The organism is Pontibacterium granulatum, assembly GCF_029961155.1.
Classification (GTDB): domain Bacteria; phylum Pseudomonadota; class Gammaproteobacteria; order Pseudomonadales; family Balneatricaceae; genus Pontibacterium; species Pontibacterium granulatum.
This window is the reverse complement of record NZ_JASBRH010000023.1, coordinates 1-57,671: the sequence shown is the minus strand read 5'-3', so window position 1 is coordinate 57,671 and position 57,671 is coordinate 1. Positions and strand designations below refer to the sequence as shown.

Genomic DNA, 57,671 nt, shown 5'->3' with positions numbered 1-57,671 from the left:
TGCCGGATTTGTGAAAGCGCAGCTGATAGCGCGATAACGTGGCGTTCGCCAACACTTCTGCACTCGGCACCCGTGCCTGTATACGCTTAAGCGACATGTTTGATCCGTACGCGAAGTAGTACATCCAATCCCCCTGCCTGTGGTTGAACAACAGATTAACGGATATCCACAACCCGACTGGCCTTTTTATAGCGGATCTTCCAGCCTTTCCAGACGGGCAATTCCCAGCGTTTGGGGTCATCCTTGCGTGTACCCGCGAGCCTCTCGATCACCACCTGCTTCTTCTTTACATCGTAGTGCACTTTCAGACGCAGATCTCCCAGACTCAGCAGCATCGGGTATTTCTCATCAAAGGCGTTACGCTGCCAATCCGGTATGCCCTCAAACTGCAGATCGGTAGCGTCAATCAACGCCATATCATCCGCCTGCTCAACCCCCAACAACTCCAGTTGGTTGCGCAACCAGGTTTCAGCTTCAGGCACGTCGCCCTCAGCCTCGCCTAATGCGACAAACAGCGACCAGGCGTCAAGATCCCGTCTCAGCTGATCAGCCACCCCCGGCATGAGGCTCCCACGCAGAATGAGCTCGGCAATAGCGCGGCGCGCAACCTCACCTTCTGGAATAACCGTTTCAGAGTGGATCACACGTTCAACATAGGTCCGCTGCTGTTCGACGCTCAGCTGGCCACTTTCCCAGATCACCCGCCCCTGCTTAAGCTCACCCAGACCTGCCTGTACCAACAGACCCAGTTTAACCGGCGCCAGGCATGTGCCAATGGTCAGCGTCTGGCGTGTACCCCGCCCCGGCATACTGTAGTCATCGAGCAGTACAGCAGCCTCAAACTCTTCACTCATCCGGCACTGTTCACCAACCATAATCTCTGCATATCCATTGCCCATCGCGCCACGCCGTTTGGCGCGACGAATATATACGGTCGCCGGTTGAGCCTGCATCACCGCGAGCAGCCACTGGTCCCGGTCAAAGTCGATCCCGGCGGGAATCTCTCCCAGCCCCAGTGCGGAACGGATCTGGGTTGCCAGACGACGCGCCTCTTTCCACCCGGCACGGTCAATCCCGATCTCTTCCGGTACGCTTTCCTTAGCCTGCCCTCTCAGGGCAGCTATCAGTGTTAACGCATCACAGGGCACCGACAGCCAGGCCTGAACGGCCTGTAATCCTTGCTCGCTTTTTGGCAGTTTAAGCCAACGGCCACCCGCACTCAGCGATGCGGCCAGGTCCACCATTGCACCCTGCAACGACGGGTTAGGCATCGCGGTGATCAGGTGAGCAAACTGGGTGTCGAGCGGTAACGGGAACAGCTTGATGCCGAGTTCGGTTACCTGCCCTGCCTCGTCTATTGCCCGCATCTCCAACAGCTTGTCCCGCGCCAGCCGCAGCGACTTTTCAGGTAACGTATCCGCAAAACTCAAGGCATCCAGCGAATACCCCGAACAGGCTGCTGCCAGCATCATGTCGGCCAGCTCTTCACGCTGTACTTCCGGGGGTGTCACTAGCTCAAGCGGTGCATGCTCCCCCCAAAGCCTTACGCACAGGCCCGCTTCCACACGACCGGCACGCCCTTTACGCTGCTCGGCACTGGCCTTGGAAATGGTATGCAGCCCCAGCACCGTGCGTCCATTACGCTGATGAGTGCGGCGCTCCAATCCCGAATCAACCACCAGCGTCACACCCGGAATCGTCAGAGAAGTTTCGGCCACGTTGGTCGCCAGAATTACTCGACGTCGTGATCCCACGCTCAATGCGCGCTTCTGATCTTCAGCGCTGACACTGGCGTGCAGTGGAATTACATCAGCGTCAATCACCTTGAGCGCAGCCATCGTTTGCTGGATCTCTTTTCGCCCCGGCAGGAAAACCAGCGTATCGCCGCGATGCCGATCGAAGTAGTCACTGACTGCGGCCCTTATCTGTTGCTCAAGTTCTCTGGCGTCGGGCATCTGGCGAGGATCTTTCGCGCGATGAAACAGCTCAACATCAAAGTTACGCCCATCAGCCTGTAACACATCTGCAGTCAGGTAATCCGCCAGACGCTGTGCATTCAATGTCGCCGACGTCAGCACCAACCGGTGCTGCACCTGCTGCTTAAGTTGTGCCAGCAGAAGGTCGGTATCCCAGCGCCGTTCATGAAACTCATCCAGAATGACAGTATCGAAACCGCTCAGCCGGTCCTCAGCAAACCAGCGCAGTGCAACACCGGGGGTTACAAAGATAATGCGTGTTGTCGACTGATAACGATTATCGAAGCGGATCGCATACCCCACATCCTCGCCTAAGCGGGTCTCTGTTTGCTCTGCCACAAATCCGGCAAGCGCGGTACACGCTACCCGCCGAGGTTCGATCACCAGCACTCGCCCTTGCCCCGCTGCCCAGATTGGCAATCGGGTCGACTTACCCGAGCCTGTCGCCGCAGCAACCACCAGATGGGTATCTTTCAGTTTTGCTATAAAGGTGGATTCGATTGAGTCGATGGGCAGTACAGTAGACATAAAAGCCAGAACGTTCAGCAACAACAGAGGAAAACGCCATCTTATCACTGTTACCCGCGGTTTCAGTGATTCCTATTTCGGCTTTCGCCAAGTTCACCGTAGAATAGAGCGTTCGATTTGGCTGCTGTGGAATGCCTGCGACATGGACCTGAAGCCCCCCGCTACCCGTTTTATCCCCTTCCGAAAGAGCGATATCGTGCAGATGTGCCTGGATGACGGTCGACTCAATCCCCAAGAGCAGAATGAATTCAAAAACTGCAGTTCACTGATCCAGGCTCTCTTTCACTTCGAGTTTCACCAGCGGGCGGAACGACTGAAGGACAGCTTCAGCACACTGAACCCTGACCGGGACACCCGCGCCGTCAAAGCCGAAACCTCCCAGTGTGATCGGTTTGTAAAAGAACTTGAGCAGCTGTTGGATAAAGCCAACTTTGAACAGGTCTCTGAAGCGGACTTAGCCCTGGCCCTGTCCGAAGACTCACTGTTTAAGATCAAACTGCACGTGGACTTTGACGAGTTTGCCGAAGTGCTGTTCTACTGCCGCGGTGAATCGGTTCGTACAGAATCACTGCCAACCCTGTTTGGCCTGAAGCCACGTGATGTGCAGTTTGTGAACTATGACCGGGTGGTGATCTACATTCGCTTTCGTGACGATCTTGATCCCAAACTGGCAGCCGCCAGAGAGATCAAACCCGGCAGCGTCATCCTCAAGCTTTTCAAGAACGTACCCAAAGCGGACCTGGAGATGTTGTTCCCCAATACTGCGGTACGGATGCGCCTCATAGACAAGCTGATGATCGGTGTGCCCGCGGTGGTGAGCGGCGGCATTGTGATCAGCACCAAGCTGGGTGCCACCCTGGTGTTACTGGGGTCACTGCTTGGATTCTGGCTAGGACTGCACTCAAACCCGGTCGAGCTGGATAAGGCGGCGCTGATTGCAATTTTTGCAAGCTTTGGCGCAGTAGGCAGCTATCTGTGGAAGCAGCTTAATAACTTCAAAAACCGCAAGCTTCGCTTTATACAATCACTCACCCAAAACCTCTACTTCAAGAATCTCGACAACAACGCCGGTGTGTTCCATCGCCTGATCGACGATGCTGAGGAGGAAGAGTGCAAGGAGGCGATACTGGCCTATTACTTCCTGCTGACCCACGATGCACCATTGAACGCGCCTGAGCTGGACCGGGCAATCGAGCGCTGGTTTGCCGAGCAGTACAACTGTGTGCTGGACTTTGAAATCAACGACGCGATTGGCAAACTCAAACGCCTGCAACTGGTATCGGAAACGCCAGATGGCCGCGTGGTTGCCGCCCCACTATCCGATGCGCTTGTCAGCCTGGATCAACACTGGGACCAACTGTTCAGGTTTGCATAATCCCATTGCAGGTTGGTCTTCACGGAGCGATGCCCAACAACGGACTCAACATTGCTCTGTACCTGTTGGGCTTCGCGTTGCGAAGGCCAACCTACACGGGAGTTGATGCTTCTGTTCCACACTGCTTGACGATGAACCACAAAAAAGCCACCTCGATAGGTGGCTTTTTCATGCGGTAAAGCGCGGCAATCTTACAGACTCAGATCACGAACACTCGCTTTCAGGAATTCCTGCTTCAGGTCTTCGTAGCTGTGTACTGCCGGGAACTGTGGGAACTCAGCGATCACATTGTCCGGTGCATGGAACAGGATACCGGACTCCGCCTGCGTCAGCATGGTGGTGTCATTGTAGGAGTCACCTGCTGCAATCACGCGGTAGTTCAGCAACTGGAACGCACGCACAGACTGACGCTTAGGATCTCGCTGGCGCAGGGTGTAGTCGGTGATACGACCGCTGCCGTCGACTTCCAGCTTGTGACACAACAGAGTTGGGTGGCCCAACTGTGCCATCAGTGGTGCTGCAAATTCGTAGAAGGTGTCAGAGAGAATCACCACCTGAAAGCGCTCACGCAGCCAGTTAACAAAGTCTGCCGCGCCTTCCAACGGGGACAGGCGGCTGATGGTGTCCTGAATCTGAGGCAACGTAAGGCCATGCTCATCCAGAATGCGCAGGCGCTGCTTCATCAATACATCGTAGTCAGGGATATCGCGGGTGGTAGCTTTCAGCTCTTCGATACCGGTTTCTTCGGCGAATGCGATCCAGATTTCTGGAATCAGTACACCTTCCAGGTCAAGACATGCGAGTTCCACGGAAACTCCTCCTAAGTGGTTTTATAGTTATACGGGAACTTGCAAATGAGTCCGAAACGCCTCTGAATGCCCCGGAGGGCGATCGCTAAAACAGCTTTCTGTTTTGTCAGGCAGCTTGGAAAGGGCTCGTCATTCCACTGCGCTGCCTTTCGCACATCAGCGTGCCCTTTGGGTAAAAGCTGTTTTATCGCTCGCAGAGAAAGTCTCGGACTCGTTCGCAAGTTCCTTAACCCACAATCAGACTTAATCGGCCGCCTGTTTAATTTGCAGGTTGGTTGCGCGCCAATGTACCCCCTCCCGAAAACGCTTGCAATGACATAGGGGAAACCACGGGGTAGAGAGTGACCGTTAGTTGTTTAGGGTCAGGCGGTACCGCTCAACCTTCTCCATAATGAACTCAACAAACAAGCGCACCTTGTTTGGCAGGTATTTGCGATGCGGGTACAGCATCTGCACCTCGCGCCCGGCGGGTTCCCATGCCGGCAACAAGCGCACCAACTGTCCACTTCTCAACAGATCATCCACCACGTAGTTGGGTAGATTACCCACCCCCAAGCCATTAACAACCGCTTTAGCCGCCGTGCTCAACTCATCCACCCGCACCCGGGACTCACCGCCAATGGAAATCTGCTCGCCGCCGGTATGATGGAAATGCCAGATCGGCGAGCGGCGTGGAATGACCAGTGGCAACCCTGCCAATTCAGAGGGGTGCTCAAGCTCACCGTTTTTTTCAATAAACGCCGGACTGGCACACAGAGTAAACCGCGAATGGAACAGCGAGCGACTGATCCAGTCCTTGAGCTTGATCTCACCGATACGGAAAGCGATATCCACACCTTCATCCATGAGATCGATATTGCGATTCACCAGCATCAGCTCAAGGCGGATCTTGGGATACCTCTCCATAAACTCAAAGAACCAGGGATCAAGCAGCTCGTTGGAGAGCGATACCGGTGCGGTAATACGCAGCTCGCCGGACGGCGACGTTAGCTCACCATCCAGCGATTTGGTTGCATGTTCCAACTCCGCAAACAGCGGCTGACAACGTCGATAGAATAACTCCCCCGCTTCCGTTAACGCCAACTTGCGCGCACTGCGGTGCAACAGGCGATAGCCCAGACTCTCCTCCAGACTCTGCACCCGACGGCTCACCGTCGAGGTAGGCATACCTAGCGAGCGGGACGCCCCCAGAAAACTGCCTTTCTCCATCACTTTTATAAATATGAAGAGGTTGTGATAGTCCATCGCCCTAATCCCGATTACGGGATTTAGAATCCCGAGATTCGCCATAATGTTGAAAAACGAAATTTAATAGAATCATATCCATACAATAATTAAAACAGTGGAGCGCGCATGGAAACCGCCGTTATCCGTGACACCCCGAACCTCAGCCGCCAGATCCGCTTCCACGACAGCGATGGCAAAATCTGGTTTGAAGAGCAGCGCGTACTGCTCCTGCAACTGGGCGCCCTGGCCGATTTCCGCAAAGAACAGATCGAGACGCTTGGGCTGGAACGCGCCAAAGGCTTCTTTATGCGCTTGGGTTACAGCCTGGGTAAAAAGGATGCCCAACTGGCACTGAAGCTGGCCGAATCAGATGACGCCACCACCCTATTACGGACCGGCTTTAACCTGCACGCCCTTAAAGGGATGGTGCGCATCGAAGAGTGCACATTGCAGCTGGGTGAAGGTCACTTCTATGCCGAATACCGGTTACACGATTCTTACGAAGCCGAGATGTTTCGCGGCGAACTGGGTATGCTCGACGAGCCGGTCTGCTGGAGCCTGATGGGGCATGCCAGCGCTTATACCTCTGCATTGCTGGGTCGTGAGATTCTGTTTAAAGAAGTGACCTGCCGCGGCTGTGGCGACGACCAATGTCTATTTGTCGGACGCCCTGCCGAAGAGTGGGACGATGCGGATGTCTACCGTGGTTACTTCTCCAGCGATCGCATCATAGAAGAACTGTACGAGCTGCAATCCCAAATTTCGGTACTGCGCCATAAGATCGACTCAGAATCGACGCTGGGCAACTTCCGCGGTCAGTCCCCCGCCTACCAACAGGTCTGCAAGTTGGCACATAAAGCCGCCCCCGGCAAAGTGACGGTGTTATTGCTGGGCGAAACCGGTGTCGGTAAGGAACTGGTCGCCCGCGGCATCCATCAGGCCAGTGAACGGGCAGATGAGCCGTTTATTGCCGTGAACTGCGCCGCAATTCCACCGGACCTGATCGAATCGGAACTGTTTGGTGTAGAGCGCGGCGCTTATACCGGCGCCACCCAGTCCCGCGCCGGAAAATTTGAACGCGCCAACGGCGGTACGATCTTCCTCGACGAAGTGATCGAACTGACCCCGCGTGCCCAGGCTACTCTGCTGCGCGTGTTGCAGGAATCGGAACTGGAACGCGTGGGTGATACGGCAACGCGCAAGATTGATATCCGCGTTGTCGCCGCCACCAACGAAAGCCTCGAGCAAGCCGTGGAAGAGGGACGCTTTCGTGCAGATCTCTTCTACCGATTGAATGTATATCCGATCAATATTCCTCCGTTGCGCGAAAGGCGTGAAGACATTTCCCTGCTTGTCGAACACTTCATGGAGAAATACCAGGCGTTCTACAACAAACGCGTAGCTGGCCTGTCCGATATGGCGATACGCGCCATGAGTAATTACGAATGGCCGGGCAACGTGCGCGAACTGGAGAACGTAATCGAACGCGGCCTGATCCTCACTGAACAGAACGAACCCATCAGCGCCCACGCCCTGTTTCCAACCCTTGAGCTGGATTCCAGCCAAACGGTGTCCTCTCAGGGGCATCTGGTTGATAACCGCACACCGGAAGCCGAAACCGACAACACCTCTGACTGGATCAGCGAAGCATTGGCGGAATGCGGCTCCATGGAGGCGATCGAAAACAAGGTCATTGAACACGCCCTGGATCAGGCTAACGGTAACGTATCCGAAGCAGCGCGCGCACTTGGAATCTCTCGACCAACCCTTGCATACAGAATCAAGAAGCTGGATCAGTCCCTATGAATACCCTTAGCTCCCAAACCGCGCGCCAGCTGATCGAAGCGGCCGAACACAAAGCCCAACAGATGGGCATCAACGTATCCATCGCTGTTGTCGATAGTGGCGCACACTTGCTGGAGTTCCGCCGCATGGACGGTGCGATTTTGGGTTCGGCTGACGTCGCTCAGCGAAAAGCCCGCACCTGCGCCCTGTTTCCCATGCCCACCGGCGACTTCGGACAGCTTATTCGGGACGCACAACTCACCGGGATAGAGCTGAGCAATGGATTACTCACGGGTTTCCCGGGCGGGGTCCCACTGAAAGCGGCGAATGGCGTGATTGGCGGCTTCGGCATCTCCGGCGGCAGCGCCGAGCAGGACCTTGAGATCGCCACCTATGCTCTGGATAAGGCGGGCGTGCGATGACCGATAAATTGAAACTCAGCGTCGTTGATCAATCCCCTGCCCACGAGAACAACTCCCAGACCCAGGGCTTGCAGCGCACGCTGGAGCTGGCAAAAACCTGCGATGAGCTGGGCTACCACCGTTACTGGGTCGCCGAGCATCATGCCACCCCAAGCTACTCCAGCCCCTGCCCAGAGATTGTGATCGGCCAGATCGCCGCCCACACTCAACAGATCAAGGTGGGCAGTGGCGGCATTATGCTCTCCCACTACAGCCCTTATAAAGTGGCGGAAGTATTTCGTACGCTGGAAGCCTTTTTCCCCGGACGCATCGACCTGGGTTTCGGTCGTGCCCCAGGCGGCGCGGAGCTACCCAGTCGCGCGCTCGCTTATCCAAATACCCCAGCGGAACGAGACATCTATCCTGAACTGGTGGAAGCACTGGTAGGCTTTGCCGACAACCGGATCCCTAAAGAACATCCGTTTGGTGGGCTTCACGTCACCCCCACCGACAGCAGCGCACCGGACCTGTGGACACTCGGCTCAGCTGCCGGCAGTGTCGACCTGGCGGCGCACTTCGGCGTGGGATTTGTACTCGCACTGTTTATTGGTACTCACGAGCGCCCTGCTGAAATCATTCAGCAATACAAAGCATCATTCCGGGCTCGTCCGGGTAGCCGCATGCAAACCCCTGAAGCGATGATCTCCAGCGCGGTCATCTGCGCTGACACCGCCGAAGAAGCAAAGTTACTCGCTGCATCCCACGCGTTCTGGAAGATCCAGGCTGCGAACGGGATTCGGGAAGGAATTCGTTCACCGGAAGAGTGTATGGACCTCTACAAGAAACTCTCACCTTCGGATCAACACGCCTTTGATATCACCCGTGATTCAATGGTGACCGGTACCCCGGAGCGCTGCCGCGAGATACTCGAGGCTCAGGCTTCGTTTTATGATGTGGATGAGGTGATTGTTGTGGCCGTAACACACAACTTTGAAAAACGGCAGGAGAGTTACCGAAAATTGGCTCAGGTATTTGAACGCTAAGCCACCCGGCGAGGCAGCCGTTTAACAGGCACAAAAAAGGAGGCATTATGCCTCCCTTTAATTAGTCATCGATCAACCATAACCAGATTACAGATCTGGCAGCTCCTGATTCACAAAGATCTCGTCAATCTCAGCGCGGTTGCTGGCAGCCTGAACCTGGCGCACTACGTCCGGCGTCAAATGTGGCGCGAAGCGCTCGATAAAGTCGTACATGTAACCACGCAGGAAGGTCCCCTTACGGAAACCAATCTTGGTGGTGCTGGATTCGAACAGATGACTCGCATCCAGGCATACCAGGTCATCATCAAAATTTTCTTCGTATGCCATGGTCGCGATGATACCCACCCCCAAACCCAGACGAACGTAAGTTTTGATGACATCGGAATCTACCGCAGTAAACACCACCTTAGGATCGAGCCCCTCGCGCTGGAATGCATCGTCCAGCTTGGAACGGCCGGTGAAACCAAACACGTAGGTAACGATTGGGTATTGAGCCAGCTCTTTAAGTGTCAGCTTGGACACCTGAGCCAGAGGATGATCCTTAGGCACAACCACGGAGCGATTCCAGCGGTAACACGGCATCATGATCAGATCACTGAAGTGTTGCAGTGCTTCGGTAGCAATCGCAAAGTCCACGGTGCCGTCTGCGGCCATCTCGGAGATCTGCATCGGCGTACCCTGCTGCATGTGCAGAGACACATCCGGATACTGCTGGATAAACCCATTGATCGTGGCCGGCAGGGCGTAACGTGCCTGCGTGTGCGTGGTTGCTACCGCCAGACTTCCCTTCTTCTCGTCGCTAAACTCCTGTGCGACCTGTTTGATACTCTCGACCTTCTGCAGAATATCACCTGCAACGTCCAGAATCGCCTGACCGGCGGGGGTCACACGGGTCAGATGCTTACCACTGCGGGCAAAGACCTCAACACCCAGCTCGTCTTCCAACAAACGGATCTGCTTACTGATGCCTGGCTGCGATGTATACAAGCTTTGAGCTGTCGCCGACACATTCAGATCATGCCGGGCAACCTCCCAAATGTAACGAAGCTGCTGCAGTTTCATACGTTACTCCCAAAGGAAAACAAAGCTTTTGGTAATTAACAGTGCGTTTATTATAACAGTCTAGAATAAATTAAACAGATTCGCGCTCCTGCGCACTCAGTGTGCCGCAGCCTTCAAGCGACGAATCTCTTCATCCAGACCGATCATTCGTTTCTCAAGCGTCGCATTGCGACCACGCAGGCGCACCAGCTCATCTTCGCGTTCATTCAGTTGGTTGCGAATCGTATTTTCTCGACGTGATGCCTCATTACCAGCAACCACTTTTTTCTGCTGAGCAATACGCAACTCTTCCTGCAGCTCCGTTATCTTCTCTTCCAGTCGCTTATTCTTATTGGTTTCCGCCAATAACTGACTATTTAGTTTAGACAGATCTCGGTTTGTGCTGCCTTGATTTTGCTTAACTCCCTTCAACTCCGATTCCAGGCTCTTGATCTGGGTAAAGTGGCTGTCGATCTTTACATCGCGCTTGGCCAGCTCCGCTTTCAGATCATGAATCGACTTGGTCAGCGCAGATTCCTTCTTACCCGCCTCTTCCCGTACTTTCTCCAGTGAGCTGCGGTAGTAACGAACGTCTGCCTCTGATTTGCTCACCGTCTCCAACGCGTTACGCTGCTCATCTTTCAGGCGCTGCTCGAAGGTGCGACGTGCTTCATCGATGGTTCGGCGCAACTGCCCGATCTCATGCTCCAACTCAGACGCACGATGTTCCTGATCCTTGCGCTGCCCGGTTTCGGATTCCAGGCTCGCCTTAAGCACTTTTACTTCCGCTTCCAGTGCTTTGATCTGGATATCTGCTCCCTGGTTACGTTCGATCTGAAGACGCAACTTGTCTTCAACCTCATCCAGATTGTTGCGGGAACGGATCAGCTCCTCTTCGTGATGACGACTCTGTTCCTCCACACCCGCGCTTGCGCTACGGCGTTCCAGACTAAATCGGTTGTACGCCTCGTTAAGCGCTTCATTCCAGATACGACTGAATGCGGAGTTGATAGCGTCAGGAACATCCTGAATACTCACGTCAACGGCACGACTGCCATCGCGTATGCGGCTGGCAATCAGGGCCCACCACGCCTCGTACGGTTCTTTCAGCTCATCAACGTCACATGACAACGCTTCAGCCATTACATCCAGGGTTGGAATACCACCTTCACCCATGATGCGCTCTGCAGCACTAAAAAAAGTCTCGTTGCTGATCATCTCAGACATCAAACTCAGCCTATCGTTTTCAGTTTTTCATCAAGTGCATCCATCGCACCGAGAAGTTGTTTATCCAAAGGAGCCTTGATCACCATCCGACCGCCGGATGGCAACGGGATACGCAGTTCCGCCGCATGCAAAAACAGGCGTTTGATTCCCACTTCCTTCATGTGGCGGTTGGTCTCGTCCAGCCCATATTTGTCATCGCCAATAATTGCATGACCGGCAAACTGGCAGTGCACACGAATCTGATGGGTACGACCGGTAATTGGTCGCGCCTCCACCAGCGTTGCTACCCGACCTATACGACGCAGCACCTTGTACTCAGTCAGCGACGCCTTACCGTCTGCCTGAACCCGCACCACGCGTTCGCCCGATTTAAGCTCGTTTTTACGCAACGGCGCATCGATGCGTTTTTTACGCTCAGACCAAGAACCATCGACCAGTGCGTTGTAAATTTTAGTGATACGACTCTTTTGCAGCGCTTCGTGCATGAATTTCAGGGCGCTACGCTTTTTTGCAATCATGATACAACCGGAGGTATCACGATCAAGACGATGCACCAACTCCAGAAAGCGACATTCAGGTCGAATCTGACGGAACGCCTCAATTAACCCCAGACTGACGCCACTACCGCCGTGCACAGCCAGTCCCGAAGGCTTATTCACAACAATCAGATCCTTATCTTCATACAGTACGGAGTCTTCCAGTATCCGCTGAAGATTGTCTGAAGGTTTTGGCGCCTCGTCGCGCTCGGCGACACGAATTGGTGGAATACGCACCAGATCACCACCCTGCAGACGGTACTCCGGTTTCACGCGTTTTTTATTAACGCGCAACTCGCCTTTGCGCAGGATGCGGTAGATGAGACTTTTAGGAACACCTTTTAGTTCGGTGCGAAGGAAATTATCGATCCGTTGTCCGTCAAAATCTTCCTCGATTTCAACAAACCTTACTGACGTATTTGTACTGCTGTTTTTTTCTGACATATGAATAGGATAGAGTCCACCGCGTCGAATTGATGCCTAGGGTTATAGCTGCTATATTCTAGCGCTGCTGTGGACAATTGGCTTTATCTTTATGCAATCACTCGCCAATTCGCGAAAATTAATACAGCGGGCGTGTCTCACGTCGCTCCACAACAGCCGAAGAATTGCGATAACTGTCGCACGTAAAAAGATTTTTTAATTCGGAACGTATTTCACCCACTGGCCTTGTGACAAGGTCCGGTCGGAGGTGGAGACGCACTTCAGCCAGGAACCTGCCCTTAATAAACGGCAGACACAACAAACCAGAAGAATAACAGAGGCTGAAGTTTCCTCCACCGATAGGCATAACCGCCGGTCGCCGCTTGCGACCGTGTGGTCACACAATAATAAGACCCGCAGCGCAGCGCTTTGACAGAGCCTGCGCTGCGCGGGCCGTTGTGCGCGCGAGATATAGATCGTAACCAGCCCCATCCGGCTGCCGCGCTGATATGACCATGCCTTACAGGACAGGATTGCGCCCCTAAAGCGCCACGAAGATCGCACGAATAGTGGGGTTTGAGATACGTTCCTAAAGAGAACGTTCATACCAATGAAAAGAATGCTGATTAACGCAACTCAGCCTGAAGAGTTGCGCGTAGCGCTGGTTGATGGCCAGCGCCTGTATGACCTGGATATAGAATCCGGCTCCCGCGAGCAGAAAAAAGCCAACATCTACAAAGGCCGTATCACCCGCGTAGAGCCAAGCCTGGAAGCGGCATTTGTTGACTATGGTGCCGAGCGCCACGGTTTCCTGCCCCTGAAAGAGATCTCCCGCGAATACTTCTCCAAGCAACCAGAGCGCGGTTCGCGCCCGAACATCAAAGAAGTGGTACGCGAGGGCACAGAGGTTATCGTTCAGGTGGACAAGGAGGAGCGCGGCAACAAAGGCGCTGCACTGACCACCTTTATCAGCCTGGCTGGCCGCTACTTGGTCCTGATGCCAAACAATCCACGTGCCGGCGGCATCTCCCGCCGCATAGAAGGTAGCGACCGCACCCAACTGAAAGAAGCTCTAGACGGCGTAAACATCCCTGACAAAATGGGGATCATCGTCCGTACCGCCGGCATTGGCCGCTCAACCGAAGAGCTACAGTGGGACCTGGACTACCTGGCCACCCTGTGGAGCGCAATCAAGGAAGTGGAATCCCGCAAAGCACCTTTCCTGATCTATCAGGAAAGCAACGTGGTGATTCGCGCTATCCGCGACTACCTGCGCGCCGACATCGGTGAAGTACTGATCGACGATGAAGCGGTATACAACGATGCGAAAAACTTCGTTACCCAGGTAATGCCGTCTTACGAGCAGAAAATTAAGCACTACGCCGAACAAACTCCTCTGTTCAACCGCTTCCAGATCGAGACTCAGATCGAAACAGCGTTCCAGCGCGAAGTGAAACTGCCGTCTGGCGGCTCTATTGTGATCGATCCAACCGAAGCACTGGTATCCATCGATATCAACTCTGCACGCGCAACGCGCGGTGGCGATATCGAAGAAACCGCACTGAACACCAACCTGGAAGCGGCGGACGAGATCGCTCGCCAGTTACGCCTGCGTGATATCGGCGGCCTGATCGTGATCGACTTCATCGATATGACACCGATCAAAAACCAGCGCGAAGTGGAAAACCGCCTGCGTGACGCACTGAAGCTGGACCGCGCCCGCGTACAGACCGGCCGAATCTCCCGCTTTGGCCTGCTGGAAATGTCCCGTCAGCGCCTGCGCCCTTCCCTGGCAGAAAGCCGCGGTGTGGTATGTCCGCGCTGTAACGGCCAGGGCACCATCCGTGACACCGAATCACTGGCGCTGTCCATCCTGCGCTTGATTGAAGAAGAATCCGCCAAAGACCGCACCGCACAGATCCGCGCGATCCTACCGGTTACCGTCGCGACCTTCCTGCTGAACGAAAAGCGTCACGCAGTTCACGATGTTGAGCTGCGCCACAACGTGCGCGTTGTGATCGTGCCGAATCCAAACATGGAAACACCGCACTACGAAGTAGTACGCCTGCGCGATGACCACACCGTTGCTACCACCAACGATGCCAGCTACACCCTACAGCCCGAGCCAGAAGAACAGCTGCCGGAAATCGAAGCCAGCACCAAGACTGTAGCACCACGTGAACAGGCTGCCGTGCGCACCGTAGCACCGAAGACTCCCGCGCCTCAGGAAGCTCCGGTTCAGGAGGCACCAGAAGCCCCTGTTGCCGCTCCGACACAGCCTAGCGCAGCCGCAACACCACAGCAAAGCAGCTCCTTCTTTGGACGCCTGTTCCGCAGCCTGTTTGGCGGTGGCGAAGAAGCGAAGCCGGAAGCAAAAGCGGAACCCGCAGCAGAAGACAAATCTGAAAGCCGTGACACCCGCGAAAAGCGTGAAGAACGTGGCGGCCGCAAGCTGAGCGGCAAGAAAGGTCGCCGCCGTGATGACCGCCGTCGCAACAAAAAAGACAGCGACGAAATCATCACCATCCAGCCAGAACCGGATCAGCCTCTGGTAGCTGAAGAACAGGAAAAACCAAGCAAGTCCCGTCGCCGCCGCAAGAGCCGCAAAGACGGAGACGACCGTAAAGCAGCTGCAACCAAGGAGCAGCGCGAAAGCAAAGCGGAAAGCGCAGAAACCCAGGAAGCGAAGCCCGAAGAGAAGAGCGAAGAAGCACCACGCAATCCTCGCCGTCGTGGCCGTCGCCGTCGCGGTTCCGAGCGCACCGCTAAGCGTAGCAACGCTGAAGTTACCGAGCAGACAACTACCGATGCGGTAGCTGAAGCCGTGACAACCACAGCACCAGATAGCGCAGCGGTTGAAGCCAAAGCGACCGAAGCAGTAACTACGACAGGCAAAGCTGAAGAGCCAAAAACTGCCAAAACCACTGCGCCTGAACAGGCAGAACCTGAAGCCAAAGCGGAAGCCCAGCCAACAGCAACCGAAAGCAAAGGCACCGCAGCTGAAAGCGCCGCAGCTGAAGCCAATGCGGAAACCACGCCTGCTTCCGAACCTGCCAAGGCAGAGGAAACCGCTCAGGTATCTGAAGAAGCCGAAGCAGCAGTAGAGCCTGTTGCAGCCGAAGCACCTGCAGAAGAAGCTAAAGCAGAGAAACCTGCTGCAGAAGCTGAAGCACCAACAGAAGAAGCAGCGGCGAAAGAAGCAGCACCTGCAGCAGAGACCGAAGCCAAAGCAGAAGAAACTGCCGCGACTGAGGCAAAAGCAGAACCTGAAGCAGAGGAAATTCCTACCGAAGCGGCAGCTCCTGAAGCAGAAGCAGCAGAAACCGAAGCAGAAGCAGCAGAAACCGAAGCAGAAGCAGCCGAAAGCAGCCCTGCTGATGAGAAAGCTGAAGCAGCACCTGCAGAAGAAGCTAGCGATGCAACTGCGGAGTCTGCTGAAGCAAAAGCAGAAGAACCAAAAGCTGAAGCTGAAAAGGCCGCTGCGAGTGAAGATCAAGCAGCACCGCAAGAGGAAGCCGCACCACGTCGTCGCCGTCGCGGATCCCGTGCGCCCAACGACCCTCGCGAAATCCGTCGCCGCCAGCAGGAAGCTGAGAAGGCTGCCAAAACGGATCAGCAGGACAACTAAGCAATAGCCCGTTCATCGCAGCACTTCGCTGCTGCGATGAATAACAGACACAAAAAAACCGCGCTAATGCGCGGTTTTTTATTGATACACTCTCGCACTATTGTGGGTAACAGCGAGGCTCAGGCACCAAGGCCACACCGTATTTCTCCATCACCGAAGCCTGAATCTTCGCCGCCAACATCATCAGCTCTCGCGCCGAACCCTGACCATAATTGACCAGCACCAGCGCCTGTTTTTCATACACACCGACATGACCGGCCCGATAACCTTTCCACCCCGCCTGATCAATCAGCCAGCCAGCCGCCAGCTTCATGAAGCCGTCACGCTCAGGGTAGGCCACCAGATCGGGATATTCAGCACGAAGCCGCTCACATTGCTCAACCGGTACCACGGGGTTTTCAAAGAAACTGCCGGCATTTCCCAAATCCTGAGGATCAGGTAACTTGGATTGACGAATGGCAACGACCGCGTCAAATACACGCTGCGCAGTGACGTCCTGTCCATCGAGATAGTGAGAGAGGACACCGTAACCCGTCCTGGGCGCAAAAAGCTTGCTTAAGCGCAGTCGCACACGAGTAATGATGTAGCGTCCAGGCGCACCGGATTTAAAGATACTATTGCGGTATTCAAAGCAACACTGCGATGCGGAAAACTCAACAAACACTCGCTCTTCGCGGTCGTAAGCTGTAAGTGATACAAACCTGTCTTTCAGCTCCACACCGTAAGCACCGATATTCTGTACAGGCGCAGCGCCAACCGTTCCCGGGATCAACGCCATATTTTCCAGACCGCTCCAGCCCGCATGTACGGTTTGTTCAACCAACTGATGCCAGTTCTGCCCTGCCGCCACCTCAAGCAGTACAGATTGCTCATCCTCTTCTAGCAACCGATAACCACTGGAGGTCTGACGCACCACCACGCCCGGGATGTATTCATCCAATACCAGATTGCTACCACCACCGATCACCAGAAACGGCAACTCTTGCTCACAGGCAAAAGCGACGGCCTCCAACAACTCGGAATCGCTTGCAGCATCAAAAAGATACTGAGCACGTGAAGCAAATCCAAAGCTGTTCAGCGCGGTGAGATCGGCGTTTTTCAACGGTGCGCTCAACGGGCCAGCTCCTGCCGGATCTGTGCCAACAATCCTTCAGAGGCCGCTTCAACCAAGTCCAGCACATGACTGAACCCCTCATCACCGCCGTAGTAAGGATCAGGCACTTCAACGTCATCAAACTGATGCGCAAATTCAAGGAACAACCCCAGGTGACCACCAAAGTGATCAGGTTGAATACGCTTGAGATTGCTCAGATTGCTGTGATCCATGGCCAGAATATAATCAAACCGGTCAAAATCCTCTTCGACCGCCTGACGCGCTCGCAGCGGACTGAGATCGTATCCACGCTGACGCGCTGCAGCCATAGAGCGCGGATCCGGACTGTTACCCACGTGATAGGCCGCAGTGCCGGCAGAATCCACCTCGACCAGATCCGCCAGCCCCGCCCGGTCCACGCAGTGCTGAAACACACCATGCGCTGTCGGAGATCGACAGATATTGCCCAGGCAGACAAAAAGCACCCGTGTCATGCCTGAGACTCCAGGAGTTGACGAATACGCTCCAGATCTTCCGGTGTATCTACGCCCGCCGGTGGCAGCTCATCAGCCAGTGCCACATGAATCTGCGCACCGTTCCACATCGCACGCAGCTGCTCCAGACACTCGGTCTCTTCCAGCGGCGCTGGCGGCCAGGTCACAAAGTCGTTCAACAGTTTTACACGATACGCGTAGATACCGATATGGCGCTGCCAGGAGAAGCCTTGCGGCATCCGCTGACGTCCTTCCTCGGTATTAAACTGGTCACGCGGCCACGGCATCGGCGCACGACTGAAATAGAGTGCCCGCCCTTTAGCATCGCTCACCACCTTCACCACGTTCGGATTTAGCAGCGCTTCTACATCTTCTATTGGCTCACTCAATGTCGCGATACTTGCGGTAGGTTCTGCTTTCAGGTTATGCGCCACTTGGTTGATCACACGCGGCGGCACCAGCGGCTCATCACCCTGAACGTTGACAACGATGTCATCTGCGTAAAAGCCCTGCAGCTTTACCACTTCCTGCAAACGGTCGGTACCGGACGGATGATCTGCGGAGGTCATACACACCTCGGCACCAAAACCGGTCGCAACGTCCGCGATACGCTGATCATCGGTCGCAATGATTACGCGATCAGCCTCACTCTCCAGGGCCCGCTCATACACATGCTGCACCATCGGCTTACCGGCAAGGTCTGCCAACGGCTTACCCGGAAAGCGGCTGGACGCATAACGCGCCGGAATGATAACGGTAAAGCTCATAACAGAATCCCCTTTCTTGCCTTATTTACGCTCACGCTCTTCCAGCGTCAGCTTGCGCGCTTCCTCTTCCAGCATCACCGGAATACCGTCGCGCACCGGGTAAGCCAGGCCGCTCGCTTTGCAGATCAGCTCCTGCGTTTCAGGGTTCCACTCAAGAGGGGCTTTTGATACCGGGCATACCAGCATCTCAATCAGTTTCTTGTCCATTACTCTCTACCGTATGGGTAATCTGTTCGAGTTTCTTTAGCAGCGCCGCTTCAAACTCTGCGGGCAGCCGGGCGGATACCTCAAGGTACCAACCCTCTAATTCTTTTAGGCGGGAGACTTTTATCGCATCTTTTTCGGTCATCACCAACGGCAAATCCTGCTCAAATTTCAGGTCCTCCGCGTTGTAGGGATGATGATCCGCAAAGGGGTGTTCCACCGGCTCTATTCCAGCCTGAGACCGAAGTGTATCAAAGAAGCGTGCCGGATTTCCGATTCCCGCGACTGCATGCACCTGTTTTTCCTGCCACTGATCAACGGCAATACGCTTGGCACCGTCCAGCGACACAAACGCAGTCGGCTCCAGCACCATAGAAAATGCATCGGAGACACCCACTCCAGCACCGTTCTGGATAATAAAGTCCACGTCGGACAAACGGTCTGGCGGTTCCCGTAACGGCCCGGCCGGGAGGCAACGCCCGTTACCCAAACCGCGCCGTCCATCTACAACGACCAGCTCAATATCCCGCTCCAACGCATAGTGCTGAAGTCCGTCGTCACTGATAATCAGATCACAATCAAACTGCTCCAGCAGGCGACGCGCTGCCGCCGGACGGTTTGGATCGATCACCAGCGGGCAGCCTGAACGCCGCACCAGCATACAGGGTTCATCGCCCCCCTCGGAAGGCAAGGTGTCCGACGTTACAACAAATGGGTAGGATGGCGCCTTCGCCCCGTAACCACGACTGACGACGCCAGGCTTAAAGCCCGCTGCCTGAAGATGTTCCAGTAACCAGAGTACCACTGGCGTTTTTCCTGTGCCCCCCACCGTGATATTTCCAACGATAATGACCGGCACCGCCGCTTTATAGGGCTGTTTTTTTCCAGACAGGTAGTCAGATCGCTTTTTTACAACAATGCTTCTGTAGAGCTGTTCCAACGGACGCAGCCAGAACGGTGCCGGACGCTGCTGATACCAGCGCGTTTCAAGCCAGCTCATGTTATTTGCCCAACTCCTGCGTGGTAATGCTCAGACGCGTGTACCCCAGCTGTCCAGCAACATCCATCGCAGTGACAACTGCCTGATGCGGAGTTGCAGCATCAGCCGCGATAACCAGCGGCGTATCCCCGGCTGGCTCTTCAACCGCCTCTAGCGCGGCGCGCAACCCCATGTCTGATGAGTCCGCAATTGGTTCGCCATTCAGGTGATACACACCTTCTGCACTGATCTGTATCTCGATGTGCGCGACCGGTTTTTCCTGCGCACCTGCATTGGCACCAGGCAGATCAATTTCCAACTGCGTCTCTTTGGTGAACGTGGTGGAGACCATAAAGAAGATCAACAACAGAAACACCACATCGATGAGCGGTGTCAGGTTGACCGAGACCTCTTCCGGGCAATGACGGCTAAATTTCACGCGTCCGCTCCAGGTTCAGTCCAGCTCACGCTGGCCATGAATTGTTTCGACAAGTTTCACTGCCTGCTGCTCCATCGACACCACCAGGGAATCAATTCGACGCAGGAAGAAGCGATGAAAGATCAGGGCGGGAATCGCCACCGCCAGACCTGCTGCGGTTGTAATCAGGGCCTCGGAAATACCCCCAGCCAGTATATTGGCATTACCGGTACCCTGGATCATAATCTCGTTAAACACCTTGATCATACCGATTACGGTTCCGAGCAAACCCAACAAGGGTGTGATTGCCGCTATGGTTCCCAACGCACTGAGGAAACGCCCAAGGTCGTGTATGACCTCAGAAGCCGCCTCTTCGATACTTTCTTTCATTACATCACGACCGTGACAGGCATTCTTGATACCTGCCACCATGATGCGCCCCAACGGACTGGATGCGCGAATGCGTGCCAATTGCTCAGCTTTCAGCGTGTTATTGCGATACGCCTCCAACACATTCAGCAGCAACCCCTGAGGCGTTACACTGGAGGCCCGCAGCGACCATAAGCGCTCAAGACAGATTGCGACAGCCATTACTGAACAGGCCACAATCGGGATCATTAACCAACCACCAGACTTCACCAGCTCTAACACAACACCCCAGCCTCCAGACACAGGCGATACAGTATGGCGCAATGACCTAAAAACCGGCCACTAAACCCTTATAATTACAGCGGCTTACTCTACCATAGGCCAATGCTCCCTAGTAGCCTGACCAGAAGCGGCGCCGCACACCCCGCCAGCTTTCAATACGACACGTTGCTCCATCTGAGATCAAATGAAGCGCCCCCTCAGATGCCGTTAACCGATGTTCCACTCCCTGCTGCTCCACGCGCTGTACCACTTCCTTTGCGGGATGTCGAAAATGATTGGCGTAGCCCGCGCTGAACAGCACAACCTCCGGCTGCGAAGCCTGCAAAAACTCACTTCCCGTCGCGGTTTTACTACCATGGTGGGAGGCGAGCAACCAGGTAACAGGGGCCAATCCCGGCACCAGAGCGCGCTCCATGTCCTGATCAATGTCTCCCGGCAACAATAGCGAACACACGCCATCGTCAACCCGCAACACACAGGAACTGTTATTGTCCGTACCGCCGCCACTGCCAGCCAAAACGGCAAACTCGGCATCACCCCAGCGCCAAACATCACCAGACTTACAGTTCTGATAGCCGTATTGATCTGCAACTTTTATACTGCCAGTCGTACCGTGCTCAACCCCCATCTGCGCCAACAACGCCGCATGCCCTCCGGTATGATCCAGATCGTCATGACTCAGGATCAGACGATCCAGTTTTTGAATTCTCATCGCATCAAAATAGGGCTCCAGGGTATGACGGTATGCACTATGCCCATTTGGAAAACCCGGTCCGGTGTCATACAGCACATGACGCCCCCCAGCCTTCACCAGTACCGCCGTTCCTTGCCCTACATCAAATACCCAAGCCTCAAAACCAGACTCCCGAACATCTTTTACACCACCCAACAACATCGGCAACCACAGCAGGACCCCCAACCACCTAAGAGGCACACCTCTCGGCTGAATCAGCAGAAAGGAACCAACCAGAGCCAAAAGCAGATACTGCATGGAAAGCGCAGGTGGACGCCAGATATCAACCTGAAACCCCGCCGCGAATTCAATCAGCCACCAGAAACAAGCGATCACGCCCTCGACGATCGGCAACAGTACCGACACACCCAAACCCGCCAGAACCATATCAACCACGGTAACCGTCAATATGATCGCCATCAGCGGAATAGCGATCAAGTTGACCAACGGAGCCACCAAGGAAAAACCACCAAACATCCAGATCAACAACGGTGTCATGCCAATAAATATTCCGCTCTGAACCCGCCAGCCAACCAAATCACGAAGCCGATAGCCCGCAAACCAAAGCAGCACGGCTACCGCACCAAAGGACAACCAGAAACCGGCCTGATGGGTCGCGACAGGAGACGCCGTCAGCACAATGGCCATCGCCAACCACCAACGCGACCAGAGATCGATGTGCCATAATCGCCACTGAGCAAGCAGAAACACCGCCACCATGATAAATGCACGCTGCGTCGGCAGTCCCGCTCCAGCCAGCTGCATATAGCCGAACGCAGCAGCACAGGTGAGCAGCATACCTGCGGGACGCAGGTATCGAGGCGCGACCACATACGAAAGCCCCTTAACCAGTACAAGACACAACCCCACAATAAATCCCAGGTGAAGCCCACTGATCACTGCCAGGTGGATGGTGCCGGTCGCACGCAGCCGTTGCCACTGGGTATCGTCGAACAGGTCCCGAATACCCAGAGTAATCGCGAGCACCAAAGGCGCCTCTGGCCCATAACGCGTTTTGACGACCCCTGCGATACGCTCCCGCAGACAATCGACAAAGCAACCCTCTGCTGATTCAGTGCTGCGCCAGGCCCTTACATAACCCGTCGCATCAATATGTTCCGCGAGCAGCCACAACTCGTAATCGAATCCGTACGGATTGGCATAGCCATGCGGCGCCTTGAGACGTACTGTTAATGCCAGCCGCTGTTCTGGCTTTATTTCGAAGGGCGCGTTAAACCAACTCAAGCGCACTAAACGAGGAAGCCCGGAGCTAAGCTGCGCACCGTTCAACGGCTTAATCTCTTCAACCTGAAGCACAAAGCGCAACTGCCTCCCTTGCTGCTGGGGCAATCCCTTTACGACCCCAGTTAGCTCCCAGTCAGACTTCAGTGAGGACGCCTCCAGTCGATGCCCCAACTGCCAATGACACCAGAGTAAACTCCAGACCACCCCCAACAAGAAGGCAGAAAACATAACCGGGATACGTCGCCTGAATAAAAGCGGCACTATTAAAACAGGAAGAATTACCAGCGAAGGGAGCTGTGGCAGCCAGACTATAGTAGAAATTCCAGCCACATAAGCGATCATCCTTGATCTCATCAGTTGGCTTACCTTTATCGAGAATGCATAATACGAGCGTCTTTGGTCACTACTATAAGTGCGACCCCAATGCCGCGCAAACTCATCAAAAAATACATGCCCGACGAGCGCACGCTTCGTGAGCATAAGCATCTCAGCTGGCTCGGACGCCACCTGCACGACCCGAATCTATGGCATTTGACACGTAGATCGGTTGCCAGGGCATTCGCGGTCGGACTTTTCTGTGCTTTTTTACCGATTCCGGCGCAGATGATCGTTGCTGCCATCATGGCTGTAATATGTCGCAGCAACCTGCCTATATCTGTGGGACTGGTTTGGCTGACCAACCCGTTGACGATGCCACCCATATTTTACTGTACATATCTAGTGGGCGACTTCCTGCTTGGTAGCTCCGGCGGCGACATTGAGTTTGAGCTCTCAATGACCTGGCTGACCGAAAGCCTGTCGCTGATCTGGTGGCCATTGCTGTTTGGCTCGGTAATCTGTGGTGTGGTATTCAGCATCCTGGCCTACTTCAGTATCAACCGTTTCTGGGTCTGGCATGTAAACCGGAGCTGGAAGAGACGTAAAGACAAAAGTCGCAACGTGCAGCCATAAGCAGCGCAAAAACAAAAAAGCTTCCCATCGCAAGATCGGAAGCTTTTTATTGTGCGGTGGAAAATGGGATAGATGCCCTACTAGCGGCTCAGTCCTCAACCGGAATCTCGTGCTGCTGGAACAATCCACCATCGCGCAACTCGTACACCTTACCGGTACGATGCGCCAACGACAGATCGTGGGTCACGATCACAAACGCGATATTAAGACTCTGGTTCAGCTCCTCGATCAGTTGCTGAACATCTTCCGCCGTCTGCCGATCCAGGTTGCCGGTTGGCTCGTCCATCAATACACATGCGGGCTCGCCAATCAAAGAGCGGGCGATCGCAACACGCTGACGCTCACCACCACTCAACTGTGCAGGCTTGTGAGTTAGACGCTTTTCCAGGCCTACGCGCTCCAGTATATTAGCGGCGCGCTCTTTGATATCACGGATACGTTCTCCACGCAGCAGCAGCGGCATAGATACGTTTTCAAGTGCGCTAAATTCCGGCAGAAGATGATGAAACTGGTACACAAAACCCAGTTTCTCATTACGGATACGTGCGCGACTTTTTTCTGACTGCAGATGCAGATCCTTACCACCGACACTGACCCGACCACTGCTTGGCAGATCCAGGCCTCCCAGGATATTGAGCAATGTACTCTTACCAGAACCGGACTGCCCTACAATCGCTGCCCGCTCGCCTGCTTGCAGAGTGAAGCTCAGGTTATCCAACACCTTGAGATCATGCCCCGCTTCCGTATAAACACGGCTTACACCTTCCGCCAACAGAATTGGATCACTCATATCGCAACGCCTCCGCCGGATGTGTCTTGGCTGCTCGGTAGGCAGGATAAATTGTCGCCAGGAAACTGATAATCAATGCAGAACCACAGATGGTAAACACATCGGGCCACTGAAGATCAGAAGGCAGGTAACTGATGAAGTAAACATCGGCGCTCAGGAATTCGATACCAAAGGTACGTTCAACCCATGCCACGAGATCAGACACGGTCAATGCCAGGGAGATTCCCAATGCACCACCCAGCACTGTACCAACAATGCCAATCACCGTCCCCTGAACCATGAAGATACGCATGATACGCCCTTTAGTTGCGCCCAAAGTGCGTAGGATAGCCACATCCGCTTTCTTGTCAGTTACAACCATAACCAGCGTAGATACGATGTTAAATGCCGCAACCAGCACGATCAGGAACAGCAACAGACCGATCATCCGTTTCTCTAACTGGATTGCCTGAAAAAGGTTGCCATGGGTGCGGGTCCAATCACTGGTACGGTAGTAACCGTCCAGCGTATTGGCGATCTGTCGTGCTTTCTGCGGCGCTGCAAACAGATCATCAAACTTAATACGGATACCGTCTATCGCATCACCCATGTAACGCTTAATCTTTGCTGCGTCGCCCATGGAGATATACGCCAGCGATGCATCCAGCTCAGCACCCACCTCAAAGGTTCCGACAACGGTAAATCGTTTCAATCGGGGCACCATCCCGGCCACGCTCACAGAGGCTTCCGGTAAAACCAGCGTCACCTTGTCACCAACGCGCACCCCAAGATAGCGGGCAAGCAGATCACCCAACACAATACCGAATCGCTGGCTATTCAACTTATCCAATGAACCGGACTTGATATGGTTGCCCAAAATCGAGACTTTCCGCTCACTCTCCGGATCGATTCCGTACACCATTACACCGCGCACGACACCGCGGTTGGTCAGCATCCCCTGCGCCTGAATAAAAGGCGCGGCCGCCAAAACCTCGGATGAGTCTTCGACATTATCCTTCACGGCCTGCCAGCCCTCCATAGGACGACCTAATTCAGTGATAGTCGCGTGAGGAACCATGCCCAGAATGCGCTGTTTAAGTTCGCGATCGAAGCCATTCATTACTGAGAGAACAACGATCAATGCGGCAACGCCAAGCATAAGCCCAAGCATCGACGCGAGAGAGATAAAAGAGATGAAATGATTACTACGCTTGGCCGCCGTGTACCGCAGACCAACGTATACTGAGAGTGGCTTAAACATGGCCGGATTAAAGCATAGAAAGGATAATTTCTCTAACAAATTCAGTGAAATATTGGTTATACTCGAGTGATTACAACCCCCAGAGCAATGCTTAAATTAGGGCTATTTGGATGCAGGACCAGGAACGCCGAAAATTTTTCCGTATTGATCACCAAGTATCAATTGAGCTGAAGATGATCAGCGAAGAGGAAATTGCACAAAACCCCACACCGGTTCAGTTTGAAGTTTCTCCCTACTTCCTGCTGTTAAGCCAGTTACAGGATCTTGATGCTGAAGGTGACCACCTGCTGAGGAAGATTGCAGAAAAAGATGCAAATACAGCCGCATTCCTGCAACTAATGCACCGCAAGATAGACACCATCGCAAAAGCAATCGCGGTGAACGGCATTGAACTGGAACAGATCCTGTCTCAGGAGATTAACCTCTCCGAAGGCGGCATGATGTTCGAATACCCGGAAACCTTTGAACCGGGTCAGTACCTGGCGATCAAACTGATCTTCCCTGAAACCTGTGTCGGCCTGCTGCTTTACGCCAAAGTTCGCCGCATCATCCCATGCTCCAACGGCCACTACAAAATAGGCATCCAGTTCGTACGCTTGCCGGAAAATTGCCGCGCTCTACTGGCGCGACAGGTTATGCTGCTACAAAGCCAGCAGCGCCGCCAGGAACGCCTGGTCGACGAAGACAGCCTGCAATAATGAACTCACTGGAACTCTCAATCCTTGAGAGTTTTGATCTGATGCACCACCACTTGCAGCAGTTCGCAAAACGACTGCTGCAGGAACAACCCCGCTGCTGGTTCCCGAACGCTGTTTCCCCTTACACAGAGCTCGCTGCACTTTATTCCGACATCTGGTACCAAGACGGCACCGACGGTCGCGAAACCCGCAGTCGCTGGGGCTTGATAGGCTGTAGCACCGACCTAATCCAGCAAGCCGAACGAATCAACTCACAAAAAAGCCTGTTTAAGAAAGCGATCGGCGATTACAAGAAGCACACGGGGTCGCTCCCCGGGGAGTTACTCCAGAAGCGCTCAAGCGCTGTCGCAGAGAAGCTCAATCGCAGCGGTCTTGCTCGACTGCACCTAAAGCAGTGCTATCGCCAAATCCCCATTCTGGATAAGACACCGTCTCAAGTGGGTTTCAGCTGGTACACAAGCGGGCGAAGCATAAGGAAGCTGACCATCCCTCAGGTGGAAGCGATGCTCCTTAAGCTAGACACCAGCCAAACACATGTTCAGATGCAACTTGCAGCACTCAGCAATCTCAAACCTGGTGAACTGCTGGCACAGCTGCAACCGCAAGTCCCGGTGATGCGCGCAAATATTGCATGGAAGTATAAAACCCATACTGTTCGCAAAGCCCGCAATTGTCCGCTGCCGATTTTGTTTCCACTGGATTCTGACCAACCGTTTCCAGACCACAACGAACCTGATATAAATCCACCCGAGAAGCGACAACGCGTGGAGCGTAGCGACCTACAGATCGACCCTATTCCATTTCTACCCAGCCTTCGTATCCATCGATACAACTGAAACCGGACCAAATCCACATGAAGAACCAAAACCTATTACACCATATTGCTACCGCTATAGGATTCGTCGGTTTGCTCACTTGGCTTTACACCGCCCGCGCACTAGGCGTTCTCGACTGGGGCGTATCGCTGGTACCCGAGGAGCATGCCGGTGCCGGCGTAATGCTCGCCATTATGATTTCGATGGCACCGGCACTGTTCCTGTGGAAATTATGGACCCGCTGGGTTGAACGGAAGCTGGATATCAAGGGCAAATACTACGAAGATGACTTCTATAAAGAAGACCTGAAAAACAACAAGAAGTAATCCGCCCTCAAAAAACAAAAAACCGGATAGCGAAAACCCACTATCCGGTTTTTTTAAGCCAGATTCCCTGAATATTTACAGGTTAGCGATCCGATTCAAACCTGCGATCGCAGCAACACGATATGCTTCTGCCATTGTTGGGTAGTTAAACGTCGTGTTGATAAAGTATTTCAGCGTGTTCGCCTCGCCTTCCTGACACATAATCGCCTGACCGATGTGAACGATCTCGGATGCCTGATCACCGAAGCAGTGGATACCCAAAATCTCCAGTGTTTCGCGATGGAACAAGATCTTCAGCATCCCCACAGGCTGACCGGAGATCTGCGCTCGCGCCGTATCTTTAAAGAAGGCCTGACCTGCTTCGTAAGGCACACACTCCGCTGTCAGCTCTTCCTCAGTTTTACCAATAGAGCTGATCTCAGGAATGGTGTAGATACCGGTTGGCACTTCGTTGATGTAACGGAAGTCATCAGCACTCAGCATATCCGCTGCCGCCGCACGCCCCTGATCCAAAGCCGCTGACGCCAGACTCGGCCAACCAATCACATCACCTACCGCGTACACACCTTCTGCACTGGTACGGTAGTGATCATCGATCTCCAGCTGACCTCGGCTGTTTGCTTGCAGACCAACAGTCTCGAGACCCAGCTTGTCGGTATTACCAGTACGACCATTACACCAAAGGAAGGCATCGGCACGGATCTTCTTGCCGGACTGCAGCGTCATCGTGACACCGTTATTGTCTGCCTCAACCGCCTCATAGTTTTCGTTGTGACGGATCTTCACCGCGTTATTGCGCAAGTGGTAGCTCAGCGCATCGGAAATCTCACCATCCAGGAAAGACAACAGACGATCGCGGTTATCGATCAGGTCAACCTTCACACCAAGACCACTGAAGATAGATGCATACTCACATCCGATAACGCCCGCACCATAGATAATAAGCGTACGCGGAGTGTGGCTAAGCTTAAGAATGGTATCAGAGTTGTAGATACGCGGATGGTTGAAGTCGATATCAGCAGGGCAGTAAGGACGCGAGCCGGTCGCAATAATCACGTTCTTGGAGCGCAGCGTTTCAGTACCTTTGGCAGTACCACTCACCTCAATGGTGTTTTTATCCTGGAAGCGCGCACGCCCGAAGAAAACATCGATACGGTTGCGAGCATAAAAATTGGTACGCAGTACAACCTGATTGGAGATTACCTTCTCTGCACGCTTCAGTACTTTAGGGAAAGAGAACCAGCGCGGCTCACCGATATCACGGAACATCGGGTTGGTATTGAACTCGATAATCTGCTTAACGGAATGACGTAACGCCTTGGATGGGATTGTCCCCTTGTGTGTGCAGTTACCGCCAACAAGGTTCTGTTCCTCAACTACTGCAACCCGACGACCATGCTTTGCAGCATTCATCGCCGCACCTTCACCCGCCGGACCGGAACCGATCACAATGACATCATAGTCATATACAGCCATTACTTTCCCCTTAGATAATCGATGTTATCCTGTTGTTTTAATTAGTACGTCGCCCAATGCCGTTGCGCTCAGCTTACCGCGCCGCAACACGACCAAAATATTAGCCTTTAGATCAACCCAAGCAGTGGAATCCTGAGCCACAACAGCCGCTCAGTCCCCTTTCTCACAGCTGAGGCCGCAGAAAAACTAACGCATTACCACCCTATCTGAGATAACACACTAGTTCGCCAGGTATTTCTTGAACCCTGGCGTCATAATCTCTTCGAAGCCAGTATCGCCCTTGTTGATAAACAACGCATTGATCCTATGCTGCATTGCGTATTTAACACCCCGCTCAGTTCCCATCACCATAAACGCAGTAGCCAGAGCGTCAGCCTCAGCACAGCTGGCAGCAAACACAGTGACTGATGCTAACCGGTGCCTAATGGGCTTACCCGTCGATGGATCAATGGTATGCGAAAAACGGACGCCGTTCTCTTCGAAGTAGTTACGATAATCACCGGATGTCGCTATCGCTACATCCTTTACATTAATAATCTTCTGAACACTGCGTGTGGCCGCATCAGGCGTTTCAATAGCAATACGCCAGTGCTTACCACCCGGCTTAAGACCTTTGGCTCGCAACTCCCCGCCGATCTCCACCAGGTAACGCTCATACCCAAACTCTTCAAGCAGAGAGGCTACGCGATCAACAGCATAGCCCTTAGCGACCGCGGAAAGATCGATGTACAGCTCCGCTACAGATTTCTTTATCTGCTGATCGGTCGCATTAAGTGCAATCTTCTCGAAGCCTACGCGGTTTCGCTCTGCCTCGATCGTATCGTCAGACGGCGCAGTCACCACGCGTCCTTCCGGTCCAAATCCCCACAAGTTCACCAGCGGCCCAACGGTCACATCAAAGGCACCATCAGTTTGCGTACTGAGATCAGTAGACAAGCGCAGCACATCATAAAGCGCAGAAGACAGCGGCTGCCATTCGGTAGAAGAAGATTGATTAAGGCGAGATAGTTCAGACGTTTCTATATATGTGGACATGCTTTGATTGATGTCCTTGAGCACTGCCTCGATTGCGGCATGCACTTTTTGAGTATCTACATCCTTTGATACCCACTTCACTGAGTAACTGGTACCCATGGTCAGGCCCTGGACGGCCCTGATCTCTTCCCTAGTTTGTTGACAACCCGTAATTACAAAAATGGCCAGCAGCAGAGCTGCCGGCCATCTTACGAGCTTCAACTGTATGAACAGTTTACGCATCCCTGATTAGCCACCAAAGTCATCCAGGAAGATGTTTTCGCGCTCTACACCCAGATCCAACAGCATCTGAATCACAGCGGAGTTCATCATTGGTGGTCCACACATGTAGTACTCACAATCTTCCGGCGCTTCATGGTCCTTCAGATAGTTTTCGTACAGCACGTTGTGGATAAAACCTGTCATACCGTCCCAGTTATCTTCCGGAAGCGGATCAGACAGTGCCAGGTGCCACTCGAAGTTGTCATTCTCTGCAGCGAGCATGTCGTACTCGTCGTTGTAGAACGACTCGCGCATAGAACGCGCACCGTACCAGAAAGAGATCTTACGGTTGGAGTTCAGACGCTTCAGCTGGTCGAAGATGTGGGAACGCATAGGCGCCATACCCGCACCACCACCGATGAAGACCATTTCGCTGTCATTTTCGGTAGCGAAGAACTCACCGAACGGACCGTAAACATCGATCTTATCACCTGGTTTCAGGCTGAATACGTAAGAAGACATCTGACCTGGCGGGTGATCCGTACCCGGAGGTGGAGAGGCGATACGGATGTTGAACTTAACAACACCTTTCTCTTCCGGATAGTTCGCCATGGAGTACGCACGGATTACCGGCTCGGTAACCTTGGAAACGTACTGCCAGAGATTAAACTTATCCCAGTCTTCGCGGTACTCTTCGTCGATATCGAAGTCTTTATAGTGTACTTCATGCGCTGGAGCCTCCAGCTGCACGTAGCCACCCGCACGGAAGTCAACGTTTTCACCGTCAGGCAGACGCAGAGTCAGCTCTTTGATGAAGGTCGCTACGTTCGGGTTGGACTCGACAGTACAGGTCCACTTCTTAACACCAAAGATCTCTTCTTCCAGCTCGATCTCCATGTCCTGCTTTACAGCAACCTGACACGACAGACGCCAGCCTTCTTTTGCTTCGCGCATGGTGAAGTGAGACTCTTCGGTTGGCAGCATGGAGCCACCACCATCCATAACCTGACACTTACACTGTGCACAAGTACCACCACCGCCACATGCGGAAGGTACGAAAATGCCAGCACCAGCCAGGGTCTGCAGCAGCTTACCGCCTGCTGCAACTTTGATAGATTTTTCCGGATCGTTGTTGATATTGATCGTAACTTCGCCGGAACTAACCAGTTTTGAACGGGCTGCCAGGATTACCGCGACCAGCGCAAGCACGACCACGGTAAACATAACAACGCCGAGAACGATTTCAGCATTCATAGGCTTATTCCATTCCTCTTCTTATCGTTCCAGCTCTTACAGCTGTACACCGGAGAAAGACATGAAACCCAGAGACATCAGACCAACAGTTACGAAGGTGATACCCAGGCCACGCAGACCTGCCGGTACATCGCTGTACTTCAGCTTTTCACGAATACCCGCCAGTGCAGTGATAGCCAGCGCCCAGCCGACACCCGCACCAACACCATATACAACAGACTCACCGAAGGTGTAGTCACGTTCCACCATGAACAGGGCAGCACCCATAATTGCACAGTTTACGGTGATCAGCGGCAGGAACACGCCCAGTGCGTTGTACAGCGCCGGCACGTACTTATCCAGGAACATTTCCAGAATCTGTACGATCGCTGCGATAACGCCGATGTAGGAGATGTAACCCAGGAAGCTCAGATCGACTTCCGGGTAACCCGCCCACGCCAGAGCGCCTTCTTTAAGAAGCAGGTTGTAGATCAGGTTGTTAACCGGCGTGGTGATCGCCAGCACAACAACCACTGCAATACCCAGGCCCAGAGCCGTTTGTACCTTCTTGGAAATCGCCAGGAAAGTACACATGCCCAAAAAGAAGGCCAGAGCCATGTTTTCAACGAAGATCGCCTTAACAGCAAGACTGATATACTGTTCCATTTACACAGCCTCCTTTTTAGTGTTTTTCGCCAATTCGAATTCCGGCTTTTCAACCTGGGATTTATCCCAAGTACGCAGAATCCAGATAAACGCACCAATCAGGAAGAATGCAGATGGCGGCAGCAACAGCAAACCATTAGCCTGGTACCAACCACCGTTGGTTACCAAAGGCAAAATCTCGATGCCAAACAGGCTACCGGAACCAAATAGTTCACGGAAGAAGCCAACAAACATCAGTACTGCACCGTAACCCAGACCGTTACCGATACCGTCCATAAAGCTGATACCCGGCGGGTTTTGCATCGCGAATGCTTCTGCACGACCCATTACGATACAGTTGGTAATGATCAGACCTACGAACACGGAAAGCTGCTTAGATACGTCATAAGCGTATGCTTTCAGAATCTGGTCTACCACGATTACCAGGGAAGCAATGATCGTCATCTGACAGATGATTCGGATATTGCTCGGAATGTGGTTACGAATAATAGACACAAACAGGTTAGAAAACGCGGTAACAGCTGTTACTGCCAGCGCCATAACCAGTGCCGTATTCAGGTTGGAAGTAACCGCCAGTGCGGAGCAGACACCCAGGATCTGCAACGCAATCGGGTTATTTTTCGCAACCGGAGTTAACAGAACGTCTTTAGCTGCAGACATACCTTACACCTCCCCTGCTTTCAGGTTAGCCAGGAACGTTGCATAACCGTTCTTGCCCATCCAGAACTTAACAAGGTTAGAAACACCATTACTGGTCAGAGTTGCACCCGCCAAACCATCGATCTGATGCTCAGCACCCGGCGCACCCGGGGTTACCGAACCTTTGATCAGACCCAGCGCAGGCTCCGAAGAACCCTCAGCGTAAACCTTTTTACCCGGCCACAGCGCTTTCCATTTAGGGTTATCAACCTCACCACCCAGCCCAGGTGTTTCCGCGTGTGCGTAGAAACCCAGACCAACAACAGTATTCAGGTCACCTTCCAGTGCAAGGAAGCCATACAGAGTAGACCACAGACCGTAACCGTGTACCGGTAGTACCACTTTCTCGATCTGACCATCTTTCTCTACCAGATATACCGGCATGTATTTAGCCTGACGCTTGATAGACGCAGTATCGTCCGCGCGATCCAGCTTTACAGACAGCACAGGGTCTTTAGATGCTTTGTTAGCATCGTAAGTCGCCGCATCTACCGCGTCTGTGTATTTACCGGTTTCCAGATCAACGATCTTGGTTTTGATACGCTCATCAAACAGCTTGATCACGTCCTGACCCGCGTAATCGATGTTCGCAGCCGCCAGAATGTTGCTCTTACGGTCAAGCTCTTTGTTCGCAACCTGAATAGGTTTCAGCAGTACAGCTGCGGCGGATACCACTACGGAGCAGATCACACACAGCAGTACTGTGACGGTAATTGTTTTACCGATAGTGTCTTTATTAGCCGACATTACGTGCCATCCTCCGTTTGATGTTTGCCTGAACAACAAAGTTGTCGATCAGTGGCGCAAACAGGTTCGCGAACAGGATCGCCAGCATCATGCCCTCTGGGAATGCCGGGTTAACCACACGAATCAGTACAACCATCACACCGATCAGGGCACCGAAGTACCACTTACCTTTGTTAGTCATGGATGCGGATACCGGATCGGTAGCCATGAAGAACATACCGAACGCAAATCCACCCAGCACCAAGTGCCAGTAGAACGGCAACGCAAACATCGGATTGGACTCAGAGCCAATGATGTTCAGCAGTGTAGACATCGCAATCATGCCCAGCATGACACCAGCCACGATACGCCATGCAGCGACCTTCGCAATCAACAGCACGGCACCGCCCAACGCAATCGCGAAGGTTGATACCTCACCTACAGAACCCTGAATGGTACCAATGAAAGCATCGAACCAAGTGATGTTCTGGGCCAGGATTGCATCAACACCGCCCATTGCGGCCAGACCCAGCGGCGTAGCACCGGAGAAACCGTCAACAGCAGTCCAGATCGCATCACCGGACATCTGCGCAGGGTATGCGAAGAACAGGAACGCACGACCGGTCAGAGCAGGGTTCAGGAAGTTCTTACCAGTACCACCAAACACCTCTTTACCAACAACCACACCGAAGCTGATGCCCAGTGCAACCTGCCACAGAGGGATAGTAGGAGGCAGAATCAGGGAGAACAGAACAGAGGTTACGAAGAAACCTTCGTTAACTTCGTGACCACGTTTCATCGCAAACAGCACTTCCCAGAAACCACCCACTACAAAGGTAACAATGTAGATTGGCAGCCAGTAAGCAGCACCGTGAATGATGTTGTCCCATAGAGAGTTAGGATCAAAGCTGGTCAGCGCGCCCGCAATACCACCCTGCCAGGTAGACGCTTCGGTCAGACCCAGAGATGCCATTGCAGTGTTTGCCTGCAAACCAACGTTGTACATACCGAAGAAGATCGCCGGGAATGTACACATCCATACCAGAATCATCATACGTTTCAGGTCAACTGCATCACGTACGTGTGCCGCTGCCTTGGTTACGTGACCTGGGGTGTAGAAAATGGTATCGGCTGCTTCGTACAGCGCGTACCAGTTTTCGTATTTGCCGCCTTTGTGGAAATGCGGCTCCATTTTATCAAGAACGTTTCTAAGGCTCATGCGATCAGGCCTCCTTCTCGATGCGGGCCAGGTTATCACGCAGGATAGGACCGTATTCGTATTTACCTGGGCACGCGAAAGTACACAGCGCCAGATCTTCCTCATCGAGTTCCAGACAGCCCAGCTGCATAGCCGTTACGATGTCACCGGTTACCAGTGCACGCAGCAGCTGAGTCGGTAGGATATCCAGAGGCATCAGCTCTTCGAACTGACCCACAGGAACCATCGCACGCTCAGAACCGTTGGTAGTAGTGGTGAAGTCGAACTTCTTGCTACCACGACTCAGGAATGAGGAGAAAACGTTCAGTACGGAGAACTTGTTAGCGCCCGGTACCAGCCAACCCATAAATTCGCGCTCATTACCCTCTTCCAGAACAGAGATCTGGTTTGCGTAACGACCCACGTAAGCGAAAGGACCCGCCGCATTTCGGCCATTCCATACGGAACCGCTGATCACACGGTTATTTTCACCTTTAGTGATACCCACCAGCAGGTCGTCCAAGCTTGCACCAATACGTGCACGCAACAGACCCGCGCGGTACGCCATCGGACCACCCAGCGCCACGACACGATCGGTGTAGATGCGACCGGAAGTGAACAGGTGACCAAACGCGATCACATCCTGGTAACCAATAGTCCAGACAGTTTTGCTCTGGGACACCGGCTCAAGGAAGTGAATGTGAGTACCCGCGTTACCCGCTGGGTGAGGACCGTCGAATTCTTCTACGGTTACGCCATCAGTGGTAGGGATATTTGCGCCCGGCGCTTTACACAGATACACCTTGTTATCTGCCAGCTTACGCAGGACTTTCAAGCCATTTACAAACGCTTCGTTCTGTTCAGCAATGATTACCGCTGGATCTGCCGCCAGTGGATTGGTATCCATCGCGGTTACAAATACAGAATGCGCTGTAGTGTCCGGCTGTGGTACGCGGCTGAACGGACGGGTACGCAGAGCAGTCCACATACCAGACTCAACCAGATTTTCCTTCACCTGCTCAGTCGTCAGGGAATCCAGCTGAGAAGCGTCATATTTCGCGAATTCCACTGCTTCTTCGTTGTCATCCAGCTCGATAACAACAGACTGCAGTACGCGACGCTCACCACGGTTGATTGCTTTTACAACACCTGCACCAGGTGCGGTGTATTTAACACCTTCAGTTTTCTTATCGGTAAAGATCACTTGACCGAGTTTTACTCGATCTCCTACCTTGACGGCCATTGTCGGCTTCATGCCGACGTAATCAAAGCCAATCACGGCGACCGAACGCACTTCCGGAGAACCAGAAATTTTCTGTTCCGGTGCGCCCGTAATCGGTAGATCCAGACCTTGTTTGATCTTGATCATTCGCCTCACCCAATCACGTTAAATTTTTTAGGAACCCCGTTTCACTTTGTACAGTTTCCACCCAGCTGTCCCCGTCTGCGCAAATACTGCTTTTAAGTTGTTATCGAAACGAAGCAAACCCAACCCAAAAATCCGACTAAGTATACCTGAGCGGCATTACCTTTTTCTACAAACCCTGTTTTTTATCCGTAGTCTTTCGTTCATCATTCGTACAAGGTTGATAGATAATTATTTCATACATTTATTCGTTTATAGAATATAAAAACACAAATACAAAAAAGGCCGCCATCAAAGCGACCTTTTAGTTGAAGAAAGAATAACTTACTGAGCCTTAGGGAAAGCCGGCAGTGTGCAGTTAGCCATCTTCTGAACCATACGAATAACCTGACAGCTGTAGCCGAACTCGTTGTCGTACCATACGTACAGCACGCAACGCTTGTCGTTAGCAATGGTAGTCAGTGCATCTACAACACCCGCTGCACGGGAACCAACAAAGTCAGTAGAAACCGCTTCAGGAGAGTTGCTGTAGTCGATCTGCTTCTGCAGAGGACCGTGCAACGCAGCAGTACGCAGAGTATCGTTCAGACCTTCTTTATCTACCTCAGCACCGAGGTTCAGGTTCAGAATAGCCATGGAAACGTTTGGCGTAGGTACACGGATCGCGTTACCCGTCAGCTTACCTTCCATCTCTGGCAGCGCTTTAGATACCGCTTTCGCAGCACCAGTTTCGGTCAGTACCATATTCAGACCCGCAGCGCGGCCACGACGGTCACCTTTGTGATAGTTATCAATCAGGTTCTGGTCATTGGTGTACGCGTGCACAGTCTCTACGTGGCCATTCTCAATACCATAGGTATCGCTCAGCACTTTCAGTACCGGAGTGATCGCGTTCGTAGTACAAGATGCAGCAGACAGAATAGTGTCGTCAGAAGTGATGTCGCCGTCGTTAACACCCATAACGATGTTCTTAACACCCTTACCAGGCGCAGTCAGCACAACACGGGAAACACCTTTCGCACGCGTATGCAGCGCCAGACCGTCAGCGTCACGCCACTTACCGGTATTATCGATTACGATCGCATTGCTGATACCGTAGTCGGTGTAGTCGATAGTATCAGGCGCATCAGCAGTGATCACTTTGATCACGTTACCGTTAGCGATGATTGCCTGATTCTCTTCGTCAACCTGGATAGTACCTTTAAAAGAACCGTGAACAGAGTCACGACGCAACAGACTTGCGCGTTTTTCCAGATCGTTCTTAGCATTGCCTTTACGCACAACAATTGCACGCAGACGCAGCGCCTGACCGCCACCTGTGCGCTCGATCAGCAGACGCGCCAGCAGACGACCGATACGACCGAAACCATACAGCACGATATCCGTACCTTCGCGCCCTTCAGTAGCGACTGCATCAGCCAGCTCTTCCTTCAGGAAGGATTCCAGATCACGGCCATTGCCTTCTTCACGGAATTTAACCGCCAGCTTACCCGCATCGATGTGCGCATTTTTGATACCCAGAGCCTTAACAGTCTCCAGTACCGGGTAGGTGTCATGAACAGTCAGCTCCTGATCTTCAATCTGACGCGCAAAGCGGTGCGCTTTCAGAATATCGATCACGGAACGTTTGATGATCAGACGACCAAAAACAGAGGATTCGATGTTGTTATCGCGGTAAAGGCCACCGATCAGCGGCACCATAGCTTCGGCTTTAGCTTCGCGCTCTTTCCAGTCTGCGAAAACTTTTTCTTGGCTCACAGGCAACTCCAGTTACGTCAACGCTCAAAAATTGGCTGCGCGTATTATCCTCTTTTACGCACCTGCGAGCAAACCCCTAATTAATATACTTTCGAACGAATGGAGCGACGTATTTCGATAGGCAATGCAACGCGTTACACTTATGCCCCCTGAAACACCGTACCACAAGGAGTCTGAGCCGTTGTTGGAACTCACCTTTTCACTGCCTAAAGGCACCGGTGACATTAAGCGCATTGGCCGCGTAGTCGGAGCAGCACGCGGCCTGCTGGTCGCTGAAGCCTGCAAAAAGCACAAAGCACTAACACTCGTCATCACCAACAACAGCGACGAGGCCGAGCGCCTGCAGAATGAGCTCGCCTTTTTTATGGGCTCTGACGAGCTGATTCTCAGCTTTCCCGACTGGGAGACGCTACCGTACGATGTATTCTCCCCACACCAGGACATCATCTCACAGCGCATCGCAACACTGAATCGCCTACCCAGCATGAAACAGGGGGTACTGATCGTACCGGCCAGCACACTGATGCACCGCCTGGCGCCACCCAGTTTTCTGACCGGCAACAGCCTGATTCTGGACGAGGGCCAAACACTTGACCCAATGCGGCTACGCCAACAACTGACCGATGCCGGTTACCGGGCGGTAGATACAGTGTTTGAGCATGGCGAATTTGCCATGCGCGGCTCGATTATCGACATCTACCCCATGGGTAGCGGCACACCGTTTCGTATCGAACTGTTCGATGATGAAGTGGAAACCTTGCGCACCTTCGATGCGGAAACGCAACGCTCGATCGATACCATCAACCAGATCCGCCTGCTACCCGCCAAGGAATTCCCGTTCGACGAAGCCGCCATCAAGAGCTTCAAGCAACGCTGGCGCGAAACCTTTGACGTGGATTACCGCGCCTGCCCGATCTATCAGGACATCAGCAGTGGACTGACACCACCGGGTATCGAGTACTACCAGCCACTGTTTTTCGACGAGACCCAAACCCTCTTCGACTACCTGCCGAAAGATGCGCAGATCATCGTAGACCCGGAGCTGGAGCAAGCAAGCAAACTCTTTTGGGAGGATACCCAGGAGCGTTACGAGCAACGCCGTCACGACATCACCCACCCGCTGCTTAGTCCTGACACCCTGTTCCTGAGCGCAGACCAGCTGTTTGGCGCTCTCAAGAACTACGGCCGCCTGCAGCTCAATGACGAAACACTTGAGGACAAAGCCGGGCGAGAAAATCTGAATTGCATCACCCCGCCAGAACTCCCGGTGGATGCCCAGGCAAGTGCACCACTCAAAGCCCTAGAAGCGTTTTTGCTAGAGCGGGACGGACCGATTCTGTTCTGCGCGGAATCCGCTGGCCGCCGCGAAGCCCTGCTTGAGCTGCTCGGACGCATCAACCTGAAGCCTACGATCCTCGATAGCTGGTCGGCGTTCCTTAACAGCGACAGTGAAATCGGTATCGCCACCTTCCCGCTGGAACGAGGCCTGTCGCTGCCCGGACAGGTTCACCTGATCACCGAAACACAGCTGTTTGGCCGCCAGGTATTTCAGCGCCGCCGCCGTTCACGCGAAAAAGAACAGGCGGATCAGGTTATCAAAAACCTGTCTGAACTGAGCATCGGCGCTCCGGTTGTCCATATCGATCACGGTGTAGGCCGCTACCAGGGACTACAGACCATTGAACTGGAAGGCCAAACCAACGAATTTCTGACGCTGGAGTACCTGAATAACGCCAAACTGTACGTCCCTGTTTCATCGCTTCACCTAATTGGCCGATACACCGGCGCCAGCGACGAGTTCGCACCGCTTCACAAACTGGGTGCGGAGCAATGGAGCAAAGCCAAGCAGAAAGCGGCTGAGAAAGCACGCGACGCCGCTGCCGAACTACTGGACATCTACGCCCGTCGTGCCGCACGCAAAGGCTTCAGTTTCTCTGATCCAGACCAAGAGTACAGCCAGTTTGCTTCCGCCTTCCCGTTTGAAGAAACCCCGGACCAGGCGAACGCCATCGAAGCAGTGATACGCGATATGGCCTCCGGCCAGCCAATGGACCGCCTGGTGTGCGGCGACGTTGGCTTCGGCAAAACAGAAGTCGCAATGCGCGCCGCATTTATTGCCTGCCAGAGCGACAAGCAAGTTGCCATCCTGGTACCAACCACCCTGCTCGCCCAGCAGCACTACCAGAACTTCGCCGACCGCTTTGCAGACTGGCCAGTCAACGTTGAGCTAATCTCACGCTTCCGTACCGGCAAGCAGCAAAGCGCCATTATCGACAAGCTGGAAAGCGGCCAGGCCGATATCATCGTGGGCACCCACAAACTCATCCAGGGCGATATCAAGTTTAAAAACCTCGGCCTGCTGATCATTGACGAGGAACACCGCTTTGGCGTCCAGCAGAAAGAGCGCCTGAAATCCATGCGCTCCGAAGTGGACATTCTCACCCTGACAGCCACACCGATACCACGGACGCTAAACATGGCAATGTCGGGCATTCGCGACCTGTCGATTATCGCCACCCCACCAGCTCGCCGACTGTCGGTAAAAACCTTCGTCAGCCAGAACGACCCGGCAACCGTTAAGGAAGCCATACTGCGTGAACTGCTGCGCGGCGGCCAGGTGTACTACCTCCACAACGAAGTCAAAACCATTGACAAGGTTGCCGCAGAGCTGGGCGAGATGATTCCGGAAGCACGCATCGGCATCGGCCACGGCCAGATGCGTGAACGCGAGCTGGAGCAGGTAATGTCGGACTTCTACCACAAGCGCCACAACGTCCTGGTCTGCACCACAATCATCGAGACCGGCATCGACGTACCCAACGCCAATACCATCATCATTGACCGCGCCGACAAGTTCGGCCTCGCCCAGCTCCACCAATTGCGTGGACGCGTGGGCCGCTCACACCACCAGGCTTACGCATACCTGCTAACGCCACACCCGAAAGCGATCACCACTGACGCCACAAAACGCCTGGAGGCCATTTCCGGTGCAGATGATCTGGGTGCAGGCTTTACCCTGGCCACCCACGACCTTGAGATACGCGGCGCCGGCGAATTACTGGGCGAAGAACAGAGCGGCCAGATGCAAACCGTCGGCTTTACACTGTTTATGGAGATGCTGGAACAGGCCGTAGAATCGATCAAAGCTGGTAAAACACCGAACCTTGACCAACCCCTAAAACACGGCACCGAGATCAACCTGCGTATCCCGGCCCTAATCCCGGAAGACTACCTACCGGACGTACACAACCGACTAATCATGTACAAGCGCATCTCCAGCGCAAGCAGCGATCGCGAACTCAAAGAGCTGCAGGTTGAGATGATTGACCGCTTCGGCCTGATACCAGAAGCCACACAAAATCTGCTTCGACTGACTAAACTGAAGCTATCAGCAGACAATATGGGCATCGAAAAGATTGACGCCCACGAGAAAGGCGGCAGGATCGAATTTGGCTCAGAGCCGAAGGTCGACCCTCTCACCTTGGTAAAAATGGTTCAAAATCAACCACAAAAGTATAAACTTGAGGGCGCAGACCGACTTCGTTTCACCATTGCAAGCGAAAAAGCGGAACAACGTTTTCAAATAATTGAAAAACTGCTGACGGAATTAGCGGTCAAATAATCATGAAAATACTTCAGAGAATAGCCATTGCCTTGTGCTGTGTCGCGATCACACTGACCGCATCCGCAGAAGATACGCCGTGGTACCAAGTCGAGATTCTCGTCTTCGCCAACGAAGACCCAAGCGTATTGGACGATGAGTTCTGGCCGCAGGGCCTGGACGTCACGCCACAACGCAACGCCGTAAAACTTCGCCCACCGATGCACACCGGCCAGTCCGCATTCGACGCATACGAGCTTTTGCCGACGTCCTCCCTGCTCTTTAACGAAGAAAAGAAACGCATCGCGCGTTACCACTCCTACCGTGTGCTTTATCACGCAGGTTGGCTGCAACCGATTGGAGAAAAAAGCAATGCCCGTCCGATCCATATCCGCGCAGGCCAGATGCTCGACAATGGTATGTATGAACTAGAGGGCTACATCACACTGGATCGTGGTCGTTACCTGCATTTCAGACCCGACCTGTACCACAGCCGCAAGCTCAGTCAGACCGAATCCGAGATGCTACGCAGCTTCCTCAACGCCGGCGAAAAACCTGCAACCGAAGGTGCTGTAAATACCCAAGCAGCAGAAATTGCGGCCGAGCAGAGTGTTGCACCACTCTCCCCGATCAGCACAAGCTTTCTGGAAGTACCGGAATTCCTGACCGTAAATATGCGCCAGGGGCGCCGCATGCGCTCTGAAGAGGTACATTACCTCGACCACCCACTCATGGGCATTCTGGTACTGATGCTACCTGTCGACACTGCAGACTCAAGCGTGAAGCGCTAAGCCCCCTATCCAGCAGTAAAAAAGGCACCTCACGGTGCCTTTTTATGCTCTTCAACTTTCCAGCCAATCAGCTAAGCCTTGCGCGCTATCGGCTCAACAGGCATCTCAGCAACATGAACCGTAGTGGTCGGAAAGGCAATCTCCGCGCCTGCCGTTTCCACTATACTGATAACCCGCATCAGCACATCCTGCTTGATACCATGGAACTCGACCCAATCGGTTGTTTTGGTAAAGGTGTAAATAAAGAAATCAAGCGAAGAAGGCCCAAACCGATCCAGATTGACCATCAACGTCTGATTGGTATCGATTGCAGGATGCGCTTCCAACATAGCCCTTACCCTATCCAGGATCTGCTGCACCTTGGCCGAATCATCGTAGCGCACCCCCACATATTCGTAGATACGACGATTAGTCATGCGGGACGGATTCTCTACCGAGATACTGGCAAATGTCGCATTAGGCACATAGAGCGGACGCTTGCTGAACGTCCGAATCCGCGTCTGACGCCAGCCAATATCCTCCACAACACCTTCAATCTCCTTATCCGGCGATCGAATCCAGTCACCCACATTGAACGGCCTATCCAGATAGATCATTAGTCCGCCAAAGAAGTTGGCCAACAGATCTTTGGCAGCAAAACCGACTGCCAAACCGCCAATACCACCAAACGCCAGAATACCGGACACACTGAAACCCAGATTCTGCATAACAATCAGCGCCGCCAATACAAGCACCGATAGACGCACCAAACGCCCGAGCACCCGCACTGTCGTCACATCCATTGCTTTGCGCCCGGCAGCCGGCCGCATCAGGATACGCTCAAGGCGACTGACGAGACGTACTGCAAACCAGCTAATTGTGGCAATCAACGCCAGCTTACGTACTGTACCCACCGATTCCGGCAATATCAGCGAACCGTTACTCACAGCCACCTGCAAGCCGGTGACAACACCCACCACCCAAATCAGCACAACCAAAGGCGGTTTTGCCGCACCAATCAGGACACTGTCCAGCTGCATTGAAGTCGCATCAGCACGTCTCTGTAAAAAATGTAGCAAGAAGCTCCCTACGATGTGTGCAAGCAGCGTCGCCCCAACAACAAAAGCAAGAACAACCATCCACTCGTACTGAGCCTCGACCCAGCCAAAGCCTGAAACCAGATCAAACAACCAGTCAGACATCGCTCACCTCTTGCCACAACTCAGCACAGAGCACTGAACCTCGAGCCAAGCGTTCTTTATCGTGCACAATCGCTTTCCCGCGCATACTTAGCAACGACGGCGATGGCTTAAAACCTTTTGCAACCAGATACTCTACAACCTCAAGCGCACCCTCACGGTTATTGCACGGCAGCAAGACATCACAGCCTGCATTTAGCGCCATCTCGGCCCGCTGCGCGTATCCGCCCGCTGTATGCGCAGCCTTCATCGACAGATCATCACTAAAGATAACGCCTTCAAACGCCAACCGACTGCGTAGCACATCCTGCAACCAGAACGACGAGAAGCCCGCCGGTTGATCCGAGCATGCCGGATACAACACATGCGCCGGCATTACAGCATCCAGACCTGCGTCAACCAGCTTCCGGAACGGCACCAGATCCTGCTCCCAGATCTCACCAAAATCGCGATCATCCACCGCATCACTGCTGTGCGTATCAGCATCCGCCCAACCATGTCCCGGGAAATGCTTACCGGTCGCTGCCATACCCGCTTCATGCATGCCCGCCACAAAAGCGCCAGCCAATGCCACGATCTCATCGGATTTAGGAGCAAATGCACGATCACCGATCACCGTGTTGCGACCGTATTCCAGATCCAGCACCGGCGCAAAACTCAAATCAACACCCAATGATCGCAGCTCTGCAGCCATCAGATAGCCCACTTCGCGGGCAGCATACAGGGCCTTCTCAGCATCACGCTGATACAAACGACCAAGCGCAGCCATCGGCGGCAACCGAGTCACACCGTCGCGCAGACGCTGCACCCGCCCACCTTCCTGATCGACGCTGACAATAAGATCATCACGAACAGCATGAATTGCTGCCGCTAACTGGGCTGTCTGCTCCGCACTTTGAGTATTGCGACCAAACAGAATGACACCCGCCACCTGCGGACGCAGCAACAGCTCTCGATCGGCATCCGACAGCGACGTGCCATCGATATCTACGAATAAGGCTCCAAACCCCATACACTACTCTTCAATTAAAACAGGCGTTCCTACCGGAACCATTTCAAACAGACGCACTAGATCTTCATTGCGCATACGAATACAGCCATGGGACTTTGGTTCGCCCATCGGTTCGGTATCTGGCGTGCCATGAATATAGATATAGCGCTGCATGGTATCCACTGCACCCAGGCGGTTCCGCCCCAGCTCAAGGCCGCTCAGCCACAAGATACGCGACAGAATCCAATCCCGCTTCGGGTAACGCCGTGCAAGATCGTCCGAATAGATCTCACCGGTAAAGCGCCGCCCAATAAAGACACTACCCAACTGCGCATTGTTCCCGATACGCGCACGAATGTAGTGATGACCACGTGGCGTACAGCCGCTGTTTTTTTGCTCGCCCGGCCCACTGGCCGCAGTAGAAACAGAAAACCGGCACAGCTCACCCTGATCATCGCTCAGTGTAAGCTGTTGCCGGCTTATCGATATATGAATGGAAACTGACATCAGATCCGACAGAAGAAGGTTTTATCCGCCCTCGCCTGGAAGCCAGCAGACAGCACAGGAATCATGCGGTGCAGCACCTCCTCAACGGCTGCATCGTCACGCTGAAACTCACGCTTCTCCAATGCACTGATAGTCTGGTAGTTGGACAAAGTAAATGTGACGGAACCCAACAGGAAGTGCAGACGCCAGAAGAACTCATCGTTCGCCATCGGGGCCGCATCCTCACGCACAATGCGCACCAGCTCCTGGAAACGCTGACCATAACGCTCAACCAGAAAATCACGCAGATCTTCCTGATTTTTCATGTATGCCAGATCCAGCAACCGCATAAACACGGCCAATGCCTGATCGTTGTCACGATTTACCACAAGCAACGAGCGCATCAGAATCTCCAATGCCTCCTCCAGCGTGACACGATGATCACTGGCAGAAAGGCGATCAGCGAGCGCGTGCTCAACCTGTTCACACAATGGACCGAGAAACTTTTCCGCTACCGCCTGCACAAGTCCCTTTTTAGAACCGAAGTGATAGTTTACTGCTGCCAGATTCACACCCGCCTTGGCGGTAATCTGGCGAACTGTTGTTTCGGCGAACCCGTTCTCTGCAAAGAGCACCTCTGCAGCCCGAACAATACTTTGCGATGTATCCAGATGCGGCATCCTAACTCCCGAACCTGCGTTTCAAACTAAACCCTGACACCATTATAGCCTCTATGCCCCGCAAAGCATCAAGGCTTAATTTCTGTTTTAAAGAGAAATAAAACGATTCTTCATCAAACGGTTGTACCACTTGCTGAGAATGCCATCACCGGACTCCACCGCGAAGGAGGATAATTTGTCCTGCAGGCTTTTCTTCTCCTCATAACGCACGATGAACACATCGGCTTCTTCACAGGCTTCCGTCAGATACTCGTCAGATGTCATCAGCTCGTCGACCAGTTTGGCATCAATGGCACGTTTACCGAACCACACCTCACCGGTTGCTACCTTGTCGATATCAACCTGAGGACGAAACTCTGCAACAAAGTCTTTAAACAACTCGTGGGTATCTTCCAGCTCTTCGATAAACTTCTGACGCCCTTTATCGGTATTCTGACCAAACATTGTCAGAGTGCGCTTGTACTCACCTGCAGTCAGGACTTCGTAGTCAATATCGTTTTTCTTCAACAAACGATGGAAGTTCGGCAATTGTGCGATCACGCCGATGGAGCCAACAATAGCAAACGGCGCCGCCAGCAGGCGATCACCGAGACAGGCCATCATGTAACCACCACTTGCCGCAACCTGATCAACACATACCGTCAGAGGGATCTCTTTGCGCTTGATACGCTCAAGCTGCGATGCTGCCAGACCATAGGAGTGCACCATACCGCCACCACTCTCCAGACGGATGACGATCTCGTCTTCCTTCTCGGCCAGCGTCAGGACCGCAGAAATCTCTTCACGCAGCGGCTCCAATTCAGACGCTTTAATGTCACCATCAAAATCCAACACAAAAACACGCTTGCGACGCTCATCTTCTTCGTGAGCTTTTTTCTTTTTCTTTCGCTCTTTACGCTCTTCTTTCTCTTTTTTCTTCTCTTCTTTCAGCAACGCCTTCATCTCATCCTTATCCAGGATGGCTTCTTCCAGCGCCTGCTTCATCTCTTCCAGCTCTTCGTTGAGATGCGTAACCTCTACCGTACCGTGCTCACCGTGCTTTTTACCGCGAGCGGCAACCGCCGCCACACTGCCAACAACGGCGATAACTGCCAGTACAATAGTGACGGACTTGGCCAGAAACAGACCATAGTCACTCAAAAATTCCATCACAGCGTATTCTCCGCAAACTTGAAATACCGAACTTCAATCACACCCGAACCAGCCTGGCTCCACCCTTTCGGCGTACAACCTACCTATGAAGGGGTAAATACGACCAATTCCAGCTATTTATGCGTCTTGCAGTGTTAAGTCCGGGCGGCAGCTAATGTACCATAAATGTCTGGAGAACCTGCGAATATGTCAGTGACTTTAAATAACAGATTCCCACGATAGCCTTTTGCCAGCCAAACGCTATCAGCCCATTTGATCTGCAACACTATTTGGACCTTCTATCTTCATGACCGACATCACTGTTGAACGCGTTATCGAAAAACTCCCAAGCCGCTTTGTAGCTGCCAATGCAGAAGACTTTTCAGCGGTCTTCCAGTTCCTGATCGAAGATGGCAGTGACTTTTACATTCAGATCAAAGATAGTACCTGCCACGTGGACCACGGCGAACACCCGGACCCGAACATCACCCTGATCATGGATTCGGAAACAGTTGTAGACGTTGTTACCGGCGAAACCGATGGCATGAGTGCCTTCCTGAAGGGACGCCTGCGCGCCGAAGGCAATGTAATGCTGGCAACCAAGCTGGGCAAATTGTTTTCCAAGCAGAAACAAACCAGTTAAATCTGTCCAAAAGAAAGGGCTGCACCCTGGCAGCCCTAAACAATACCGATATTTAACCTTGGCCTTGGTCGTCCAGGGACGCCCAATAATGATCGAGTAGTTTTCTTGCGATGGTAAATGGCGGCGGAATATTCACGCCCGCAAGATCCTCTTTGCCAAACCAACGCGCATCAGTAATTTCCACCCCATCCGGCTCAATCTCACCTGATTCATAATCAGCATAGAAACCTAACATCAGCGAGTGAGGAAACGGCCACGACTGGCTGCAATGATAGGTCACGTTACCGACCTGAATACCCACCTCCTCCATCACTTCGCGCGCAACCGCATTCTCCGCGGTTTCTCCTGCTTCGATAAAACCCGCCAGGGTACTATAGCGATTCTCATCAAAGTGGGCGGCATGGGCCAGCAAACAGCGATCACCATTTCGCACCAATACAATAATGCAAGGCGAGATCCGGGGGTACTGCACCAAACCACATTCACCACACGCCAAGGCCAGATCCTTATCATGCAGTGTTAACGGTGTCGCACAACGGGAACAGAAACGGTGATTGTTATGCCAGGTGGCAATCTGTGCCGCCCTGGACAACAGTGAATACATCTCCTCATCTTCAGCCGCAGCCAATAAGCGGCGCAACCCCCAGCGCTCACCGAAGTCCGCCAACAGATCGGATTCATTCTGAGAGTCTATTAACAACAACCGAAGCTCAACGCCCCGGTGGTAACCAACTGGGTAATCGACTGCTGCCGCTTCCTTAAAGGGATCTACAGCATTTTCAGAAACCCGCAATACCCCGTTCTGATTGCCGACGAGACCACCTTTCTCGATCACTAGATATTCGCAATGCATACCTCCCTCCTACAAACCCAAAAACTTGCTGTGAATATATCGTTTAAACAAGCCTTACGACGTATCCTCGCATTACCATAACCTTGATCGCAAGTCGCGCTCTCCCTACTGTAAAAGCACGTTTTTTGACATTATACCTTTTGCTTTTTGGTAGCACCTGATAGGCTTACCGCCGTTTTTTAAACTCTAAAAACCCTGCGCACAAGTCCGAGACTTTCTCTGTGACGGATCGAGCGGCATATAAAAGCGGAAGATCTAATCTTAGCGCTTCCCGAACGCCGCCATCAGCTCTAACCCCATCACATAGAGGATTTAACGCGACCTTCATCCATCTGTGATGCTGATCGCCTGAGTGGTACCTCTGGAAGACCTGCCTGCAAATGCACCAGAGCCACCCACTCCTACCCCAGTCTGGGAGAGGAGCCATCGGACGTGTTCGTAATATAAAAAAATAATCCATCATTGCTATGGCATAGGAAGAGAGTTAAATGACCACTACGCTACCCCAGGCTTTAGTTCGCAACTTTCTGGGAAACTCGCCCCTTTGGTATAAACAGGCCGTCATCGGGTTCCTGATTATCAATCCAATCCTGTTTCATACTGCCGGACCTGTCGTGACAGGCTGGCTGTTGATTTTTGAATTCATCTTTACCCTGGCCCTGGCCCTGAAGTGTTATCCGCTTCAGCCCGGCGGCTTGCTTGCCCTCGAAGCGGTAATAATCGGCCTGACCAGCCCAACAACGGTCTCACATGAAATAGAATCAAATCTAGAAGTAATTCTGCTGCTGATGTTCATGGTCGCAGGTATCTATTTCATGAAAAACATGCTGCTTTGGGCATTTACAAAGATCTTGCTCAAGGTACGTTCAAAAGCGCTTCTTTCCTTACTTTTCTCATTTTCTGCTGCATTTCTTTCCGCCTTCCTGGACGCACTGACCGTAACCGCGGTACTGATCAGCGTGTGTGTAGGCTTTTATTCGGTTTACCACAAAGTGGCATCAGGCAAACCTTATGCACATGCCGATCATAACCACGCAACCGATGAAGAGATTCGACAGGCACACCAAGATGACCTTCAGCTTTTCCGTAGCTTCCTGCGAAGCCTGCTGATGCATGGCGCTGTAGGTACCGCATTGGGAGGTGTTTGCACCTTGGTTGGTGAACCGCAAAACCTGCTAATCGCCCAGAAAGCAGGCTGGGACTTTGTTCAGTTCTTTGTGCTAATGGCACCAATCACCATGCCGGTATTGTTTGCAGGCCTGGCTACCTGCATCGTGCTAGAGAAAACCAAACTGTTTGGCTACGGCACACTGCTACCTCTGAATGTGCGCTCCGTACTGGAGGACTTTGCTACTGAACAGGATAAAAAACGTACCAAACGTGATTCTGTGGCGCTGCTTATCCAGGGCATTGTCGCCGTTTTCCTGGTTGCTGCACTAGCGCTACACCTCGCCGAAGTCGGCCTGATCGGCTTGACCATCATCATCCTGTTGACCGCATTTAACGGTATTGTAGAAGAACATCAGATCGGTAAAGCGTTCGAGGAAGCCCTGCCGTTTACCGCACTGCTGGTTGTATTCTTTGCAATCGTGTCCGTGATCCATGATCAGCACCTGTTCCAACCGATCATCGCAAGCGTTCTTGCGATGGATCCGCACTCTCAGCCTGCCGTATTCTTTATTGCAAACGGCCTGCTATCTGCAATCAGTGACAACGTGTTTGTAGCGACCGTTTACATCAACGAAGTAATCGCCGCTCTGAACGCAGGCGACATTACCCGTGAACACTTTGATTCACTGGCAATCGCGATCAACACCGGCACCAACATCCCGAGTGTTGCAACGCCAAATGGCCAGGCGGCGTTCTTGTTCTTGCTAACGTCTGCATTGGCTCCGTTGATTCGCCTGTCGTATGGCACCATGGTTTGGATGGCTCTGCCATACACCATCGTGATGAGCACCGTGGGCTTTATGGCGGTGTACACTACGCTGTAAATTCACCTTACAGCACCCAATAAAAAAGCAGGCTTGTGCCTGCTTTTTTTATTTTTGAATACCCAGAGCAAAGAGGAAAGGTGTTAATGAACCTCCTCTCCCTCACTACCATCCCGCAACCAAACACATTCTCCGTCACTCTTTTTATCCAGCAGCGCGAGGAAGGTTTCATGCTCCTTCATCTCTTCATCGCTCGCACGTGGTACGGCCAACTCCCAATGATCACCCTGCACCCGATGGATCACTCCGGCCTGATTCATACCACCCTCTTCACCCTCGTGGGCCAACACCAATGAGGTCTGGCCACCGGTCAGCATCAGATAAACGTCAGCCAGGATTTCGGAGTCAAGCAATGCGCCGTGTAGCTCTCGGTGGGAGTTGTCAATGCCGTAACGACGACACAACGCATCCAGGTTGTTCTTCTGACCCGGGTGTTTTTCGCGTGCCAGCGCGAGGGTGTCGGTCACGGTACAGATATCGGCAATACGCTCAGGATAACCGTTGCGCTCCAACTCCTTATCGATGAAGCCCACGTCAAACGCCGCGTTGTGAATGACCAGGTCCGCACCACGGATGAATTCAATGAACTCCTCCATCACCTCGGAAAACTTAGGCTTGTCGGCCAGATATTCGTTGGTAATACCGTGTACGGAGATCGCTTCTTCCTCAACCTCGCGGTCTGGCTTTACATACTGATGGTAGGTACGCCCGGTCAGGCGACGCTTTTCCATCTCGACACAACCGATCTCGATAATGTTGTGCCCTTCGTTTGGATCAATACCGGTGGTTTCGGTATCCAGTACAATCTGTCGCATTCTGTAGCCTTACTTAAATTGCTCTGCGCCGCGGTTGGCCAGCTCATCCGCCAGCTCGTTTTCCGGATGGCCACTATGCCCTTTCACCCAGTGCCATTCAACTTTATGGCGCTGTACCTCTGCATCCAGACGCTGCCACAAATCGGCGTTCTTAACCGGTTGCTTGGCGGCCGTTTTCCAGCCATTTCGCTTCCAGTTTTTCATCCACTCAGTAATACCTTTGCGCACGTACTGAGAGTCGGTGGTCAGCTTGACCTCACAGGCACGCTTCAAGACGGCCAACGCCTCAATTGCAGCCATCAACTCCATACGGTTATTTGTCGTGTTCGCCTCGCCGCCAAAAATCTGCTTTTCGTTGTCACCGTATCGCAGCACGGCCCCCCAGCCTCCCGGGCCTGGGTTACCTTTACACGCACCATCGGTGAAGATTTCAACGACTTTCACTTATCTGTCCCCGAATACTCGGCTCCGCAACCGGCAAATTGATAAGCCGACCACGCGCTCTTTCCTCAATTATTGGCGTCATTCCCGCCACATCTTTTCGTGCCAGCATCAGTGTAAATGCCCCGCGTTCTTTAAAAGCTCTGCGCCCCCAGTGCTCAAACCTGCAGCAGCGTTTTCGCCACTTCTCGTTTTCAAACGGGGCCAAAAAATACTCTGACCGACGCTTTAATTCCGTAAGCTCAAGCAACTGAAACCAGTCCGACAGGCGGCGATGGCTAATAAAATGACCATTCCAGGGCACATCCGGCTCCCTCCCCTTGAACCGGCGGTACAGCCCCCAAAGACTGGACGGATTGAAACCCACCACCAGCAGGTGCCCACCCGGTCGTAGAATACGTGCAGCTTCACGCAATACCTGATGCGGGCTCTGGGCAAAATCCAGCGCGTGATGCAGCACCACAACATCGACACTATGCTGCTCAAATGGCAGTTCACTGCTGTCTGCAACGACGCAATTGTCTGACAGACCTAGCTCCGTTTTCGGCACCACGATAAACTTATTGCGTACCGGACTTTCGTCATACAGACAAACACGTGAATCCACGCCAATCTGCACCAGATGGTAACCAAACAACGTCGGTAAAATACGAGAAATCAGCGCACTTTCCGCTTCCAAAAGCTCGCGGCCGACCGCTGAATCGAACCACGCCTGCAGATAAGGCGTCATATCTTTCAGGGGAGGTTGTGATTGAAAGCTCATTTACCGCTCCGATCAAAACCGTTCGTTATCAACGGCTACTTTAACATTGCAGATTATTATAAAGTACCACTAACCGGCTTTTATCATTGAGGTTTTTCTATGTTTGACGTAACTCCGATCCCGGCGTTCAACGATAACTATATCTGGGCGATCTCCATTGACGGTCAGGATCAGGTAGCCGTGGTCGATCCCGGCGACGCCACACCTGTAGAAAACTACCTTAACGAAAACGGGCTGAACCTCGCTGCCATTCTGGTCACCCATCATCACCATGATCACACCGGCGGCATTTCCGCATTGGTAGCCAAACACCGGGTACCCGTGTACGGACCGGCAAACAGCCAGTTCGACGGTATAACCACGCCTCTGGCCGATGCTGACACTATGGAACTGTTTGGCCACACGCTTCATATCCGTAGCATCCCAGGCCATACGCTGGATCACATTTCCTACCTGTTTGAAGGCGATACACCACAGCTGTTCTGCGGTGACACCCTGTTCTTGGCAGGTTGCGGTCGTATTTTTGAGGGCACTCCGGCACAGATGTTTGCTGCAATGGAGTACTTTAAGACTCTGGCAGACAACACCGAAATCTACTGCACCCACGAGTACTCTCTGGCCAATCTGAAATTCGCAGAAGCGGTGGAACCGGATAACGCAGACATCCAGTCAACAACGCGCCAGTGCTACCAGCTACGTGAAGACAACAAACCTACCCTGCCAACCACCATTGAACAGGAACGCCGGATTAACCCGTTCCTGCGCACCGATGCTGAAGCGGTTATACGCGCTGCCAGCGAGTTCAGCGGCCAGCCATTGAACAGCGAGCTGGATGTATTCACCGCAGTGCGCGAGTGGAAAAACCAGTTTTAAAGCTTTCTACGCACAAACTGTGCGACACCCGGTGGCCTCACTGCTACCGGGCTCCCCCCCGCTCATCATTAAACCGGTCCAGATCGGCTTTCTCTGATGTACCAGTTGACCCCCTCTCTACCGCTCCCTAGAATGCCCCGTTAACGTTAATCAGCCTGGATTGATTTCAGTCAGGACAAGGTCTACAACTCGCTTTTTAGCCTTTATACAGCGACAGACCCGGATGTTGGAAACGGGAAAATGACTCCAAAGTTCAGATCAGTTTTAGTGGCCCTTCTCGGGTCTGCAGTACTCGCAGGATGTCAGGTCATCCCGGAAAAGCAGGTTGGGACAGATCCCACGCCTAACCACAACAACACAGTTAAGGCTCAGAATAGACCCAGCCCGGAATCAGGTTCCGATACGCTGGCTAAGGCTGAGCAGCCACAATCAGACCTGCACAATCCCGGTAGCGATCTGTGGGATCTGACTCGCGACCACTTTGCACTGAATCTGGATCAGGATAACTCGCGAATCGACGCGCAGGTCAAGTGGTTTAAGAAACACCCCCGCTACGTTGACCGCGTGGTAAAACGCGCATCCCGCTACTACCACTACATCCTGCATGAAACCATTAAACGTGGTATGCCGGCTGAGATCGCTCTGCTACCGATCGTTGAGAGCGCTTACGATCCATTTGCCTACTCCCATGGACGTGCAGCCGGCGCTTGGCAGTTTATTCCATCTACAGGCAAGCACTTCGGCCTCAAAAAGACCTGGTGGTATGACGGTCGTCGCGACATCGTTGCATCCACCGATGCCGCGCTGACTTATCTGCAGCAGTTGCACAAACGTTTTGATGACTGGGAACTGGCACTGGCGGCTTATAACGCAGGCGGTGGCACGGTATCTCTGGCGATGAAGAAAAACCGCCGCAAAGGCAAACCAACCGATTTCTGGTCTCTGCAACTACCGAAGGAAACCACCGCTTACGTTCCCAAACTGCTGGCGATTGCCAAGGTATTCGACGATCCGGAACGCTATGGCATTACCCTTCAACCCCTGAAGAACGAACCCTACTTCAAAGAAATCGCCACCGGCAGCCAGATCGATCTGGCGCAGGCAGCCGACCTTGCGGGCATCGACACTCAGGAGCTTTACCTGCTCAACCCAGGCTTTAACCGCTGGGCAACGGACCCAACCGGGCCACACCGCCTGCTGATTCCGGTCGACAAAGTAGCTCAGTTCGAGGTTAAGCTGGCTGCGCTGCCTGCTGAGCAGCGCGTGAAGTGGACCCGCCATAAAATCAAGTCGGGCGAGTCACTGATCAGCATTGCCAAAACCTACCGCACTACGGTTGACGTCGTACGTACAGCCAACAACATCACCGGCAACAATATCCGTGCAGGCAAAACGCTAGTGGTACCAACCGCGAGCCAGCACGCCAGTGCCTATGTTATGAGTCAGGCGGAACGCCTTAACCGTAAACAGGAGCAGATCGCACGTCGCACCAACCGCCAGAAGATCAAGCACACCGTAAAAAACGGGGAGAGTTTCTGGACGATCTCACGCAAACACAAAGTAGGCGTCCGTCAGTTGGCGAGCTGGAACAACATGGCACCCGGCGATCCATTGATGGTGGGTAAAACGCTGGTTGTCTGGAAAGACCGCAAATCAACCGGCAGCACCGCCAGCCAGGGCGTTATCCGCAAAGTGGGTTACACCGTACGTAGCGGTGACTCTCTCTCCCGTATCGCCACCCGTTTCAACGTCAGCGTAAATAATATCGTCGCCTGGAACGGGCTGGAGCGAAACAATATTCTTAAACCCGGGCAGCGACTCACACTGCACGTGGATGTGACCCAAGCAAACTAAGGCAGATTTATGGACGTTACAGCCATCACTATCATTGTTGTCTCTACCGTACTTGCGATTGTCTTCAAGGTCGTGGTTTTTAAGAAGATTCGTGCCTGGATGGATCAGGACCTGGTCAAGGGTCTGGCCGGCGATGACAACGCCAAGCTGATGTTTCTACAAGACAAACTGGAAACGATGAAAAATGATGGCGTGGCCCGTAAACAGTTCCACGAGCGGCTGACCCACCTCGCAAACGACTTTGAACAAAGCCGTTAAAGATCTGTCCGAAAGAAGAGTTCAGGACGGCATAAACAGGTAGAGTGAACGCTCTGCGATACTTGTTTGATCCGTCCTAAACTGGCGAAAGCCGCAAGTGGCTGATATAAATAGCTATTATCCCTTCTGGGTGACGGATCACAGATGAAATTCATAAAAACAGTTCTGGCTGGCGCTCTGCTTGCAGGTGCACTGTTCACCAATGCCCATGCGGCATCTACTGTCTCCCATGGCATCGCCATGCATGGAGACCTCAAATATCCTGCCGGCTTTTCCCATTTTGACTATGTAAATCCGAACGCGCCGAAAGGTGGCCGGGTGGTACAGTCTTCCTTGGGCACTTTTGACAGTTTCAATCCATTTATCATCAAGGGTACCGCCGCCGACGCGGTAGGACTGATCTACGATTCGCTGCTGGGCCGCTCCGACGATGAGCCCTTCTCGCTCTACGGGTTGGTGGCCGAGAAGCTGGAAGTCGCCGATGACCGCAGCTGGATTACCTTTTATCTGAATCCAAATGCACAATTTAGCGATGGCGAAAGCCTAAACGCCGACGATGTCGTCTTCAGTGTCGAGACCTTGCGCGAAAAAGGTGCACCGTTTTACCGCGCTTACTACTCAGATATCGATAAAGTCGAAGTGCTGGACGATAAAACCGTCAAGTTCACCTTTAAACACAGCAACAACAAAGAACTGGCGCTGATCGTGGGTGACATTCCAATCTTTCCAAAGCATTACTGGGAAGGACGTGACTTCGCAAAGCCCAACCTGGATATCCCCGTTGGTTCCGGCCCGTACGTAATCAACTCATTTGAGCCCGGTCGTAGCGTCACCTTTAAACGCAATCCGGGCTATTGGGCTAAAGACCTACCGGTTAATAAGGGTCGCCACAACTTCGACGAAATTGTGTACGACTATTACCGTGACGGCACGGTGGCCCTGGAGGCATTTAAAGCCGGAGAATACGACTTCCGACAGGAAAACAGCTCTAAGCGCTGGGCCACTGGTTACACCGGTGATGCATTCGACTCGGGTAAAATCATTGTAAACGAGCTGGAGCACGAAAACCCTACCGGCATGCAGGCCTTTGTACTCAATACACGCCGGGCGAAGTTTTCCAACCCCGAGGTACGCAAGGCCCTGGCATACGCCTTCGATTTCGAATGGACCAACAACGCTATTTTTTACAACGCGTATACCCGCACTCACAGCTACTTCTCGAACTCGGAGATGGCCGCCACGGAACTGCCAACGCCGGCAGAGCTAGCGATTCTGGAGCCGATTAAGGACCAGGTGCCACCAGAGGTATTCACCCAGGTGTATCGAGCACCGTCAACCGACGGTAACGGCAAGATCCGCGGCCAACTTCGCAAAGCTAAACGTATTTTGCTAAACGCGGGTTGGTCACTGAAAGGCGGGAAACTGATCAATAACGAAACCGGTGAACAGTTCACCTTTGAGATGCTACTTGTCGACCCGGCCTTTGAGCGCGTGGTTGCACCCTTTATCCGCAACCTTGAGTTAATGGGCATTAAAGCTTCCATTCGCGTGGTGGATGTTTCCCAGTACATTAACCGTATCCGCGCTTTTGACTTTGATGTGATTGTCAGCAGCTTTGGTCAATCCAGCTCACCGGGGAATGAACAACGTGATTTCTGGCATTCCTCCGGTGCAGACCAACCGGGTAGCCGAAATGTCATCGGGATCAAAAACCCAGCGGTAGATTACCTGGTTGAGCAGCTGATTCAGGCGCCGGATCGCGAACAGCTTGTGCTACGCACCCGCGCGCTTGACCGCGTACTGCAGTGGAATCACTACGTCATTCCGCAATTCCATATCAACAAATACCGTGTCGCCTATTGGGACAAATTTGGCATGCCGGATAAGCGACCACGATACTCACTGGGCTTCGACACCTGGTGGGTGAAACAGGATGCAAGTGACACTAAGGATAACTGATGGCCGCCTATATACTGCGACGTCTGTTACTCATTATCCCCACCCTACTGGGGATCCTGACCATCAATTTTATTATCGTCCAGGCCGCCCCCGGCGGCCCGGTTGAGCAAACCATTGCCCAACTACAGGGACTGGATGTAGGCGCAACCGCACGCTTCAGCGACACCAGCTCTGGTGATGTGGTGGGCGACGGCGGACAAGCCACCAACGGCGATAGCCAATCCCGCGGAGCCCGTGGCCTTGATCCCGAGTTGGTACGGCAGATCGAGGAGCTGTATGGCTTCGACAAACCGGCTCATGAACGCTTTATTGAAATGCTGGGCAACTACCTCGTTTTCGATTTCGGCAAAAGCCTGTTTAGTGACAAGGAAGTAATCGACCTGATCGTTGAGAAGCTGCCCGTTTCGATCTCATTGGGGCTCTGGACCACGTTGCTCACCTATATGATCTCGATCCCCTTAGGGATTCGTAAAGCGGTACGGGACGGCAGTTCCTTTGACGTCTGGACCAGTACCGCCGTCATCATCGGTTATGCAATTCCAAACTTCCTGTTTGCCATCCTGCTGATTGTACTGTTTGCAGGGGGCACCTACTGGGAC

53 protein-coding genes (1 of these 53 running past the window's edge) are annotated in these 57,671 nt (G+C 53.2%); 18 read left to right on the top strand and 35 right to left on the bottom strand.

Going from position 1 to position 57,671, the window contains the following annotated elements:
• Positions 1 to 124 carry the 5' portion of a gamma-glutamylcyclotransferase family protein gene (locus QKW35_RS17150; RefSeq protein ID WP_282355117.1) on the bottom strand. The gene continues 374 nt to the left of window position 1, outside the view, so the window shows 124 of its 498 coding nt (coding positions 1–124); its start codon is at positions 122 to 124; its stop codon lies beyond the left edge, outside the window.
• 31 nt (positions 125 to 155) lie between these two features.
• Entirely contained in the window at positions 156 to 2,504 is a 2,349-nt protein-coding gene (locus QKW35_RS17145) for a helicase-related protein (protein WP_282355115.1), read from the bottom strand.
• A gap of 142 nt (positions 2,505 to 2,646) precedes the next feature.
• Here QKW35_RS17145 and QKW35_RS17140 point away from each other — a divergent pair, with 142 nt between their 5' ends.
• On the top strand, positions 2,647 to 3,879 hold the full coding sequence (locus QKW35_RS17140; protein ID WP_282355112.1) for a TMEM143 family protein: 1,233 nt from the start codon (positions 2,647 to 2,649) through the stop codon (positions 3,877 to 3,879).
• Positions 3,880 to 4,070: 191 nt separating this feature from the next.
• Here the strand turns inward: QKW35_RS17140 and thrH are convergent, their stop codons facing one another.
• Together thrH and QKW35_RS17130 are read right to left on the bottom strand one after the other, a co-directional pair.
• Positions 4,071 to 4,688, bottom strand: coding sequence for a bifunctional phosphoserine phosphatase/homoserine phosphotransferase ThrH (gene thrH / locus QKW35_RS17135; RefSeq protein WP_282355110.1), 618 nt, complete (start codon positions 4,686 to 4,688; stop codon positions 4,071 to 4,073).
• Between the two features lie 348 nt (positions 4,689 to 5,036).
• On the bottom strand, positions 5,037 to 5,933 hold the full coding sequence (locus QKW35_RS17130) for a LysR family transcriptional regulator (RefSeq protein WP_282355108.1): 897 nt from the start codon (positions 5,931 to 5,933) through the stop codon (positions 5,037 to 5,039).
• Positions 5,934 to 6,041: 108 nt separating this feature from the next.
• Between QKW35_RS17130 and QKW35_RS17125 the strand changes: the two genes are divergently transcribed.
• The 3 genes from QKW35_RS17125 to QKW35_RS17115 are packed head-to-tail and all read left to right on the top strand — an operon-like array spanning position 6,042 to position 9,144.
• A complete protein-coding gene (locus QKW35_RS17125; protein ID WP_282355106.1) occupies positions 6,042 to 7,721 on the top strand; it encodes a sigma-54-dependent Fis family transcriptional regulator in 1,680 nt (559 codons plus the stop codon).
• Positions 7,718 to 8,122 carry a GlcG/HbpS family heme-binding protein gene (locus QKW35_RS17120; protein ID WP_282355104.1) on the top strand — a complete coding sequence of 135 codons (405 nt, stop codon included), beginning with the start codon at positions 7,718 to 7,720 and terminating at the stop codon, positions 8,120 to 8,122. Before QKW35_RS17125 ends, QKW35_RS17120 begins: the two co-directional genes overlap by 4 nt.
• Positions 8,119 to 9,144 (top strand): LLM class flavin-dependent oxidoreductase, encoded by a 1,026-nt coding sequence (locus QKW35_RS17115; RefSeq protein WP_282355102.1) that lies wholly within the window; start codon positions 8,119 to 8,121, stop codon positions 9,142 to 9,144. Before QKW35_RS17120 ends, QKW35_RS17115 begins: the two co-directional genes overlap by 4 nt.
• A gap of 87 nt (positions 9,145 to 9,231) precedes the next feature.
• On the opposite strand, the gene cysB is transcribed toward QKW35_RS17115, so the two are convergent.
• The 3 genes from cysB to rluC form a co-directional block, all read right to left on the bottom strand.
• Complete coding sequence (cysB, locus tag QKW35_RS17110) at positions 9,232 to 10,206, bottom strand: HTH-type transcriptional regulator CysB (RefSeq protein ID WP_282355100.1); 975 nt, start codon at positions 10,204 to 10,206, stop codon at positions 9,232 to 9,234.
• Positions 10,207 to 10,302: 96 nt separating this feature from the next.
• Positions 10,303 to 11,412, bottom strand: coding sequence for a coiled-coil domain-containing protein (locus QKW35_RS17105; RefSeq protein ID WP_282355097.1), 1,110 nt, complete (start codon positions 11,410 to 11,412; stop codon positions 10,303 to 10,305).
• Between the two features lie 5 nt (positions 11,413 to 11,417).
• The gene (rluC, locus tag QKW35_RS17100; protein ID WP_282355096.1) at positions 11,418 to 12,392 is read right to left on the bottom strand and encodes a 23S rRNA pseudouridine(955/2504/2580) synthase RluC; all 975 of its coding nucleotides are present in this window, start codon (positions 12,390 to 12,392) and stop codon (positions 11,418 to 11,420) included.
• A 589-nt stretch (positions 12,393 to 12,981) separates the two neighbouring features.
• Here rluC and rne point away from each other — a divergent pair.
• Positions 12,982 to 15,999: a ribonuclease E gene (gene rne, locus QKW35_RS17095; RefSeq protein ID WP_282355094.1), complete on the top strand. Its 3,018-nt coding sequence runs from the start codon at positions 12,982 to 12,984 to the stop codon at positions 15,997 to 15,999.
• Positions 16,000 to 16,096: 97 nt separating this feature from the next.
• Here the strand turns inward: rne and murB are convergent, their stop codons facing one another.
• The 8 genes from murB to QKW35_RS17055 all read right to left on the bottom strand — a co-directional run bounded on the left by murB (position 16,097) and on the right by QKW35_RS17055 (position 22,925).
• Positions 16,097 to 17,113 (bottom strand): UDP-N-acetylmuramate dehydrogenase, encoded by a 1,017-nt coding sequence (gene murB, locus QKW35_RS17090; protein ID WP_282355092.1) that lies wholly within the window; start codon positions 17,111 to 17,113, stop codon positions 16,097 to 16,099.
• The gene (locus QKW35_RS17085) at positions 17,110 to 17,586 is read right to left on the bottom strand and encodes a low molecular weight protein-tyrosine-phosphatase (RefSeq protein WP_282355090.1); all 477 of its coding nucleotides are present in this window, start codon (positions 17,584 to 17,586) and stop codon (positions 17,110 to 17,112) included. The genes murB and QKW35_RS17085 overlap by 4 nt, the downstream gene beginning before the upstream one ends.
• Positions 17,583 to 18,353 carry a 3-deoxy-manno-octulosonate cytidylyltransferase gene (gene kdsB / locus QKW35_RS17080; protein WP_282355089.1) on the bottom strand — a complete coding sequence of 257 codons (771 nt, stop codon included), beginning with the start codon at positions 18,351 to 18,353 and terminating at the stop codon, positions 17,583 to 17,585. Before kdsB ends, QKW35_RS17085 begins: the two co-directional genes overlap by 4 nt.
• Before the next feature lie 21 nt (positions 18,354 to 18,374).
• Positions 18,375 to 18,560, bottom strand: coding sequence for a Trm112 family protein (locus QKW35_RS17075; RefSeq protein ID WP_282355088.1), 186 nt, complete (start codon positions 18,558 to 18,560; stop codon positions 18,375 to 18,377).
• A complete protein-coding gene (lpxK, locus tag QKW35_RS17070) occupies positions 18,541 to 19,557 on the bottom strand; it encodes a tetraacyldisaccharide 4'-kinase (protein WP_282355086.1) in 1,017 nt (338 codons plus the stop codon). The genes QKW35_RS17075 and lpxK overlap by 20 nt, the downstream gene beginning before the upstream one ends.
• A 1-nt stretch (position 19,558) precedes the next feature.
• On the bottom strand, positions 19,559 to 19,975 hold the full coding sequence (locus QKW35_RS17065) for an ExbD/TolR family protein (RefSeq protein ID WP_282355084.1): 417 nt from the start codon (positions 19,973 to 19,975) through the stop codon (positions 19,559 to 19,561).
• Between the two features lie 15 nt (positions 19,976 to 19,990).
• Positions 19,991 to 20,605 carry a MotA/TolQ/ExbB proton channel family protein gene (locus QKW35_RS17060; protein WP_282355083.1) on the bottom strand — a complete coding sequence of 205 codons (615 nt, stop codon included), beginning with the start codon at positions 20,603 to 20,605 and terminating at the stop codon, positions 19,991 to 19,993.
• Positions 20,606 to 20,714: 109 nt separating this feature from the next.
• Positions 20,715 to 22,925: a DNA internalization-related competence protein ComEC/Rec2 gene (locus QKW35_RS17055; protein WP_282355140.1), complete on the bottom strand. Its 2,211-nt coding sequence runs from the start codon at positions 22,923 to 22,925 to the stop codon at positions 20,715 to 20,717.
• An 81-nt stretch (positions 22,926 to 23,006) separates the two neighbouring features.
• On the opposite strand from QKW35_RS17055, the gene QKW35_RS17050 reads away from it, so the two are divergent.
• On the top strand, positions 23,007 to 23,534 hold the full coding sequence (locus QKW35_RS17050; protein WP_282355082.1) for a DUF2062 domain-containing protein: 528 nt from the start codon (positions 23,007 to 23,009) through the stop codon (positions 23,532 to 23,534).
• An 88-nt stretch (positions 23,535 to 23,622) separates the two neighbouring features.
• Here QKW35_RS17050 and QKW35_RS17045 read toward each other — a convergent pair whose 3' ends face one another.
• Both QKW35_RS17045 and QKW35_RS17040 read right to left on the bottom strand, forming a co-directional pair.
• A complete protein-coding gene (locus QKW35_RS17045) occupies positions 23,623 to 24,324 on the bottom strand; it encodes an ABC transporter ATP-binding protein (protein WP_282355081.1) in 702 nt (233 codons plus the stop codon).
• A complete protein-coding gene (locus tag QKW35_RS17040) occupies positions 24,317 to 25,564 on the bottom strand; it encodes a lipoprotein-releasing ABC transporter permease subunit (protein ID WP_282355079.1) in 1,248 nt (415 codons plus the stop codon). Before QKW35_RS17040 ends, QKW35_RS17045 begins: the two co-directional genes overlap by 8 nt.
• Positions 25,565 to 25,674: 110 nt before the next feature.
• Between QKW35_RS17040 and QKW35_RS17035 the strand changes: the two genes are divergently transcribed.
• The 3 genes from QKW35_RS17035 (at position 25,675) to QKW35_RS17025 (ending at position 27,403) form a co-directional block, all read left to right on the top strand.
• A complete protein-coding gene (locus tag QKW35_RS17035) occupies positions 25,675 to 26,262 on the top strand; it encodes a PilZ domain-containing protein (RefSeq protein ID WP_282355078.1) in 588 nt (195 codons plus the stop codon).
• A complete protein-coding gene (locus QKW35_RS17030; protein WP_282355076.1) occupies positions 26,262 to 27,098 on the top strand; it encodes a DNA replication terminus site-binding protein in 837 nt (278 codons plus the stop codon). The genes QKW35_RS17035 and QKW35_RS17030 overlap by 1 nt, the downstream gene beginning before the upstream one ends.
• A gap of 71 nt (positions 27,099 to 27,169) precedes the next feature.
• Complete coding sequence (locus tag QKW35_RS17025) at positions 27,170 to 27,403, top strand: hypothetical protein (protein WP_282355074.1); 234 nt, start codon at positions 27,170 to 27,172, stop codon at positions 27,401 to 27,403.
• Between the two features lie 75 nt (positions 27,404 to 27,478).
• Here QKW35_RS17025 and sthA read toward each other — a convergent pair whose 3' ends face one another.
• The 9 genes from sthA to QKW35_RS16980 all read right to left on the bottom strand — a co-directional run bounded on the left by sthA (position 27,479) and on the right by QKW35_RS16980 (position 37,761).
• Positions 27,479 to 28,879 carry a Si-specific NAD(P)(+) transhydrogenase gene (gene sthA, locus QKW35_RS17020; RefSeq protein ID WP_282355072.1) on the bottom strand — a complete coding sequence of 467 codons (1,401 nt, stop codon included), beginning with the start codon at positions 28,877 to 28,879 and terminating at the stop codon, positions 27,479 to 27,481.
• Between the two features lie 219 nt (positions 28,880 to 29,098).
• Positions 29,099 to 30,136 (bottom strand): FAD:protein FMN transferase, encoded by a 1,038-nt coding sequence (locus tag QKW35_RS17015; RefSeq protein WP_282355071.1) that lies wholly within the window; start codon positions 30,134 to 30,136, stop codon positions 29,099 to 29,101.
• A 6-nt stretch (positions 30,137 to 30,142) separates the two neighbouring features.
• On the bottom strand, positions 30,143 to 31,369 hold the full coding sequence (gene nqrF / locus QKW35_RS17010) for an NADH:ubiquinone reductase (Na(+)-transporting) subunit F (protein WP_282355069.1): 1,227 nt from the start codon (positions 31,367 to 31,369) through the stop codon (positions 30,143 to 30,145).
• Positions 31,370 to 31,405: 36 nt separating this feature from the next.
• Positions 31,406 to 32,014 carry an NADH:ubiquinone reductase (Na(+)-transporting) subunit E gene (nqrE, locus tag QKW35_RS17005; RefSeq protein ID WP_282355067.1) on the bottom strand — a complete coding sequence of 203 codons (609 nt, stop codon included), beginning with the start codon at positions 32,012 to 32,014 and terminating at the stop codon, positions 31,406 to 31,408.
• Positions 32,015 to 32,674, bottom strand: coding sequence for an NADH:ubiquinone reductase (Na(+)-transporting) subunit D (locus QKW35_RS17000; protein WP_282355065.1), 660 nt, complete (start codon positions 32,672 to 32,674; stop codon positions 32,015 to 32,017).
• A 3-nt stretch (positions 32,675 to 32,677) separates the two neighbouring features.
• On the bottom strand, positions 32,678 to 33,460 hold the full coding sequence (locus tag QKW35_RS16995) for a Na(+)-translocating NADH-quinone reductase subunit C (RefSeq protein ID WP_282355063.1): 783 nt from the start codon (positions 33,458 to 33,460) through the stop codon (positions 32,678 to 32,680).
• Positions 33,450 to 34,658: an NADH:ubiquinone reductase (Na(+)-transporting) subunit B gene (locus QKW35_RS16990; RefSeq protein ID WP_282355061.1), complete on the bottom strand. Its 1,209-nt coding sequence runs from the start codon at positions 34,656 to 34,658 to the stop codon at positions 33,450 to 33,452. Before QKW35_RS16990 ends, QKW35_RS16995 begins: the two co-directional genes overlap by 11 nt.
• A 4-nt stretch (positions 34,659 to 34,662) precedes the next feature.
• The gene (locus tag QKW35_RS16985) at positions 34,663 to 36,006 is read right to left on the bottom strand and encodes a Na(+)-translocating NADH-quinone reductase subunit A (protein WP_282355059.1); all 1,344 of its coding nucleotides are present in this window, start codon (positions 36,004 to 36,006) and stop codon (positions 34,663 to 34,665) included.
• A gap of 321 nt (positions 36,007 to 36,327) precedes the next feature.
• Positions 36,328 to 37,761, bottom strand: coding sequence for a glyceraldehyde-3-phosphate dehydrogenase (locus QKW35_RS16980; RefSeq protein ID WP_282355057.1), 1,434 nt, complete (start codon positions 37,759 to 37,761; stop codon positions 36,328 to 36,330).
• A gap of 124 nt (positions 37,762 to 37,885) precedes the next feature.
• On the opposite strand from QKW35_RS16980, the gene mfd reads away from it, so the two are divergent.
• Both mfd and QKW35_RS16970 read left to right on the top strand, forming a co-directional pair.
• Positions 37,886 to 41,383, top strand: coding sequence for a transcription-repair coupling factor (mfd, locus tag QKW35_RS16975; protein WP_282355056.1), 3,498 nt, complete (start codon positions 37,886 to 37,888; stop codon positions 41,381 to 41,383).
• Between the two features lie 2 nt (positions 41,384 to 41,385).
• The gene (locus tag QKW35_RS16970; protein WP_282355055.1) at positions 41,386 to 42,153 is read left to right on the top strand and encodes a CsiV family protein; all 768 of its coding nucleotides are present in this window, start codon (positions 41,386 to 41,388) and stop codon (positions 42,151 to 42,153) included.
• Positions 42,154 to 42,224: 71 nt separating this feature from the next.
• Here the strand turns inward: QKW35_RS16970 and QKW35_RS16965 are convergent, their stop codons facing one another.
• The 5 genes from QKW35_RS16965 to sohB all read right to left on the bottom strand — a co-directional run bounded on the left by QKW35_RS16965 (position 42,225) and on the right by sohB (position 46,637).
• Positions 42,225 to 43,334: a mechanosensitive ion channel family protein gene (locus tag QKW35_RS16965; protein ID WP_282355054.1), complete on the bottom strand. Its 1,110-nt coding sequence runs from the start codon at positions 43,332 to 43,334 to the stop codon at positions 42,225 to 42,227.
• Positions 43,327 to 44,343, bottom strand: coding sequence for a beta-N-acetylhexosaminidase (gene nagZ, locus QKW35_RS16960; RefSeq protein ID WP_282355053.1), 1,017 nt, complete (start codon positions 44,341 to 44,343; stop codon positions 43,327 to 43,329). The genes QKW35_RS16965 and nagZ overlap by 8 nt, the downstream gene beginning before the upstream one ends.
• Before the next feature lie 3 nt (positions 44,344 to 44,346).
• Positions 44,347 to 44,829 carry a L,D-transpeptidase gene (locus tag QKW35_RS16955; protein ID WP_282355052.1) on the bottom strand — a complete coding sequence of 161 codons (483 nt, stop codon included), beginning with the start codon at positions 44,827 to 44,829 and terminating at the stop codon, positions 44,347 to 44,349.
• Positions 44,829 to 45,488, bottom strand: a complete 660-nt coding sequence (locus QKW35_RS16950) for a TetR/AcrR family transcriptional regulator (protein ID WP_282355051.1) — start codon at positions 45,486 to 45,488, stop codon at positions 44,829 to 44,831. The genes QKW35_RS16955 and QKW35_RS16950 overlap by 1 nt, the downstream gene beginning before the upstream one ends.
• A gap of 87 nt (positions 45,489 to 45,575) precedes the next feature.
• On the bottom strand, positions 45,576 to 46,637 hold the full coding sequence (gene sohB / locus QKW35_RS16945; protein WP_282355050.1) for a protease SohB: 1,062 nt from the start codon (positions 46,635 to 46,637) through the stop codon (positions 45,576 to 45,578).
• A gap of 289 nt (positions 46,638 to 46,926) precedes the next feature.
• On the opposite strand from sohB, the gene QKW35_RS16940 reads away from it, so the two are divergent.
• Positions 46,927 to 47,262: an SCP2 sterol-binding domain-containing protein gene (locus QKW35_RS16940; RefSeq protein ID WP_282355049.1), complete on the top strand. Its 336-nt coding sequence runs from the start codon at positions 46,927 to 46,929 to the stop codon at positions 47,260 to 47,262.
• Positions 47,263 to 47,314: 52 nt separating this feature from the next.
• Here the strand turns inward: QKW35_RS16940 and nudC are convergent, their stop codons facing one another.
• Entirely contained in the window at positions 47,315 to 48,115 is an 801-nt protein-coding gene (nudC, locus tag QKW35_RS16935; RefSeq protein ID WP_282355048.1) for an NAD(+) diphosphatase, read from the bottom strand.
• Positions 48,116 to 48,603: 488 nt separating this feature from the next.
• Here nudC and nhaB point away from each other — a divergent pair, with 488 nt between their 5' ends.
• Positions 48,604 to 50,109: a sodium/proton antiporter NhaB gene (nhaB, locus tag QKW35_RS16930; RefSeq protein WP_282355046.1), complete on the top strand. Its 1,506-nt coding sequence runs from the start codon at positions 48,604 to 48,606 to the stop codon at positions 50,107 to 50,109.
• Between the two features lie 83 nt (positions 50,110 to 50,192).
• Here nhaB and dnaQ read toward each other — a convergent pair whose 3' ends face one another.
• From dnaQ to QKW35_RS16915, 3 genes are read right to left on the bottom strand one after another with little or no spacing between them, the layout of a single operon-like run.
• Positions 50,193 to 50,924 (bottom strand): DNA polymerase III subunit epsilon, encoded by a 732-nt coding sequence (dnaQ, locus tag QKW35_RS16925; protein WP_282355044.1) that lies wholly within the window; start codon positions 50,922 to 50,924, stop codon positions 50,193 to 50,195.
• A gap of 9 nt (positions 50,925 to 50,933) precedes the next feature.
• Positions 50,934 to 51,368, bottom strand: coding sequence for a ribonuclease HI (gene rnhA / locus QKW35_RS16920; RefSeq protein WP_282355043.1), 435 nt, complete (start codon positions 51,366 to 51,368; stop codon positions 50,934 to 50,936).
• The gene (locus QKW35_RS16915) at positions 51,355 to 52,128 is read right to left on the bottom strand and encodes a class I SAM-dependent methyltransferase (protein WP_282355041.1); all 774 of its coding nucleotides are present in this window, start codon (positions 52,126 to 52,128) and stop codon (positions 51,355 to 51,357) included. The genes rnhA and QKW35_RS16915 overlap by 14 nt, the downstream gene beginning before the upstream one ends.
• 99 nt (positions 52,129 to 52,227) lie before the next feature.
• Here QKW35_RS16915 and gloB point away from each other — a divergent pair, with 99 nt between their 5' ends.
• From gloB to QKW35_RS16890, 5 genes are all read left to right on the top strand, one after another.
• Entirely contained in the window at positions 52,228 to 53,001 is a 774-nt protein-coding gene (gene gloB / locus QKW35_RS16910) for a hydroxyacylglutathione hydrolase (protein ID WP_282355039.1), read from the top strand.
• Between the two features lie 240 nt (positions 53,002 to 53,241).
• The gene (locus QKW35_RS16905; RefSeq protein WP_282355038.1) at positions 53,242 to 54,855 is read left to right on the top strand and encodes a lytic transglycosylase; all 1,614 of its coding nucleotides are present in this window, start codon (positions 53,242 to 53,244) and stop codon (positions 54,853 to 54,855) included.
• 9 nt (positions 54,856 to 54,864) lie between these two features.
• The gene (locus tag QKW35_RS16900; RefSeq protein WP_282355037.1) at positions 54,865 to 55,113 is read left to right on the top strand and encodes a hypothetical protein; all 249 of its coding nucleotides are present in this window, start codon (positions 54,865 to 54,867) and stop codon (positions 55,111 to 55,113) included.
• A 144-nt stretch (positions 55,114 to 55,257) separates the two neighbouring features.
• Positions 55,258 to 57,072 (top strand): extracellular solute-binding protein, encoded by a 1,815-nt coding sequence (locus QKW35_RS16895; protein WP_282355036.1) that lies wholly within the window; start codon positions 55,258 to 55,260, stop codon positions 57,070 to 57,072.
• On the top strand, positions 57,072 to 57,671 hold a 600-nt coding region (locus QKW35_RS16890), incomplete at its 3' end, for an ABC transporter permease family protein (RefSeq protein ID WP_486644357.1). The genes QKW35_RS16895 and QKW35_RS16890, both read left to right, overlap by 1 nt.

Bases quoted from the DNA above. Each gene is read 5' to 3' on its own strand.
- QKW35_RS17145 (WP_282355115.1), bottom strand. From the start codon at position 2,504: ATGTCTACTGTACTGCCCATCGACTCAATCGAATCCACCTTTATAGCA.
- QKW35_RS17140 (WP_282355112.1), top strand. From the start codon at position 2,647: ATGGACCTGAAGCCCCCCGCTACCCGTTTTATCCCCTTCCGAAAGAGC.
- QKW35_RS17130 (WP_282355108.1), bottom strand. From the start codon at position 5,933: ATGGACTATCACAACCTCTTCATATTTATAAAAGTGATGGAGAAAGGC.
- QKW35_RS17125 (WP_282355106.1), top strand. From the start codon at position 6,042: ATGGAAACCGCCGTTATCCGTGACACCCCGAACCTCAGCCGCCAGATC.
- QKW35_RS17120 (WP_282355104.1), top strand. From the start codon at position 7,718: ATGAATACCCTTAGCTCCCAAACCGCGCGCCAGCTGATCGAAGCGGCC.
- QKW35_RS17115 (WP_282355102.1), top strand. From the start codon at position 8,119: ATGACCGATAAATTGAAACTCAGCGTCGTTGATCAATCCCCTGCCCAC.
- cysB (WP_282355100.1), bottom strand. From the start codon at position 10,206: ATGAAACTGCAGCAGCTTCGTTACATTTGGGAGGTTGCCCGGCATGAT.
- QKW35_RS17105 (WP_282355097.1), bottom strand. From the start codon at position 11,412: ATGTCTGAGATGATCAGCAACGAGACTTTTTTTAGTGCTGCAGAGCGC.
- rluC (WP_282355096.1), bottom strand. From the start codon at position 12,392: ATGTCAGAAAAAAACAGCAGTACAAATACGTCAGTAAGGTTTGTTGAA.
- rne (WP_282355094.1), top strand. From the start codon at position 12,982: ATGAAAAGAATGCTGATTAACGCAACTCAGCCTGAAGAGTTGCGCGTA.
- QKW35_RS17085 (WP_282355090.1), bottom strand. From the start codon at position 17,586: ATGACACGGGTGCTTTTTGTCTGCCTGGGCAATATCTGTCGATCTCCG.
- kdsB (WP_282355089.1), bottom strand. From the start codon at position 18,353: ATGAGCTTTACCGTTATCATTCCGGCGCGTTATGCGTCCAGCCGCTTT.
- QKW35_RS17075 (WP_282355088.1), bottom strand. From the start codon at position 18,560: ATGGACAAGAAACTGATTGAGATGCTGGTATGCCCGGTATCAAAAGCC.
- lpxK (WP_282355086.1), bottom strand. From the start codon at position 19,557: ATGAGCTGGCTTGAAACGCGCTGGTATCAGCAGCGTCCGGCACCGTTC.
- QKW35_RS17055 (WP_282355140.1), bottom strand. From the start codon at position 22,925: ATGATCGCTTATGTGGCTGGAATTTCTACTATAGTCTGGCTGCCACAG.
- QKW35_RS17050 (WP_282355082.1), top strand. From the start codon at position 23,007: ATGCCGCGCAAACTCATCAAAAAATACATGCCCGACGAGCGCACGCTT.
- QKW35_RS17045 (WP_282355081.1), bottom strand. From the start codon at position 24,324: ATGAGTGATCCAATTCTGTTGGCGGAAGGTGTAAGCCGTGTTTATACG.
- QKW35_RS17040 (WP_282355079.1), bottom strand. From the start codon at position 25,564: ATGTTTAAGCCACTCTCAGTATACGTTGGTCTGCGGTACACGGCGGCC.
- QKW35_RS17035 (WP_282355078.1), top strand. From the start codon at position 25,675: ATGCAGGACCAGGAACGCCGAAAATTTTTCCGTATTGATCACCAAGTA.
- QKW35_RS17030 (WP_282355076.1), top strand. From the start codon at position 26,262: ATGAACTCACTGGAACTCTCAATCCTTGAGAGTTTTGATCTGATGCAC.
- sthA (WP_282355072.1), bottom strand. From the start codon at position 28,879: ATGGCTGTATATGACTATGATGTCATTGTGATCGGTTCCGGTCCGGCG.
- QKW35_RS17015 (WP_282355071.1), bottom strand. From the start codon at position 30,136: ATGCGTAAACTGTTCATACAGTTGAAGCTCGTAAGATGGCCGGCAGCT.
- nqrF (WP_282355069.1), bottom strand. From the start codon at position 31,369: ATGAATGCTGAAATCGTTCTCGGCGTTGTTATGTTTACCGTGGTCGTG.
- nqrE (WP_282355067.1), bottom strand. From the start codon at position 32,014: ATGGAACAGTATATCAGTCTTGCTGTTAAGGCGATCTTCGTTGAAAAC.
- QKW35_RS17000 (WP_282355065.1), bottom strand. From the start codon at position 32,674: ATGTCTGCAGCTAAAGACGTTCTGTTAACTCCGGTTGCGAAAAATAAC.
- QKW35_RS16995 (WP_282355063.1), bottom strand. From the start codon at position 33,460: ATGTCGGCTAATAAAGACACTATCGGTAAAACAATTACCGTCACAGTA.
- QKW35_RS16990 (WP_282355061.1), bottom strand. From the start codon at position 34,658: ATGAGCCTTAGAAACGTTCTTGATAAAATGGAGCCGCATTTCCACAAA.
- QKW35_RS16985 (WP_282355059.1), bottom strand. From the start codon at position 36,006: ATGATCAAGATCAAACAAGGTCTGGATCTACCGATTACGGGCGCACCG.
- mfd (WP_282355056.1), top strand. From the start codon at position 37,886: ATGCAACGCGTTACACTTATGCCCCCTGAAACACCGTACCACAAGGAG.
- QKW35_RS16970 (WP_282355055.1), top strand. From the start codon at position 41,386: ATGAAAATACTTCAGAGAATAGCCATTGCCTTGTGCTGTGTCGCGATC.
- QKW35_RS16965 (WP_282355054.1), bottom strand. From the start codon at position 43,334: ATGTCTGACTGGTTGTTTGATCTGGTTTCAGGCTTTGGCTGGGTCGAG.
- nagZ (WP_282355053.1), bottom strand. From the start codon at position 44,343: ATGGGGTTTGGAGCCTTATTCGTAGATATCGATGGCACGTCGCTGTCG.
- QKW35_RS16955 (WP_282355052.1), bottom strand. From the start codon at position 44,829: ATGTCAGTTTCCATTCATATATCGATAAGCCGGCAACAGCTTACACTG.
- QKW35_RS16950 (WP_282355051.1), bottom strand. From the start codon at position 45,488: ATGCCGCATCTGGATACATCGCAAAGTATTGTTCGGGCTGCAGAGGTG.
- sohB (WP_282355050.1), bottom strand. From the start codon at position 46,637: ATGGAATTTTTGAGTGACTATGGTCTGTTTCTGGCCAAGTCCGTCACT.
- QKW35_RS16940 (WP_282355049.1), top strand. From the start codon at position 46,927: ATGACCGACATCACTGTTGAACGCGTTATCGAAAAACTCCCAAGCCGC.
- nudC (WP_282355048.1), bottom strand. From the start codon at position 48,115: ATGCATTGCGAATATCTAGTGATCGAGAAAGGTGGTCTCGTCGGCAAT.
- nhaB (WP_282355046.1), top strand. From the start codon at position 48,604: ATGACCACTACGCTACCCCAGGCTTTAGTTCGCAACTTTCTGGGAAAC.
- dnaQ (WP_282355044.1), bottom strand. From the start codon at position 50,924: ATGCGACAGATTGTACTGGATACCGAAACCACCGGTATTGATCCAAAC.
- QKW35_RS16915 (WP_282355041.1), bottom strand. From the start codon at position 52,128: ATGAGCTTTCAATCACAACCTCCCCTGAAAGATATGACGCCTTATCTG.
- gloB (WP_282355039.1), top strand. From the start codon at position 52,228: ATGTTTGACGTAACTCCGATCCCGGCGTTCAACGATAACTATATCTGG.
- QKW35_RS16905 (WP_282355038.1), top strand. From the start codon at position 53,242: ATGACTCCAAAGTTCAGATCAGTTTTAGTGGCCCTTCTCGGGTCTGCA.
- QKW35_RS16900 (WP_282355037.1), top strand. From the start codon at position 54,865: ATGGACGTTACAGCCATCACTATCATTGTTGTCTCTACCGTACTTGCG.
- QKW35_RS16895 (WP_282355036.1), top strand. From the start codon at position 55,258: ATGAAATTCATAAAAACAGTTCTGGCTGGCGCTCTGCTTGCAGGTGCA.